The 57671-nt window shown below is 55.7% G+C and carries 55 protein-coding genes and 1 tRNA gene (1 of these 56 running past the window's edge); 37 read left to right on the top strand and 19 right to left on the bottom strand.

Annotated features, from left to right (window positions below; genetic code table 11):
• The 13 genes from B2A78_RS13200 to B2A78_RS13140 all read left to right on the top strand — a co-directional run.
• Positions 1 to 730 carry the 3' portion of a protein-glutamate O-methyltransferase CheR gene (locus B2A78_RS13200; RefSeq protein WP_077730467.1) on the top strand. It extends 113 nt beyond the left edge of the window, so 730 of the gene's 843 nt are visible here — the last part of the coding sequence; its start codon lies beyond the left edge, outside the window; its stop codon occupies positions 728 to 730.
• 155 nt (positions 731 to 885) lie between these two features.
• The gene (flgB, locus tag B2A78_RS13195) at positions 886 to 1278 is read left to right on the top strand and encodes a flagellar basal body rod protein FlgB (protein ID WP_077730466.1); all 393 of its coding nucleotides are present in this window, start codon (positions 886 to 888) and stop codon (positions 1276 to 1278) included.
• 2 nt (positions 1279 to 1280) lie between these two features.
• Entirely contained in the window at positions 1281 to 1700 is a 420-nt protein-coding gene (gene flgC / locus B2A78_RS13190) for a flagellar basal body rod protein FlgC (RefSeq protein WP_077730465.1), read from the top strand.
• A gap of 11 nt (positions 1701 to 1711) precedes the next feature.
• The gene (locus B2A78_RS13185; RefSeq protein WP_077730464.1) at positions 1712 to 2380 is read left to right on the top strand and encodes a flagellar hook assembly protein FlgD; all 669 of its coding nucleotides are present in this window, start codon (positions 1712 to 1714) and stop codon (positions 2378 to 2380) included.
• Positions 2381 to 2411: 31 nt separating this feature from the next.
• A complete protein-coding gene (gene flgE / locus B2A78_RS13180; RefSeq protein WP_077730463.1) occupies positions 2412 to 3677 on the top strand; it encodes a flagellar hook protein FlgE in 1266 nt (421 codons plus the stop codon).
• A gap of 25 nt (positions 3678 to 3702) precedes the next feature.
• Positions 3703 to 4443 carry a flagellar basal-body rod protein FlgF gene (flgF, locus tag B2A78_RS13175; protein WP_077730462.1) on the top strand — a complete coding sequence of 247 codons (741 nt, stop codon included), beginning with the start codon at positions 3703 to 3705 and terminating at the stop codon, positions 4441 to 4443.
• 25 nt (positions 4444 to 4468) lie between these two features.
• Complete coding sequence (gene flgG, locus B2A78_RS13170) at positions 4469 to 5257, top strand: flagellar basal-body rod protein FlgG (protein ID WP_077730461.1); 789 nt, start codon at positions 4469 to 4471, stop codon at positions 5255 to 5257.
• An 8-nt stretch (positions 5258 to 5265) separates the two neighbouring features.
• Positions 5266 to 5943 carry a flagellar basal body L-ring protein FlgH gene (gene flgH, locus B2A78_RS13165; protein ID WP_077730460.1) on the top strand — a complete coding sequence of 226 codons (678 nt, stop codon included), beginning with the start codon at positions 5266 to 5268 and terminating at the stop codon, positions 5941 to 5943.
• Between the two features lie 17 nt (positions 5944 to 5960).
• Positions 5961 to 7070: a flagellar basal body P-ring protein FlgI gene (locus B2A78_RS13160; protein ID WP_077730459.1), complete on the top strand. Its 1110-nt coding sequence runs from the start codon at positions 5961 to 5963 to the stop codon at positions 7068 to 7070.
• Positions 7071 to 7080: 10 nt separating this feature from the next.
• Complete coding sequence (gene flgJ / locus B2A78_RS13155; protein ID WP_077730458.1) at positions 7081 to 8055, top strand: flagellar assembly peptidoglycan hydrolase FlgJ; 975 nt, start codon at positions 7081 to 7083, stop codon at positions 8053 to 8055.
• A 71-nt stretch (positions 8056 to 8126) separates the two neighbouring features.
• On the top strand, positions 8127 to 9806 hold the full coding sequence (gene flgK, locus B2A78_RS13150) for a flagellar hook-associated protein FlgK (RefSeq protein WP_077730457.1): 1680 nt from the start codon (positions 8127 to 8129) through the stop codon (positions 9804 to 9806).
• A 2-nt stretch (positions 9807 to 9808) separates the two neighbouring features.
• Entirely contained in the window at positions 9809 to 11107 is a 1299-nt protein-coding gene (flgL, locus tag B2A78_RS13145) for a flagellar hook-associated protein FlgL (protein ID WP_077730456.1), read from the top strand.
• 127 nt (positions 11108 to 11234) lie between these two features.
• Complete coding sequence (locus tag B2A78_RS13140; protein WP_240502522.1) at positions 11235 to 13721, top strand: FtsX-like permease family protein; 2487 nt, start codon at positions 11235 to 11237, stop codon at positions 13719 to 13721.
• A gap of 59 nt (positions 13722 to 13780) precedes the next feature.
• On the opposite strand, the gene B2A78_RS13135 is transcribed toward B2A78_RS13140, so the two are convergent.
• Positions 13781 to 14200, bottom strand: coding sequence for a hypothetical protein (locus B2A78_RS13135; protein ID WP_077730455.1), 420 nt, complete (start codon positions 14198 to 14200; stop codon positions 13781 to 13783).
• Positions 14201 to 14535: 335 nt separating this feature from the next.
• On the opposite strand from B2A78_RS13135, the gene B2A78_RS13130 reads away from it, so the two are divergent.
• From B2A78_RS13130 to glnK, 5 genes are all read left to right on the top strand, one after another.
• The gene (locus tag B2A78_RS13130; RefSeq protein ID WP_077730454.1) at positions 14536 to 15246 is read left to right on the top strand and encodes a hypothetical protein; all 711 of its coding nucleotides are present in this window, start codon (positions 14536 to 14538) and stop codon (positions 15244 to 15246) included.
• On the top strand, positions 15243 to 15992 hold the full coding sequence (locus B2A78_RS13125; RefSeq protein ID WP_086134386.1) for a hypothetical protein: 750 nt from the start codon (positions 15243 to 15245) through the stop codon (positions 15990 to 15992). Before B2A78_RS13130 ends, B2A78_RS13125 begins: the two co-directional genes overlap by 4 nt.
• Before the next feature lie 969 nt (positions 15993 to 16961).
• Positions 16962 to 17951: an RNA polymerase sigma factor RpoS gene (gene rpoS, locus B2A78_RS13115; protein ID WP_077730452.1), complete on the top strand. Its 990-nt coding sequence runs from the start codon at positions 16962 to 16964 to the stop codon at positions 17949 to 17951.
• Between the two features lie 549 nt (positions 17952 to 18500).
• The gene (gene acs / locus B2A78_RS13110; RefSeq protein WP_077730451.1) at positions 18501 to 20438 is read left to right on the top strand and encodes an acetate--CoA ligase; all 1938 of its coding nucleotides are present in this window, start codon (positions 18501 to 18503) and stop codon (positions 20436 to 20438) included.
• A gap of 27 nt (positions 20439 to 20465) precedes the next feature.
• Positions 20466 to 20804, top strand: a complete 339-nt coding sequence (glnK, locus tag B2A78_RS13105) for a P-II family nitrogen regulator (protein WP_077730450.1) — start codon at positions 20466 to 20468, stop codon at positions 20802 to 20804.
• Between the two features lie 52 nt (positions 20805 to 20856).
• On the opposite strand, the gene B2A78_RS13100 is transcribed toward glnK, so the two are convergent.
• Positions 20857 to 21432, bottom strand: a complete 576-nt coding sequence (locus B2A78_RS13100; protein WP_077730449.1) for a MarR family winged helix-turn-helix transcriptional regulator — start codon at positions 21430 to 21432, stop codon at positions 20857 to 20859.
• A 449-nt stretch (positions 21433 to 21881) separates the two neighbouring features.
• On the opposite strand from B2A78_RS13100, the gene B2A78_RS13090 reads away from it, so the two are divergent.
• Positions 21882 to 22148, top strand: a complete 267-nt coding sequence (locus B2A78_RS13090) for a DUF2024 family protein (protein WP_077730447.1) — start codon at positions 21882 to 21884, stop codon at positions 22146 to 22148.
• A gap of 266 nt (positions 22149 to 22414) precedes the next feature.
• Here the strand turns inward: B2A78_RS13090 and B2A78_RS13085 are convergent, their stop codons facing one another.
• Positions 22415 to 22825: a hypothetical protein gene (locus B2A78_RS13085; RefSeq protein WP_077730446.1), complete on the bottom strand. Its 411-nt coding sequence runs from the start codon at positions 22823 to 22825 to the stop codon at positions 22415 to 22417.
• A 179-nt stretch (positions 22826 to 23004) separates the two neighbouring features.
• Here B2A78_RS13085 and B2A78_RS13080 point away from each other — a divergent pair, with 179 nt between their 5' ends.
• From B2A78_RS13080 to B2A78_RS13045, 8 genes are all read left to right on the top strand, one after another.
• Positions 23005 to 23976, top strand: a complete 972-nt coding sequence (locus tag B2A78_RS13080) for a DUF6635 family protein (RefSeq protein WP_240502521.1) — start codon at positions 23005 to 23007, stop codon at positions 23974 to 23976.
• Between the two features lie 46 nt (positions 23977 to 24022).
• Entirely contained in the window at positions 24023 to 25456 is a 1434-nt protein-coding gene (locus B2A78_RS13075; RefSeq protein ID WP_168175413.1) for an Nramp family divalent metal transporter, read from the top strand.
• 12 nt (positions 25457 to 25468) lie between these two features.
• Positions 25469 to 26758, top strand: coding sequence for an amidase (locus tag B2A78_RS13070; protein ID WP_077730444.1), 1290 nt, complete (start codon positions 25469 to 25471; stop codon positions 26756 to 26758).
• A gap of 82 nt (positions 26759 to 26840) precedes the next feature.
• Complete coding sequence (gene hldE, locus B2A78_RS13065; protein WP_077730519.1) at positions 26841 to 28262, top strand: bifunctional D-glycero-beta-D-manno-heptose-7-phosphate kinase/D-glycero-beta-D-manno-heptose 1-phosphate adenylyltransferase HldE; 1422 nt, start codon at positions 26841 to 26843, stop codon at positions 28260 to 28262.
• Between the two features lie 2 nt (positions 28263 to 28264).
• Positions 28265 to 29650, top strand: coding sequence for a replicative DNA helicase (gene dnaB / locus B2A78_RS13060; protein ID WP_077730443.1), 1386 nt, complete (start codon positions 28265 to 28267; stop codon positions 29648 to 29650).
• A gap of 2 nt (positions 29651 to 29652) precedes the next feature.
• On the top strand, positions 29653 to 30735 hold the full coding sequence (gene alr / locus B2A78_RS13055) for an alanine racemase (RefSeq protein ID WP_077730442.1): 1083 nt from the start codon (positions 29653 to 29655) through the stop codon (positions 30733 to 30735).
• A 77-nt stretch (positions 30736 to 30812) separates the two neighbouring features.
• Entirely contained in the window at positions 30813 to 31058 is a 246-nt protein-coding gene (locus B2A78_RS13050; RefSeq protein WP_077730518.1) for a DUF1496 domain-containing protein, read from the top strand.
• Between the two features lie 46 nt (positions 31059 to 31104).
• The gene (locus B2A78_RS13045; RefSeq protein ID WP_077730441.1) at positions 31105 to 31503 is read left to right on the top strand and encodes a TraR/DksA family transcriptional regulator; all 399 of its coding nucleotides are present in this window, start codon (positions 31105 to 31107) and stop codon (positions 31501 to 31503) included.
• 26 nt (positions 31504 to 31529) lie between these two features.
• Here the strand turns inward: B2A78_RS13045 and epmA are convergent, their stop codons facing one another.
• Positions 31530 to 32513 (bottom strand): EF-P lysine aminoacylase EpmA, encoded by a 984-nt coding sequence (epmA, locus tag B2A78_RS13040; protein WP_077730440.1) that lies wholly within the window; start codon positions 32511 to 32513, stop codon positions 31530 to 31532.
• A gap of 74 nt (positions 32514 to 32587) precedes the next feature.
• On the bottom strand, positions 32588 to 33154 hold the full coding sequence (efp, locus tag B2A78_RS13035; protein ID WP_077730439.1) for an elongation factor P: 567 nt from the start codon (positions 33152 to 33154) through the stop codon (positions 32588 to 32590).
• Here efp and epmB point away from each other — a divergent pair.
• Positions 33138 to 34217, top strand: a complete 1080-nt coding sequence (gene epmB / locus B2A78_RS13030) for an EF-P beta-lysylation protein EpmB (protein WP_240502520.1) — start codon at positions 33138 to 33140, stop codon at positions 34215 to 34217. The two genes, efp and epmB, sit on opposite strands and share 17 nt — an antisense overlap.
• Positions 34218 to 34284: 67 nt before the next feature.
• On the opposite strand, the gene pnp is transcribed toward epmB, so the two are convergent.
• From pnp to rimP, 7 genes are all read right to left on the bottom strand, one after another.
• Positions 34285 to 36366: a polyribonucleotide nucleotidyltransferase gene (pnp, locus tag B2A78_RS13025; protein ID WP_240502529.1), complete on the bottom strand. Its 2082-nt coding sequence runs from the start codon at positions 36364 to 36366 to the stop codon at positions 34285 to 34287.
• A 19-nt stretch (positions 36367 to 36385) separates the two neighbouring features.
• Positions 36386 to 36655 carry a 30S ribosomal protein S15 gene (rpsO, locus tag B2A78_RS13020; RefSeq protein WP_077730436.1) on the bottom strand — a complete coding sequence of 90 codons (270 nt, stop codon included), beginning with the start codon at positions 36653 to 36655 and terminating at the stop codon, positions 36386 to 36388.
• Positions 36656 to 36776: 121 nt separating this feature from the next.
• Positions 36777 to 37706: a tRNA pseudouridine(55) synthase TruB gene (gene truB, locus B2A78_RS13015; protein ID WP_077730435.1), complete on the bottom strand. Its 930-nt coding sequence runs from the start codon at positions 37704 to 37706 to the stop codon at positions 36777 to 36779.
• 9 nt (positions 37707 to 37715) lie between these two features.
• Entirely contained in the window at positions 37716 to 38081 is a 366-nt protein-coding gene (rbfA, locus tag B2A78_RS13010) for a 30S ribosome-binding factor RbfA (RefSeq protein ID WP_077730434.1), read from the bottom strand.
• A gap of 31 nt (positions 38082 to 38112) precedes the next feature.
• Positions 38113 to 40761 (bottom strand): translation initiation factor IF-2, encoded by a 2649-nt coding sequence (gene infB / locus B2A78_RS13005; RefSeq protein ID WP_077730433.1) that lies wholly within the window; start codon positions 40759 to 40761, stop codon positions 38113 to 38115.
• Between the two features lie 29 nt (positions 40762 to 40790).
• A complete protein-coding gene (nusA, locus tag B2A78_RS13000) occupies positions 40791 to 42296 on the bottom strand; it encodes a transcription termination factor NusA (RefSeq protein WP_077730432.1) in 1506 nt (501 codons plus the stop codon).
• A 16-nt stretch (positions 42297 to 42312) separates the two neighbouring features.
• The gene (rimP, locus tag B2A78_RS12995) at positions 42313 to 42765 is read right to left on the bottom strand and encodes a ribosome maturation factor RimP (protein ID WP_077730431.1); all 453 of its coding nucleotides are present in this window, start codon (positions 42763 to 42765) and stop codon (positions 42313 to 42315) included.
• A gap of 282 nt (positions 42766 to 43047) precedes the next feature.
• On the opposite strand from rimP, the gene B2A78_RS12990 reads away from it, so the two are divergent.
• Genes B2A78_RS12990 through xseA form a run of 3 tightly spaced genes read left to right on the top strand, consistent with a single transcriptional unit; the run spans position 43048 to position 45251 of the window.
• On the top strand, positions 43048 to 43422 hold the full coding sequence (locus B2A78_RS12990) for a rhodanese-like domain-containing protein (protein WP_077730430.1): 375 nt from the start codon (positions 43048 to 43050) through the stop codon (positions 43420 to 43422).
• 53 nt (positions 43423 to 43475) lie between these two features.
• Complete coding sequence (locus tag B2A78_RS12985) at positions 43476 to 43850, top strand: S4 domain-containing protein (protein WP_240502519.1); 375 nt, start codon at positions 43476 to 43478, stop codon at positions 43848 to 43850.
• Between the two features lie 42 nt (positions 43851 to 43892).
• Entirely contained in the window at positions 43893 to 45251 is a 1359-nt protein-coding gene (xseA, locus tag B2A78_RS12980; RefSeq protein ID WP_346425846.1) for an exodeoxyribonuclease VII large subunit, read from the top strand.
• Between the two features lie 33 nt (positions 45252 to 45284).
• Here xseA and B2A78_RS12975 read toward each other — a convergent pair whose 3' ends face one another.
• Together B2A78_RS12975 and B2A78_RS12970 are read right to left on the bottom strand one after the other, a co-directional pair.
• The gene (locus B2A78_RS12975; protein ID WP_240502518.1) at positions 45285 to 47459 is read right to left on the bottom strand and encodes a bifunctional diguanylate cyclase/phosphodiesterase; all 2175 of its coding nucleotides are present in this window, start codon (positions 47457 to 47459) and stop codon (positions 45285 to 45287) included.
• A complete protein-coding gene (locus B2A78_RS12970; RefSeq protein WP_077730427.1) occupies positions 47456 to 48232 on the bottom strand; it encodes an MBL fold metallo-hydrolase in 777 nt (258 codons plus the stop codon). Before B2A78_RS12970 ends, B2A78_RS12975 begins: the two co-directional genes overlap by 4 nt.
• A gap of 324 nt (positions 48233 to 48556) precedes the next feature.
• Between B2A78_RS12970 and B2A78_RS12965 the strand changes: the two genes are divergently transcribed.
• The 4 genes from B2A78_RS12965 to B2A78_RS12950 all read left to right on the top strand — a co-directional run bounded on the left by B2A78_RS12965 (position 48557) and on the right by B2A78_RS12950 (position 51419).
• Positions 48557 to 48967 carry a ketosteroid isomerase-related protein gene (locus tag B2A78_RS12965; RefSeq protein WP_077730426.1) on the top strand — a complete coding sequence of 137 codons (411 nt, stop codon included), beginning with the start codon at positions 48557 to 48559 and terminating at the stop codon, positions 48965 to 48967.
• A 10-nt stretch (positions 48968 to 48977) separates the two neighbouring features.
• Positions 48978 to 49583, top strand: coding sequence for a GNAT family N-acetyltransferase (locus B2A78_RS12960; RefSeq protein WP_077730425.1), 606 nt, complete (start codon positions 48978 to 48980; stop codon positions 49581 to 49583).
• Between the two features lie 247 nt (positions 49584 to 49830).
• Positions 49831 to 50703: a carbon-nitrogen hydrolase family protein gene (locus tag B2A78_RS12955; protein WP_077730424.1), complete on the top strand. Its 873-nt coding sequence runs from the start codon at positions 49831 to 49833 to the stop codon at positions 50701 to 50703.
• Between the two features lie 245 nt (positions 50704 to 50948).
• Positions 50949 to 51419, top strand: coding sequence for a hypothetical protein (locus tag B2A78_RS12950; protein ID WP_077730423.1), 471 nt, complete (start codon positions 50949 to 50951; stop codon positions 51417 to 51419).
• A gap of 81 nt (positions 51420 to 51500) precedes the next feature.
• On the opposite strand, the gene B2A78_RS12945 is transcribed toward B2A78_RS12950, so the two are convergent.
• Entirely contained in the window at positions 51501 to 53966 is a 2466-nt protein-coding gene (locus tag B2A78_RS12945; protein ID WP_077730422.1) for a glycogen/starch/alpha-glucan phosphorylase, read from the bottom strand.
• A 185-nt stretch (positions 53967 to 54151) separates the two neighbouring features.
• Here B2A78_RS12945 and B2A78_RS12940 point away from each other — a divergent pair, with 185 nt between their 5' ends.
• Positions 54152 to 56056, top strand: coding sequence for a cytochrome c peroxidase (locus B2A78_RS12940; protein WP_077730421.1), 1905 nt, complete (start codon positions 54152 to 54154; stop codon positions 56054 to 56056).
• A gap of 1 nt (position 56057) precedes the next feature.
• Here the strand turns inward: B2A78_RS12940 and B2A78_RS12935 are convergent, their stop codons facing one another.
• Positions 56058 to 56546 carry a YqaA family protein gene (locus tag B2A78_RS12935; protein WP_346425845.1) on the bottom strand — a complete coding sequence of 163 codons (489 nt, stop codon included), beginning with the start codon at positions 56544 to 56546 and terminating at the stop codon, positions 56058 to 56060.
• An 83-nt stretch (positions 56547 to 56629) separates the two neighbouring features.
• Between B2A78_RS12935 and B2A78_RS12930 the strand changes: the two genes are divergently transcribed.
• Positions 56630 to 56706, top strand: a tRNA-Met gene (locus B2A78_RS12930).
• A gap of 59 nt (positions 56707 to 56765) precedes the next feature.
• Here B2A78_RS12930 and B2A78_RS12925 read toward each other — a convergent pair.
• From B2A78_RS12925 to B2A78_RS12920, 3 genes are all read right to left on the bottom strand, one after another.
• On the bottom strand, positions 56766 to 56984 hold the full coding sequence (locus tag B2A78_RS12925) for a tyrosine-type recombinase/integrase (protein WP_205780771.1): 219 nt from the start codon (positions 56982 to 56984) through the stop codon (positions 56766 to 56768).
• A 189-nt stretch (positions 56985 to 57173) separates the two neighbouring features.
• A complete protein-coding gene (locus tag B2A78_RS26065; RefSeq protein WP_168175412.1) occupies positions 57174 to 57338 on the bottom strand; it encodes a hypothetical protein in 165 nt (54 codons plus the stop codon).
• Between the two features lie 22 nt (positions 57339 to 57360).
• Positions 57361 to 57588 carry a hypothetical protein gene (locus tag B2A78_RS12920; protein ID WP_077730419.1) on the bottom strand — a complete coding sequence of 76 codons (228 nt, stop codon included), beginning with the start codon at positions 57586 to 57588 and terminating at the stop codon, positions 57361 to 57363.
• Between the last annotated feature and the right edge of the window lie 83 nt (positions 57589 to 57671).

Raw genomic sequence — 57671 nt, 5'->3', positions numbered from 1 at the left:
CGGCCTGCTAAAAGAGAGTGATTATTCATCCATAGCGCAGTTGGTAACTGCGCTCCGAAGCGATGCTGTCTCCGCTAAGCTCAGAACCCGTATTATCGATGCCATGACCACGAATGAGACTTTTTGGTTTCGTGACAACACCCATTTCGAAGAACTTAGAAATGTTCTCTTGCCTGCCTGGGCAGCCAACAAAACCGGCGGCACCTTGAGAATTTGGTCCGCAGCCTGCTCTTCGGGACAGGAGCCTTATTCGATAGGCATCTGCGTCGAGGAATTTTTTCGTTACGGTTGGACCGGCATCAAAAGAAACGTACAGGTCATCGGGACCGATATTTCGGAATCGGTTTTGGCCGAAGCTTCTCAGGCCGTCTATAGCGAAATGGCCTTGTCGCGCGGACTGGATGAAAATCTGAGGTCACGCTACTTCGATCGCTATCAGGACAAGTGGAAACTTAAATCGGAGATCGTTGATCGGGTCCGATTCCAACAATTCAACCTGCTCAAGCCTTTCGCGGCGCTGGGCAGGTTTGATATCGTCTTTTGCCGTAACGTACTGATTTACTTCTCCGAAGAATTGAAGCGCGATATTTTGACGCGCATGGCCAAAGCGCTCAATCCAGGCGGCTATCTGTTCCTAAGCAGCACGGAATCCCTTCCCTCCGGACTCGATCTTTATGAAACCGTTCGCGGGGCCTCTTGTCGCTATTACCGTCTAAAGCCGGCCTTCTGACGCCACCCGGCAAATTTGCCGTCTCAAGTGGCGAAAAATTGCCGCCGTTTTTTTCCGCTCTCACGTCTTAATTTGCAAGCCTTTGTTTAAACAAAGGCTTTTTACGTGGCATACCTCGTGCTTAACGCTACATAGCTGGCAACGAGGATATGTTTATGACGATCAACTTCGACAATGCCCTCGGCATTCATCCCCTGGCACTGAAACTCCGCGACCGCCGTACCGAGTTGTTGGCCTCCAACCTGGCCAACGCCGACACGCCGAATTACAAGGCCCGCGATCTGGATTTCCGTTCGGTACTGCAAAGCGTCCACACGTCCCCTCTCAAGCTCGCGGCTACACAAGCCGGGCATGTGACTGCGACAGCGCCCGGATCGCGGGGAGAAGCCCTGTATCGGCTACCGTCGCAACCTAGTCTCGACGGCAATACGGTGGAAACCGAGCAGGAACAGATGCGTTTCGCCGAAAACGCGGTGCAATACCAGGCCACGCTCAACTTCTTGAGTGGCAAGATCGCCTCTCTGCGAACCGCCTTAACAGGAGAATAACCATGTCGTCGTTCAAAATCTTCGATATCGCCGGCTCCGGCATGACTGCGCAGTCGCTGCGGCTCAACCTGGTAGCCAGTAACTTATCCAATGCGGACAGCGTCAGCAGCAGCGTCGAACAGACTTATCGATCGCGACAGCCCGTATTTGCGGCACAGCTTCAGGAGGCCGTGGACAAGCGAAACACGCCGGTCGGCGTGCAGGTACTCGGCGTCGTCGAGAGTCAGGCGCCCTTGCGCATGGAATATGCGCCGGACCACCCGATGGCCAACGACGAAGGCTATATCTTCAAGCCGAACGTCAACACAATCGAAGAACTGACCAATATGATGTCCGCGTCCCGCTCCTACCGGGACAACGTCGAAGTGGCGAATACCGCCAAGCAACTGATGCTTCAGACCCTGCGTCTCGGACAGATCTGAGGTGACCGATCATGAGCCTAGACATCAACACGCTCAAATCGCTTGGCCTGACCGAAACCGCGGCACCGACTCGGAAGCGCAACGAACTGGGGCAAGAAGATTTCTTCAAGCTGATGGTTACCCAGTTGACCAGTCAGAATCCTTTAAAGCCTCAGGACGGCGCCGAATTCGTCAATCAGCTGGCGCAGTTCAGCACCGTCACGGGAATCCAGCAATTGCAATCCTCGTTCGCCGACTTTGCGGCGTCCGCCAACAAGGAACAGGCCTTGATGGCCGCGAACCTGGTGGGACGATCCGCGCTGATCGCGTCCGATAAAGCGATTCTGGCCGCGAACGGCACGATCCAGGGCGAGTTGGCCGTGCCGTACGAGGCCTCGCAGGTCAATATTCGGATCATGGACAAGAACGGCAACTTGATCCGCACATTGGAACTCGGGCCTCAAACCGAAGGGCCGTTGTCGTTCGAGTGGGACGGAAAACTGGACGATGAATTGCACTTTGCCGATCCCGGACTTTACAGGATCAAAGCCGAGGCCGTTATCGCCGGCAAAACGACTGCGCTCGAAACCCAAATCGCCGCGCCCGTGGAAAGCGTAACCGTGGGCGGCTCGAAAGGCATGGAAGTCCAGCTCAGCGGTCTCGGACGTTACACCCTGGGCGATATCCGGGCTGTCCTTTAATGAACATCATAGTCATCTAGCGAGGTAAAACATGGCTTTTAACAGTGCCTTGAGCGGCCTGAATGCCGCATCCAATATGCTCTCGGTGACCGGCAACAACATTGCCAACGCCAATACGACCGGATTCAAGAAATCGCGCTCCGAATTCGCCGATGTCTATGCGAGTAGCTTGGGAGGCGTCTCGTCCATCACGCCAGGAGCCGGTGTCCGGGTCACCAATGTGGCGCAACAGTTCACCCAGGGCAACCTGGATTTCACCGAGAACAACCTCGATCTCGCGATCAGTGGCGAAGGCTTTTTCGTCATGGGGGACAACGTCAACAACATCAACGAACGGGTCTACACCCGCGCCGGTTCTTTTCACATGGACCGGGAAGGCTATGTGGTCAATCACCTCGGCCAGCCGCTGCTGGTTTATGCGCCGAACGGCGAAACAGTCGAGGAAGGCTTCAGTACCGGCGTATTCCAGACCCTGCAACTCGATTCTACGCAGGGCTTACCGAAAGCCACGAGCTCGATAGACATGAGCGTCAATCTGGATTCGCGCAAAACCACGCCCGCCACATCGCCTTTCGACCCGGCAGACCCCACCAGCTATACCCACGCAACATCGGTCACGACATACGACTCGCTTGGCAACACCCACATCGCGACCAGTTACTACGTCAAAGGTGCGGCGCTGAATGCCTGGGATCTATATGTCTATGTGGACGGGGTAGACATGCTGGACGACGCGGCCCCCAACTCGATTCCTCTGACATTCGACAACGACGGCAAGCTCGCCTCGGTCGACGGCAACCCGGCAACGACCCAATTCACGACCGACTTAGTGTCCATCAACCCCAGCGCCCAACCCATCCAGCTCACCATCGATCTGGCCGGTTCGACACAACTGGGCAGCGCGTTCAGCGTCGACACCTTGAACCAAGACGGTCTGACCATCGGCCGGCTCACCGGCGTGGACATCGACGACACCGGTGTCGTTTTTGCCCGTTTCAGCAACGGCGGCTCCAAACCGCTGGGCCAGGTGGCCATGGTCCGATTCCAAAACCCGCAAGGATTGTCCAAGCTCGGCGATACCACCTGGGGAGAAAGCGCAAACTCCGGGGTGCCGATCAATGGCGTAGCCGGCACCAGCAGTTTCGGTTCCATCAAGGCTGGCGCCCTCGAAGGAGCCAACGTGGACCTGGCCCAGCAGCTGGTCAATCTGATTATCGCCCAACAGGCGTATCAGGCGAACGCGCAGACCATTTCCACCGAAAACACGATCACCCAGACACTGCTCAACATTCGTTAACACCCGATAGCCAGGAACTCCGACCATGGATCGCAGCCTTTATGTCGCCATGAGCGGTGCCAAGCAGATTCTGCTGGCGCAGGCATCCAACGCCAATAATCTCGCAAATGCAAATACGCCGGGGTTTCGAGCGGATTTCGAGCAACTCCGCTCGATGCCGGTATTCGGAAACGGCTATCCGAGTCGGGTCTACGCCATGACCGAGCGCCCTGGCGTCGATTTGTCGACGGGCTCCCTGCAAACCACCGGGCGCGACCTCGACGTCGCGATCAACGGAGATGGCTGGCTGGCCGTGCAGGCCAAGGACGGCAGCGAAGCTTACACCCGGGCCGGAGACTTACATATTACGCCTGCAGGGCAGCTGGTCACCGGCAGCGGTCTGCCGGTGCTCGGCAACGCGGGCCCCATCGCCATTCCGCCCGCACAGAAGGTCGAAATCGGCTCAGACGGCACCATCAGCATCATTCCGCAGGGTGCCAACGCCACCGCCCTGGCGATTCTCGACCGCATCAAACTGGTCAAACCCGAAAAATCGCAGCTTGAAAAAGGCGAGGATGGCCTGATGCGAATCAAGGACGGTACTCCCGTAGAAGCCACCAACGAGGTTCAACTGGTAACCGGATCACTGGAGGGCAGCAACGTCAGCACCGTGGAAGAAATGGTGCAAATGATCGAACTGGCGCGTGAGTTCGAATACCAGATCAAGATGATGAAGACCGTCGAAGACGACGGCAATGCCAGCGCCGAGCTCATGCGGATCGGCTAAAAGACACTCCAAGAGGTTCACGACCATGACCACCCCTTCCCTTTGGATCGCCAAGACCGGCCTGGATGCGCAGCAAACCCATATGTCGGTGATTTCGCACAACCTGGCCAACGTCAACACCACCGGCTTCAAAAAAGAGCGAGCTTTGTTCGAAGACCTGCTGTACCAGAACGTCAGGCAGGTAGGCGCTCAGTCCACGCAAAACACGACTCTGCCTTCCGGCCTGCAATTGGGCACCGGCGTAAGGACGGTCGCCACGGAAAAGATTCATACTCAAGGCAACATCCAACAGACTGGAAATTCCCTGGATATCGCCATCAACGGCCGGGGCTTTTTCCAGATCCTGATGCCGAACGGCGATCTCGCCTACACCCGGGACGGGTCCTTCAAGCTCGACTCCAATGGACAAATCGTTACCAACGGCGGCAACCCCTTGGAACCGGCCATGACCGTGCCCCAGGGCGCCCTGAGCGTCACTATCGGCAACGACGGTACGGTATCCGTGCTCGAACCGGGAAACCCCACCCCCAACGTCATCGGCGAAATCCAGCTGGCGGACTTTATCAACCCGACGGGATTGGAACCAATCGGTGAAAACCTGTACCGGGAGTCGGTTTCGAGCGGTGCTCCGATCGTCGGCGTACCGGGAGAAGACGGTATCGGAAAGCTCGTCCAGGGCTCTTTGGAAACCTCGAACGTGAACGTGGTGGAAGAACTGGTCAATATGATCGAAACCCAACGCGCTTACGAAATGAACTCCAAAGCGATCGCAACCACGGACGAGATGCTCGGGTTCGCCACCAATACTCTCTGATTGATCCGATGAAATACGCGGCTTTCATTCTCATCCTGCTGACCTTGAACGGCTGTGCCGCCATCCTCAATCCGCCGCCGCGCCGGGATCCCGCCTACGCGCCGGCCCGTCCCGAGGACATGACGCCGCCCATGCAGAATCCCGGCGCAATTTTCCAGTCCGGCTACGACATGCGGTTATTCGAGGATCATAAAGCGCGCCGGGTAGGTGACACCCTTACCATTAAGCTGGTCGAACGGACGAATGCCCAGAAAGACGCGGACACCAAGGCTGACCGTTCGGCAACTACCCAGGTAAAGGCACCCATGCTGATGGGGCAGGAAGCGGCTGAAATTCTCGGCTACAACGTATCCAGCAGTCTGGAATCGACCCACAAATTCGAAGGAAAAGGCGAAAGTAATCAGAGCAATCTCTTGACGGGAAACATCAGCGTGACCGTGGTGGAAGTCCTGCCCAACGGCAATCTTCGGGTACGAGGCGAAAAACGGGTCGGCCTGAACCAAGGCAACGAATACATCAAGCTCTCGGGGCTGGTGCGTCCGGTCGATATCGACACCACCAATAGCGTGGATTCCACCAAGGTCGCCGACGCGACCTTCATTTACAATGGAGAGGGCGTAGTGGCGGACGTCAACCGCATGGGCTGGCTGCAACGTTTTTTCACCAGCATACTGTTCCCGTTCTGATCGACTGAGGTAAGACCATGGCTAGGTTCACTCTGCACTCAGTCATAAAAATCGGTCTTCTCGGCTTGGCGTTCTCACAATCCCCGGCGATGGCTGAACGGGTCAAGGATATCGCCTCGGTCGCCGGGGTCCGCAGCAACCAGCTGATCGGGTACGGGCTGGTCGTCGGTCTGAACCGCACTGGCGATAAGAACCGCTTCACCAGCCAAACCCTGCGCAACATGCTGCTCCAATTGGGCGTCACCGTGCCGCCGGGTATCGACCTGAAATCCAAAAATATCGCCGCCGTATCCGTACAAGCCGACCTTCCGGCATTTGCAAAGCCCGGCCAAACGATAGATGTGAACGTTTCATCTTTGGGCGATGCCACCAGTCTCCGCGGCGGCAGCCTCTTGATGACGCCCCTCAGGGGCGCCGACGGCCAGATCTACGCGGTTGCCCAAGGCAATCTCGTCGTCGGCGGGTTAAGCGCTCAAGGCCTAGACGGCTCCAAGGTTACCGTCAACGTGCCCAGCGCCGGCCGGATTCCGAACGGAGCCACGGTCGAGCGCGAAGTTCCGACAGGATTCGCGCAAGGCAGCCATCTGATACTCAACTTGCATACGCCCGATTTCACCACCGCCAACCAAGTGGCCGACATCATCAATCGAACTTACGGCGGAAGCGTGGCGCGCGCCTTGGACGCGGCGTCCGTTCAGGTCAGCGCACCCCATGATCCGGCTCAGCGGGTCTCGTTCACGTCGCTGATCGAAAATCTGGACGTGAGTCCGGGCGAAGCCCCTGCCAAGGTCATCGTCAATTCGCGTACCGGGACGGTAGTGATCAGCAGCCATGTCCGGGTTCAACCCGCCGCGGTGACCCACGGCAACCTCTCGGTGACCATCAGCGAAAAGCCCATCGTCAGCCAACCTCCGGCCTTATCCGGAGGTTCGACCGCCATAGTGCCCCGCTCGGACGTAACCGTGAACGAGGAAGCGAATCGCATGTTCGTTTTCAATCCCGGCGTATCGCTGGATGAAATCGTGCAGGCGGTCAATCGCGTGGGCGCTGCACCGAGCGACCTCGTCGCCATTCTGGAAGCCCTGCGAAGCGCCGGAGCGTTGCGGGCCGAGCTGATCGTGATATAGGAGAACCGGCATGATAAAGCAGACTGGCATGGCCGATGTGTATACCGATTTCAACGGCACCGCCCGGCTCAGGAATCAGGCCAAGCATGATCCGAAAGCGGCGCTGAACGAGACCGCCCGGCAATTCGAGTCTCTGTTCATCCAGATGGCCTTGAAAAGCATGCGGGAGGCGGTCCCGAACGGCGGGCTCACGGACGGCAAGCAGTCGCAGATGTTCCGCGACATGTACGATCAGCAATTGGCGGTGGAACTCGGCAAGCGATCCAGTCTCGGCCTCTCCGATATGCTGGTTCGGCAACTGGGCGGCGAAAAGTCCTCCGATGAGGCGAAACCCGGCATGGGTCTGGACGATTACCGCGGCAACGCGTTAGTCAGGATCGATAAGGGATCTTCCGAGCATACAACAGCCGAAAATTCGAAATCGGATTATGGAGCTGGAGCTCGGATGACCGATAAAGCTCGCGTGCAACCTCGGTCCGCCCAGAGTGACTCCCGAACCGGAGCATTCGCCAATCCCGAGGAATTCGTAAAAGCGCTCTGGCCTCATGCTCAGGAAGCGGCCGCCGAACTGGGCGTCGACCCCAAGCTGCTGCTGGCGCAGGCGGCTTTGGAAACGGGCTGGGGAAAATCCATGGCGGCACGAGGGAACGACGGACACAGCCATAATCTGTTCGGCATCAAGGCGGACCGGCACTGGAGCGGCCGTCATATGACCGCCCGCACCCTGGAATACGCCGACGGTATCGCCGTGCGTAATAGAGCAGCATTCCGCACCTACAACGATTACGCCGAGAGTTTTCGCGATTACGTGCAGTTCCTTAAGACCAACCCTCGTTACGCAACGGCCTTGGAGCATGCCGATAATCCACGGCAATTCATGGCTTCATTGCAAAAGGCCGGCTACGCCACGGATCCTTATTATGCACGCAAGGTTCTCTCCATATACGAGGAAAATCGTGCGCTTGAAAAGTTGCCCGTTGCCTGATCCGGTCTTCAGTTAGGACGATCGGTGCCGATAACAGGCGTAAGAACATTATCCATTCGAGTGGTTGAATCATGGCTGGCGGACTTCTTGGCATAGCGACATCCGGACTGATGGCGGCTCAGCGCGGATTGGCGACGACCGGACACAATATCGCCAACGTCAACACCGACGGCTACAGCCGCCAAAGAACGGAACAAGTCGAGCGCTTGCCTTCGTTTACCGGGGCGGGATTTGTGGGCAACGGCGTCGACGTTGCGTCCATTACCCGCTCCTACGACAGTTTTCTTAACGCTCAGCTCCGAAGCAGTCTCTCCGCGCATGGGGAATTGGAGACGTATCACGACATGGCTTCACAGGTCGACAACTTCATCGCCGATCCGGACGCCAGTCTGTCGCCCTCGCTCCAATCGTTCTTTAACTCGGTGCAGGACGTAGTCAACGACCCCACATCCATCGCCGCGAGACGCGTCATGCTGACCGAAGGCGAAACGCTGGTGCAGCGTCTTAATACGCTGAACGGCCGCATGGATGAGCTGCGCAGCCAAGTGAATCAGAGCCTGAGCACCAATATCGACGAGATCAACGGTCTGGCCAGAGGTATCGCCTCTTTGAACGAGCGCATTGTTGTTGCCTATAACCAAGCAGGCAAACCGCCCAATGATTTGCTCGATCAGCGCGATCTGTTGACCGAACAGTTGGCGCAGAAAGTAGGCACCAGCTTGTTCGAGCAAAAGGACGGCTCTTTGAACGTGTTTATAGGCAGCGGACAGGCACTGGTGATGGGCTCGACGGCAAACCAGCTCAGCTTGCAGAACTCGGCCTATGATCCCAATCAGAAAGACATTGCCATTACCGCCGGCGGCTCCGGCTCCGGCGCCGTTGTCGTGACCGCCGCTATCAGCGGCGGAGAAATCGGGGGATTGTTGCGCTTCGGCAGCGAGGTACTCGACCCGGCCCAAAACGCCCTGGGCCGTATCGCTGCGGGGCTCGCCGCAACATTCAACGCGCAGCACTCGCTCGGCTCCGACTTGAACGGAAGCGCCGGTGCCGATTTCTTCAGCGACGTTACAAACGCCGCAATCGGCCAGTATAGTTGGTTCGGCAGGCAAACGAATAGCGGCAACGCCATATTATCCGTCGCGTTCGACAACAGCGCTGGAAACGGTTCCTCCGATCTAACCGCAAGCGACTATCGCCTGGACTACGACGGCGCCAATTACACCCTCACGCGCCTGAGCGACAATACGCAATTCAACAATGCGACCGGTGCCTTTGCCATAGATGGCTTGGCTATCGGCATTGGCGGCGGTGCTGTAGCAGCCGGCGACAGCTTTCTCATTCGCCCGTTCCGCCGGGTAGCCGGCGATCTAAGCGTTTCGCTGACCGACCCCCGAGAAATTGCTGCAGCTGGGTCGCCTTTTGCAGGCCCCGGTGACAACACCAACGCCCGCGCCCTGGCTCAACTACAGACAATGCCCTCGCTTTTGGGCGGTAAAGCGAGTTACCAGGACGCTTATAACGAGATCGTGGGCGATGTGGGCACGCTGACCCACGCCGCCGACATCGACAGCACCGCTCAGAAACAATTGCTCGACCATGCTCGACAGGCACGAGACTCGGTTTCAGGGGTGAATCTCGATGAGGAAGCCGCCAACCTGCTTCGGTATCAACAAGCCTATCAAGCCGCCGCGCAGTTGATTCCCGCGCTGAACAGTATGTTCGACGCACTGATCGGAGCCGTAAGGAGATAAGCATGCGTATTTCGACGCCCTTGATGGAACAATTCGGCATCGACGCCATCCTCAGGCAGCAGGCGAAGCTCTCCAAGACCCAATTGCAGCTCTCCACCGGCCAGCGCATTCTGACGCCCTCGGATGATCCCAGCGCCGCGGTACGTGCGCTGGACTTGAAGGAGTCGCTGGAAAACAATCGGCAATTTCAGTCCAACATTCAGGCTGTTCGCTCGAGACTCGAATTTGAGGAATCCACTTTGGCGGGAGCGGACAACGTGTTGCAGCGCGCACGTGAATTGGCTGTCCGAAGCCTCAATGATACGCTCAGCCCGAGTGATCGGCAGGCGATCGGGCAGGAAATGCAGCAGCTGTTGGACGAAATGCTCGGACTGGCGAATACGCGCGACGCCAACGGCGAATATATTTTCGCCGGCTTCCGTTCCGATACCGTCCCGTTCGCATTTGACGGCGGCCGGACGCCGCCGAGCTACGTCTATCAAGGCGACAAGAATCAGCGCCTCTTGCAAATCGCTCCGCAACGACATTTGGCCGACGGCGATTCCGGATTTTCCATATTCGAGAATATTCCTTCGAGCTCGGGTGCCAATGCGATCGCGGCCTCAGGCGGTACCCAGAACATACTCAATACCTTGTACTCCCTCACCCGGACTTTGAGCGGACAGTTCACCGCATCCCACGGCGCCGTTATGGGAACGAACGATCTGTCCTCCGGCATTGACTACAGCGGCGGCCCGGCAAAGAATTTTGATCTGGCCGTTGATGGCGGTGCGCCGGTCACGGTTTCCGTTGCCGCGGCGAATTATGCTTCAGCGGATGATCTCGTTGCCGCCATAAACGCCGGCATCAACGCCACCGCTTTGAATGGAACCGTGGTCGCCCAACATCGATCAGGCTTTATCGAGTTCGTATCGACAACCACCGGGACTGCCTCATCCGTGGAGATCAGTGACGACACCGATGGAGTCCTGACCGATTTCGGCTTCGCCGGCCCACAGACCGGCACAGGAGCCGACGTTGCTTTCCACGACGCTGCCAGCGCCGCATTGAAGGACATCGATGCCGCCCTCCAGAACGTCCTGGATACCCGCGCCAGCGTCGGCGCACGCTTGAATGCGCTGGACGAACAAGAGGATGTTCACGACAAATTCATCATCGACACCCAAGCGAATCTTTCCGAAATAGAGGATCTGGACTACGCAGAAGCAATCAGTCGGTACAACATCCAGTTTGTCGCGCTACAGGCTGCGCAGCAAGCTTATGTTAAAGTACAAGGACTGTCTCTTTTCAGTTATCTTTAAGCGGTAAACGCGGCATTCCGTGCCTCTTCCCGGTGCGAGCCCTTCCGGGCGTTATTCGCACGTTCGAATTTATTTTCGGCCGATTTGTCTTTGATTCAGGCATCCCTTTTGCAGTGAAAATGGCATTGTGGTTAGAAACTTCAAGCTTGCCCTGAAGCTGATCGCACGCGATTGGCGTAGCGGCGAATTAACCATCCTGATGGCGGCCCTCCTGATCGCAGTGGCCAGTTCCACCGCGGTCAGCCTGTTGGGCGACAGATTGACCCGTACGATGAGTCTCCAGGCGGCGGAGTTCTTGGCAGCCGATCTCGTTATCGGCGGCCATCAGGAGCCATCGGATGCTTGGCGGCAACAGGCGTCCGCACAGGGGCTGCTAGTCGCCGGTACCACCGAATTTTCCAGCGTTTTGATCGAAAACGACGAACTGCTTCTGGTGGGCGTCAAAGCCGTCGAGGAAGGTTATCCGCTACGCGGCTCGCTTCGCACCACTCTGGGCGATGTCACGGCCGCAGTTGAAACCCACGACATCCCGAAAAGCGGGGAGGCTTGGGTGGAGCAGCGCGTGCTCACAACCTTGGGTTTGAGCTTGGGCGGCGAAATCACAGTGGGTGAAAAACCGCTGCGAATCACTCGCATTCTCACCCATGAACCCGACCGCCGTGGCGATCTCTACAGCCTCTCGCCCCGGGTGCTGATGAATCGAGCCAATGTCGCCGAGACCCGGGTCATTCAACCCGGAAGTCATGTTCATTATTACGAATTGTTTGCCGGGGACGAGCGTGCGCTACGCACATTCAAGCTATGGCTCAAGCCCCAACTGCATCCGGGTCAACGTATTCTCGACGTACACGAGGATCGGCCCGAACTGGGCAATGCCCTGAACCGTGCAGAGCGTTATCTGGGACTGACCAGCATTGCCGTGGTGTTGATTTCGGGCGTTGCCATCGCCATGACTGCGCGCCGCTACACCGAACGGCACTACGACATGACCGCGATGCTCAAGTGCTTGGGTGCTCGCGAGCGGGACGTCCTGTGGATCTACGCCAGCCAGTTTTTGATCGTCGGCCTCGTCGCGAGCTCGTTGGGTTGCGCTTTGGGATACCTGGCTCAGCACGGTGTGATCCAGTTGCTCCGCTCTTTGCTGCCCCATACCTTAGCCGGTCCCGGTTGGCTCGCAGTGATCTTCGGCGCGGCCACGGGACTCCTGATCCTGCTCGGCTTCGCCCTGCCTCCCATACTCAGGCTCAAGCGACTCGCTCCCCTGCGAGTACTGCGCCGCGATCTGGAACCTCTGCCGTCCAGCGCTTGGGTGGTATACGGATTAGCCGCCCTTACTCTGAGCGCACTTCTTTGGCGCTATACCCGCGATTGGACGATGACCGTCAGCGTATTGGCGATCGCTGGCGCTGCGATAGCGCTGTTCAGCCTGCTCGGCTTATCGATGCTGGGGCTTGGCCGTCTGCTCCTGCCTTACGTGTCGCTGTCATGGCGCTTCGGTCTCCAGCACTTGACCCGTCAGCCGCGACTGGGAGTTAGCCAGATACTCGCTTTCGCCCTAACCCTGGTGGCCATGCAGGTCAGTATTTTGGTGCGTACCGAACTGCTGCAGGAGTGGAAGCGCCAACTGCCCGAGGATACCCCTAATCATTTCGCACTGAATTTATTCGATACCGATTTGGCGCGATTTCGCAACACGCTGAACCAAGAGGGTATCGCCAGCAGCGCTTACTATCCGATCGTGCGCGGCCGTTTGACTGCCGTTAACGGTAAAGACGTCTTCGAAATCGTCCACAAAGACTCGCGCGCTGAAGCATCGATTAATCGCGAACTTAGCCTTACCTGGGCGTCGGAACTGCCGCCCGACAACCGTGTAGTTCGGGGAAAATGGGTCGACGGAAGTGGTCCCCTGAGCGTTTCGGTGGAAACCGAGCTAGCCAAGAGTCTAGATATCGAGCCAGGCGACAAACTCACATTCAATATTGCGGGACAGGAGCTTATCGCTACCGTCATCGGCACCCGCAGCGTCCGCTGGGATACCATGACCCCGAATTTTTTCATGATTTTTTCGCCGGGAAGCCTCGATACGTATCCGCACACTTGGCTCACCAGCTTTTATGTGCCACCAGAGCTTAAGCCAGTACTGGGACAGTTGGCCAAATCGTTCCCGAGCATGACAATCCTGGAAGTGGACGCGCTGCTGAAACAGTTTCAGACCATCTTGCGACAAGTGACGAGCGCCATCGAATATGTCTTGCTATTGGCTTTGGCGGCGGGATTTACCGTGCTGTTCGCCGCGGTCCGAGCGACGCTGGATGAACGTATCTACGAGGATGTGTTGCTTCGGACCATGGGCGCCAGCCGGCGCTTGTTGCGGAATGCCCAATGGGTGGAATTCGCCGCGTTGGGATTCTTGGCCGGCATCCTGGCATCGGCCATCAGCGAGGTGATCGCGTGGACATTGTTCAGCCGGGTGTTTGACTTAGCGTATCGTTTCCATTGGGAAACCTGGCTGGCCACCCCTGTTTTAGGTGCGCTGGTGGTTGGGCTGGCAGGCTATCTGAATACACGGTCGGTCGTAAAAAACAGCCCAATGCGCGTGCTGCGAGAACTTTAGAGTACGAGAAAACAAGAAATGGCGATGGGCGAATAATCTGGCGCTCATCGCCATTTCTATCAACTACCCTTGACGTTGACCTTCGATGTCCAGCCGCTCTTCCCTTGGCAGTCTCCGTCCAATACTTTTACTTTAACGAACGGCAACTGACCAACTACCATTTCTTCTTCAACGGTTGCCTTCGTCCCTGCTTTGGTGACGCATACGCTCTGCTCCTGGTCCTCTTCCGCTTCCGAGGTGCTAATTAAACCAGGCATGGTCGTCAAATGCGAACCGCCGCCATTCGGATTATCCAAAGTCACCTGCTGGCCTACGGATACGGTCGTCTTGATCTGTACTTCTTCACCGCCGCCGCTCATCGCGAGAACGAGAACGATCACCAACACTGCGCCGATCGCCGCGTAGAGAGCTTTCGGGTTGCTCTTCAAGGTATCGAGAATGCCTTGCGCGGGCTTACTCGGGTTATTCTCTTCGGACATTACGCTATACCTCCTCTTATAAGTTCTTATCGCCTCCCGGTTCATGAACGAACACTCTGGAGCAGGCGCAAATTACCATGTTGTCAACATTATGCAAACAGTTAATTTGCTTGCTCCACAGCATCGTAGAAGCGATTTAGAAACACTGCACTTTATCACGCTCCATGGTTATATTTGCGATTTGGGGAGCGACAAATGCGCGCATGTCTAATTGGAGCCAAAATTGCCTCCGGGTGGTCTAATCGTTCGCAATGAAAACCTGTCCGGTCATGACTTTCCTTACGCGATTTTCTGCCGGATAGAATAATTCGCGTTGTGTCTATCGAACCCCAAAAATGAATGACTCGAAAAAGTTTCCGCCACAATCCAGCAACAGCGACGTGCAAGCGTTCTTGAAAAAACTTGCGCAAACGCCCAACGCCAAACCGGCTGGACGCAAAGGAAGGCTGATCTTTGCCCTGGACGCGACGGCGAGCCGCGAACCTACTTGGAGGGAGGCGTGTCGTATCCAAGCGGAAATGTTCGATGCGGCGGCGGCTCTAGGCGGCTTGGAAATCCAGCTCTGCTATTACCGCGGAATAGCGGATTTCGAAGCTTTCCCGTGGTTGATTCACGCCGAAGACTTACGGCGGCGCATGGCTGACGTGGAATGCGTCGGGGGATACACCCAGATCGGCAAGGTTCTGGAGCATGCTTTGCAGGAGACACGGAAAAGCAAGGTCGACGCTTTGGTATTCGTTGGCGACTGTATGGAAGAAAATGTCGACTATCTCTGCAAGACAGCCGGAGAGTTGGGCCTTCGGGGCGTCAAAGCGTTTCTGTTTCAGGAAGGATTCGATCCGACCGCCGAACGCGCATTCAAACAGATCGCCAAATTGACTCACGGCGCCCATTGCCGCCTCGACGCCGGAAGTGCACGGCAACTCCGTGAACTGCTCAATGCTGTTGCGGTCTATGCCGCTGGCGGATTGAAGGCTTTGGAAGACTTCGGTCGTGTCCGAGGCGGGCTCGCTCTGCAATTAGCCCACGAAATGAAAAAATCTTGATTCAACTCATTCTGCTTCTTTTTCTCGTCGTTCTTGCCGTGCTCACGGTGCGCCGTTTTCTCGACTCCGCGCCTTCTGAAGCGCTGGCCAACAAGTTTCGACGCGGGCTGATCTGGACCGGAATTCTGGCCCTGTTATTTCTTGCCGCGACCGGACGGCTGGGCTGGTTGATCCCGCTGGTCGGGGCACTGATCGCCGCCGTTCTCCGGCTTGCGCCAATTCTCGTTCAACTCCTGGTTCAATATGCGCCGCTGATACGACGCTGGCGGCAACAACGAGCCGCATCCCAGCGGACGGCTTCGGACGGTCGCCGTAGCAGTTCGTTTGTTGAGTCGCGTTTTTTACGGATGCAACTCGATCATACAACCGGCGAAATCGTGGGCGTAGTACTGACAGGGTTCCATGCCGGCCGTAGCTTGCACGACCTGACCCTGAAACAACTGACCGAGTTATACGGTGACTATGTCCGCGAGGACCCCGAATCCGCATCGCTGCTGAAGGCATATATAGAGCGCGTCCATGGCGTATCCTGGCAAGAGCGCGAAAGCCGAACCGCAGATCAGGACCACGGCAAAATGACGGCGGAAGAAGCTTATCGTGTTCTGGGCATCCCGCCTGGATCTTCTCGTGAAATTGTTATCGACGCTCATCGTCGCCTGATGCAGAGGATTCATCCCGACCGAGGTGGCTCCGACTATCTCGCGGCGAAAATCAATCAGGCCAAAGACGTTCTGCTGGGACGGTAAAATCGTCGAAGTGTACTGGGTGCGCCGAGCACGGCCGTGGCTAGAGTATTTTCTGATTCGGTATAGCGCCCGCGGCAGCGGGTGCTACACGGTTTTCTTCGTCCCGTTCGAGCGCCCCGGTGTCGTGCGAAACGCGCAGGATCAGGGGGCTCGCCGGGAGCGGAATGGGACGAACGACGTTCGCCCGAAGGGCAGCGTCCAGGAAAGGACCTTGTCAATTTGGACCGCCGAAGGCGGGTCCGCAGGATAAAACCCAGGGGCTTGCCTTGGCGCTCCCAAGGCAAGCGGGTATCCAGGGAGCGACACCCTGGACTTGGGGGCAAAGCGGGAAGCAACATCCCACAAGGATTTTGCAAAAGGAACCCGCGTGCGGGGCGGCTCCCCGCCCTAAAACAAGCACCGCGTTCAGCGGCACCTTGGTAGGATTTTCACGCACTAAATCCGCTATGTGGAAGCGAAAAATGCTCTAGCTTGACACGGAAATGGCTTAGCAAGCCATCGAGCAAAAACTGGGAATGTCGGCATTTTTCGTCTCTATAAATCATCCCCGAACCTCGCGATCCCCTTTTCTGTCTGTAAGCGCGTGCGTTTGAGCGCGCGCCCGCGTGGTCGCGCGAATTCGGCATCATAAAAAAATCCCACCATTTAAAAATTGCTATCTGAGTCACAAAAAAGCTGCTAAAGAAAAAAAATAATAAGCCGATAAGAAAGATAACCGTCAAAAACCCGTCGCACGGTAACTCCGCTCGGTCGCCAAACGCCATTTTTCCGATGCGCCCAGTGACCCGATGCGAAGCAAAAAATGGATGATCCGCAGATTTAAAGCAGTACGGAGCTCGCAGAGCATATTGGCACGATAAATGGTTTGACACAGAGCTGTTGGCTCCGATTAACAAAGTATTGATGACGGAAGTTCTGGTTTATCAAATAGGCTATCGATAATAAATCAATTGTGTGGGGGGCATGGGTATGTCTGAACAAATCGTAGAAGAATTAAAAACCTTTGGAGAGGCAGGCTTATACGATGATGCGGCCACCTTCGTCGAAGATTTCGAAGCGAACGAAGATCTTGAAGAAGATTCGCCGATCTGGAACGACGCAGAGCTGGGTACTGTCGATTCGGAATACCAATATGACGCCACCCGCCTATATCTAAAGGAATTGGGAAGTTCTCAGCTGCTGACCGCAGATGAAGAAAAGCACTACGGCCGTTTAGCGCAAAAAGGTGACCAGGCGGCGCGCAAGAAAATGATAGAAAGCAATTTGCGCTTGGTTGTAAAAATTTCCCGTCGTTATTTGAATCGCGGACTGCCACTTCTGGATCTAATCGAAGAGGGAAATCTCGGACTGATAAGAGCCGTTGAGAAGTTTGAGGCCGATCGCGGATTTCGGTTTTCGACTTACGCCACATGGTGGATTCGGCAGACGATTGAACGTGCCTTGATGAATCAGACGCGCACGATTCGTCTACCGATTCACGTCGTAAAAGAAATGAATGTCTACCTAAAAGCGTATCGTCATTTGGCCATTACAATGCATCATGATCCAAGTGCCGAAGATGTCGCAAAATATCTGAACAAACCGATAAAAACGGTCGAAAAAATGCTCAAACTCAACGAGCGCGTTGTATCGATCGATGTTCCTTTTAAGAAAGATTCTGAAAAGTCCTTGGTGGAATGCATTTCCGAGGAGGATAAACTCCCCCTTCCGGAAACTCTTCAGAACGAGCTAATTTCCAATAATCTTTCCGAATGGCTGGATCAACTCACGGACAAGCAGCGGGAAGTCATTTCCCGCCGATACGGTCTGCGCGGCTATGATCATTCCACTCTCGAAGAAGTCGCGACCGTGATGGGCGTTACCCGGGAACGAGTACGTCAAATTCAGATGGAAGCTCTAAATCGCCTTCGCGACATATTGGAAACCGACGGCTTTACCGCGGATACAATCTTTCATTAACGTCAGTTTAGCTTTAAGACGCCGTGGGCTATCCAGATGTCCTTTGAAGTGTCGGGAAACCAAGGCACTGCATATCTATTAACGATATTCTCGATACGGACGATCTAAATCCGTCCGGATCGAGAATAGCCGATAGCCCGCCAACTCACGATCTGCCGCCGCACTTCGGATATCAAAAGCTCTCAAGTGGCGAGTATCTCGCCCTAAGAGCACCTTTTGCTCAATACACTCTCCAATTTTAAGTTTATTCGTGCAACTTCCGTTCGTGGTCGCTCGCTGACCGATCGCTCAGCCGGAACGTCCCATTTCATGGACCCTTGACGTGAACTTCGCGAAGCCAGGAACGTTCTGGTTAAGAACGCCTAAGTTGTACTAAAAAGCCGGTCATGTTGGTTGCCCTCAAGCTAGCGTTATGGCTGAGGCGGGCTTAAGAACGAAGATGCCGATGTTCGTTAGACTTGATGATGCGGGTCACTCGCCGGAAAATTCGGTAAAATCAACACCTGTCAGAGCCTCCCTATCCCACTCTGAAGATCATCGGAAAAGCCAATGTCCTTCGAAAAAGTCTACGAAGTGCCGCCGGAAGTAGCTGCCGAAGCGCAAATTACCGAAGCGCTTTATCAGGAGATGTATGAACACTCCATCACGGATTCGGACAAATTTTGGGCTGAACAAGCGGAACGTTTTGTCGACTGGTTCAAGCCGTGGGACAAGGTTCAGGATTGCGACTTCGGTACCGCCCGTATTCGATGGTTCGAAGGAGGCAAACTGAACGTCAGCTATAACTGCCTCGATCGCCACTTAGTCGAAAAGGGTGACGAAGTCGCAATCATCTGGGAAGGAGACAATTCGAATATCGACAAGAAGCTCACCTACCGCGAGCTGCACGAACAAGTCTGCCGGTTTGCTAATGTTCTGAAAAAGCATGGCGTTCAAAAAGGTGACCGGGTTTGCATCTATCTTCCAATGATCCCCGAAGCGGCAGTGGTAATGCTGGCCTGCACTCGGATCGGGGCCGTCCACTCCATCGTGTTCGCAGGCTTCTCCGCCGACGCATTACGGGATCGCATTCTCGATGCCGACTGTCGGTATGTCATCTGTGCGGATGAAGGAAGACGGGGTGGACGAATAGTACCGCTGAAGGCCAATGTGGACACCGCACTGCGGGCTTGTCCAAATGTGACAACGGTTTTTGTCGTTCGGAATACCGGCGGGAGTATCGATTGGGACAGTCATAATGTGTGGTATCACGAGGCGGTGTCGGAGGCTTCTCCCGATTGCCCGCCCGAATCCATGGATGCGGAAGACCCGTTGTTTATTCTCTACACCTCCGGATCTACCGGAAAACCGAAGGGGGTACTTCACACGACCGGAGGTTATTTGGTCTATGCGGCAATGACTTACCGATATGTGTTCGATTACCGTCCGGGCGAAATCTATTGGTGCACCGCGGATGTCGGTTGGATTACCGGCCATTCGTATACCGTTTACGGCCCTCTGTGTAACGGCGCAACCACGCTTATATTCGAAGGCGTTCCGACCTACCCGGCTCCCGACCGCTTCTGGCGTGTGGTTGAAAAGCATCGTGTCAATATTTTTTATACCGCTCCCACCGCCATCCGCGCCTTGATGGCCCTGGGGGAAGATTGGCTTGATAGCACCCGCCGGGACAGCTTGCGCGTTCTGGGCTCTGTCGGCGAACCCATCAATCCAGAGGCATGGGAATGGTATTATCACCAGGTAGGCCGCGGCCGCTGCCCTATAGTCGATACGTGGTGGCAGACGGAGACCGGTGGAATACTCATTACTCCCTTGATCGGCGCCACGCCGCTCAAACCGGGCTCCGCGACGCGTCCGTTTTTCGGCATCGTACCGGCCATTGTCGACAGCCAGGGTAGCGTATTGGAAGGAGCGTGCGAGGGGGTACTGACGATTACCCGCTCTTGGCCGGGCCAGGCTCGCTCGGTATTCGGCAGTCACCAACGCTTTTTTGATACTTATTTTTCAACTTATCCCGGCAAGTACTTTACCGGTGACGGTGCCAAACGCGATGCCGATGGATATTACTGGATCACCGGGCGCGTCGATGATGTGCTGAACGTGTCGGGCCATCGCATGGGCACCGCAGAAATCGAGAGCGCTTTGGTCCTGCATGACCATGTGGCGGAAGCCGCCGTTGTGGGTTATCCGCACGATATCAAAGGACAGGGAATCTACGCTTATGTCACTTTGGTAGCCGGCGTCTCGCCGAGCCCAGAGCTTGAAGAGGAGCTAGTGCAGCTGGTCCGCAAGGAAATCGGTCCGATTGCCACACCCGATATCATTCAATGGGCTCCGACACTACCGAAAACGCGATCCGGCAAGATCATGCGCCGCATACTTCGGAAAATCGCGGCCAACGATATCCGCAATCTCGGCGATATCTCCACCTTGGCAGATCCTACCGTGGTCGACGATATCATTCGAAATCGAGCCAACCGAGGCTAAGAACATTTCACATCATCGGAGACAATAATGAAACTCATCACCGCGATCATTAAACCGTTCAAATTGGACGATGTTCGGGAAGCATTGTCCGAAATTGGAATCAGCGGGATTACGGTAACGGAAGTAAAAGGTTTCGGGCGTCAAAAAGGACACACGGAACTTTATCGCGGCGCCGAATACGTGGTTGATTTCTTGCCCAAAGTAAAAGTCGAAGTGGCGGTAACCGATAGCATGGTCGATCAGGCTGTCGATTCCATCATCAAAGCCGCCAACACGGGCAAAATTGGCGACGGCAAAATATTTGTAACCAACCTCGAGCAGGCTATCCGGATTCGGACCGGTGAAACCGGCGAGCAAGCGATTTGATTCTGTCCTTTGGGGCGGGCTCTCGGCCCGTCCTATTAATCACTTTGCAAATCTAGACACTTTCCGCTGTTGGCTGATGCTCCCGGCATATTTTTTCCGCGTCGGCCTCCGTTAGCCACTCCATGGTCAGTCCGCACCGGCGCCTTCCGTCTTCCTGGGTCAAGTGATACCTGCAAGTTTTGCAGGAGCCGAACGTTTTCAGCTTGTTCGCCGTTTGCAACTCCCTCAAAACCTGATTCAGAGTTGCTGTAATCTCATTCCGGGAGGTCTCAGACAGCCCATCCACTGCGGATTTCAGGATATTAGGCGGAATTGCATCCGAAACCACGCGAGCGCCGTCAACAGTCAGATTGAGATGAACCACACGACGATCATTGAGGTCGGCCTGCTTTTCGATAAAGCCACTAGATTCTAAGACCCCCAAGGTTTGCGATACCGTTCCCTTGGTGAGGCCCAAGTAATCGGCCACCGCAACTGGCGTGTTGCTGTATCGGTTGCACCGGCTCAGATAATGGAGCGCTTCCAACTGCACCGGTTGCAATCCTTTCGCAACCCCCGTCTTTCGGACGTCTGTCCGAATGAGGTTGGCGATACGTTCCAAGTAATCGTAAATCGATTCAGTATTCATACATCTAATAGTATCGGATCAATATCATATTGACAAAATCTTTAAAGTTCCGCTAGAGTTAGTATCGACACAATACCTATTGACATCATGTAGAACCGACAATTCCTTTGGTCGTGGAATGCGAAACCTCCGTGTCTCACTGTTCTGATAGCAGGCGCACTCCGTTTTTTCAAGATTTGTCCATGTCGATATGGAAATTCTGTATGAACATCGACGATTGTCGGCTTAATCACCCGCCTCGGTGCACTGTTCGCAAGTACTGCCGCATCCGGGGTTTAAGATCCAAAACCTAAGCGTGCACATGTCCGGCTTCACAAAGCCATTGCCGAGCTCAAAATCGACGAGCGCACGCATTCCCTCGTTGGATATCGCGCGGCACCACGTTATCGCCACAGTCTCCCGTGCGCAAACGACTCCTTTATCCATCCTCAACATCGACGAGAGAAGATATGAGCCAAATCCATGTTTTTGATACCTACGCGCGTAGCGCAAGCGGAAAAATCATGCACTTCGATGTGATACTTCCGGAAAACGATCCAACAAAAGCCCTGCAATGTGCCCGCGACTGGCTAAGGTCCGTCGGTGAGGAAGATGCCGTCGTGAACTCCGAAAGTTGTGCCTATTGCCATAGCGAACCGCATGCGCCGGCGGAAATGCAGAAAGACATCGAAACCCAAGGCTATGCAATTTTTAAACTAGAAGGCTGTCCCCGATAACCACCATCCGATATGGGGTGGCTGAATTCGTTCCTTACCGGTATCTCGGATACGTAGACTGTTCCTTAAGGTAGCCGCCCGCGCGCCGCCTGTTTTTACAATCCGAATCGCGGTCTTTATGACGTAAGTCTTTGTGCATTCACGCGCGGGCGGAGTTCGATTTCAGCGGTATTTCCCCTAAGAAACAATCTTTTCGGATGTCAGGTGCTCTATGGTGCCATCCCCGAGATTGTTCCGTCTTAACTGTGTAGTCAGGAGGATGCCGCTTAATTGCCCTCGTCCTGATCCCCTCCAGCTACAGCCACCGCCTTGCCCATACAAGTCATGACATGGTCGGTAATGCTCAACGCAGCATGCCGGGCTTCTTTAACCGAACCAAATAATTGCTCGTAATCCTTAACGGCTTTCTCCGCATCAGCCGGTGATTTTGCATTCGCGAAATGCGTATATGCTTGAAAAAATTGTTCACGGCGAGGATCACCCGCGAAACCCGGCAATCCGTTACTGATTTCCCCAACTACGCAATCCGCGATAGTCTCGGGATCGAGCTTATAATCTTTCAAATCGGAATCGTCTTTGAATTTAGCGACGAGCGCCTCTTTTAGAGTGGTTTTCTCCTTGCTCGTGCAACCGGCCAGCAAAAAAACGGCCAAAAACGCAATCATCAATTTTTTCATAATCAAACCTAACGAATGGTTGTCTCTAACCAAAGCAAAAAAGACATTTATTATGAGCACGAACGGCGCCGGTTGCCAGACAATTTAAGGATTCAGCCCGACTGCCGACACTACGTACACATGGCTTCCGGCGGCAGAGTTCACTAGGTTGCACCGATTCCCAACGATGACTGATGCCTATGGAAACCGACACACTTCGGACCATCGAACGCGCCGTAACACAAGGGATTGAAACCTATTTGGTCGCACGAAAAGCTAAAGTTCCCGAATTCGTCGAGCAATATTTCTCTTTCACGGGCGCCTTGGCGCTCCACAAAAAAACCTTCGGCAAGGACTTCTACAAACATCCGCTGAACATGCTATGGGGTTTGCCCAGCTTCATCATTCATGGCACGGCGGCTCTGTTTCGAAAAACCGGGGGTCACAGGATAAGCCGGATTCTCGACAAGATGCCGACCGGCATACCGACCGCCTTACAAGCGGAATTGCAGTGGCTGATCTATACCGAACTGCTGGAACTGCCGTATGTTCAGGGGAAACGGACATCCCGCCGGGATGCCCTTATGGAAACCATTCTGTGCAATCCCGAGATTTCCGAGCTGTGCGAGCAATTTCTTGGACAAATCCGAAGCAAGGCGGATCACCCCGAATTTCGCCGGAAGCTGGAAAGCAATCTGGCTGAATACGGCAAAACCCGCATCGCCGTCACCGAACTCGCCGGCAGCCTGGTTTCGCTCGCCACCAGCTACGCCGCTTTTAACAAAGCCCTACCCGGTGCGTTCTCGACCGGCATGGCCGCAGCCTCCGCCATCGCCCAGCACACGGCCATCGCCAATTTCTTGCTGGGTCCCACGATCGGAGCCTGGTATTACGGCCTCTTTCCTGCGTCCGCGTCGACCGGACTGATTATCGCCGCCACTGGCACGACGATGGCCGCCGTCAGTGCGATTGCGGCGTTATCCTGGGTCGTCGTCGATCCCCTGCTGGCCAAAACGGGCATACACGAACGGCGTCTCAATCAGTTTATCGACGCAATAGGCGACGAACTTCGCGGAAAAGAGCATCGGAATTATCGAGTCCGGGATCACTATGTCGCCCGCGTTTTCGATCTTCTCGATATTTTGCGGGTAGCCGCTAAAACGCTAAGCTAATCGGCTTTTCAAACCCGCCATTCAGATTACTGATAACAATAACACTATGAATCGCCCGATCTCCGCTCTGCCCGATCTCGCCCGAAAACCTTTACCCGACTTTCCCGGCTGGTGGGCTACGCTGGGCCCCGGAATCGTATGGATGGCATTGGCACAAGGCAGCGGCGAACTGATCTGGTGGCCCTATCTGATCGCGAAATACGGTTTGACATTCCTATTCCTCTTGATTCCGGCCTGCTTGCTCCAGTACCCGATCAACGTCGAAATCGGCCGCTACACGCTATTGACCGGCGAGAGCATTTTTCACGGGTTCATCCGGCTCAACCGCGTTTTCGGCATTCTTCTGTGGATATTGATGTCGGTCTCGTTCCTCTGGTTCGGAGCCTTCGCTTCGGCGGGCGGTACGGCGTTGGCGGCCTTGACCCATCTCCCCGAAGGCTGGGACGCCCGTAGCCAATCGCTGTTTTGGGGATATTGCTCGATCGGCGTGTTCTTGGCCGCCATCGTGTTCAGCAAAGTCGTATACGTCTTGGTCGAGCGATTCATGAAAATGGTCGCCGTCACCACCGTGGCCGGCCTGCTCTGGGCTTGTCTCCAGACCGAGGTCATCGCGGCGGTACCGGACTTCCTTCGGGGTCTATTGGGCCCTACGGCTCCGCTGCCCCGCCCTTGGGAAGCACAGGACGCCACCAAGCTGCTCACCGCCATCGCATTCGCCGGATTGGGCGGCTTTTGGATCTTGTTCTATTCGTACTGGCTGCGTGACAAAGGCGTCGGGATGGCGGTGCACATGGGCAAAATCACGGGGCCCATCGCCGGCAAGCCCGAGGTCATCACCAGCGACGGTTTTCTCCCGGATGCGTTGCCTGAAAACGAGGATCGCTGGCGGAAATGGCAGCAGTTCCTTCGTGCCGACGTACTGATCGGGATCGTCGGCAATCTGTTGACGACGCTCATGACCTGTCTTCTGGCGTATGCGCTCCTGTTTCCCAAAGGCCTGTTGCCTCAGGAGTATGAACTTGCGGTGGTGCAAAGCCGCTTTTTCGAGGTCGGCTGGGGCGAAATCGGGAGGCTATTGTTCCTCTTGGTAGCCGCAGCCTTTCTGACCGATACTTGGCTGGCGACGGCGGATGCCGTCAGCCGGATGCAGGCCGACATCGTCCATGTACTCTTTCCGAAAAGCCGGCGAATTGCTCTAGGCACCTGGTATTACATCTTTCTGGCGCTACTGACGCTGATCACGTCGTTGACCATGCTGCTCGATACGCCGGGCACGTTGATCCTGACCAGCGCCGTCATTGGTTTTGCGGGAACCGTCATGTTCCCCGTGGCTTTGTATCTGCTCAATTTTCGCCGCCTTGCGCCGCAGCTGCCGGTATGGGCCAGACCGCCGGATGCCGGACGCTGGCTCCTGGGATTGAGCTTTGTGATCTATCTCGGACTCGCACTGGCCTATGGCTGCTCCATGCTTGCCGACTAAATCAACAACGCCATGAAATCGACGACGGTTGCAAACAGGCTTCGAAGCGGTGAATGGCCTTTGCTGCCGTACCTCCATGAGCTCGAAAACCGCTTCGGCGAAATCGAGCCGAACGTCCTGGCTTTCGTGCCCGAGGAGCATCGCTGGACACGGCTCTATCGGGAGGCCGACGATTTGCTGCGCCGTTATCCGAAGCCCGAAAATCGGCCGCCTTTGTTCGGCGCGCCGATAGGCATTAAGGATATCTTTCACATCGACGGATTTGAAACGCGCGCAGGCAGTCGCTTGCCGCCCGAAGAACTTAGCGGTGCGGAAGCCAGCACCGTGACGCGTCTGAAAGATGCCGGCGCGCTCATTATCGGAAAGACCGTCACCGCTGAATTCGCCTATATCGCCCCCGGTCCGACACGCAATCCCTGCAATCCGGAGCACACGCCGGGCGGATCGAGCAGCGGCTCCGCGGCGGCCGTAGCCGCCGGCCTCTGCCTCTTGGCGCTCGGCACGCAGACCGTCGGATCTATCAATCGGCCCGCCGCTTTCTGCGGCCTCTGCGGATTCAAGCCCAGCTACGGAAGAGTTCCCGTGGACGGCGTAATTCCCCTGGCGCCGAGCGTGGACCATGTCGGCTGGTTCGCTTCCGATGTCGATGGAATCGAATTGGCTGCACAGGCGCTGGTTCCGGACTGGAAATCATCCCTAACCCATGGTCGTCCGAGGTTTGGAATTCCGGACGGCCCTTACCTCGATCATGTCACGCCGGACGCTAGACTCGGTTTTCAAGAGACCTGCGAGACGCTTAGAGCCAACGGGTATGTTCTCATCGAAGTATCGGCATTTCCCGATTTCGAGGAACTCTATCGTTCGCATCATCTGCTCGTTGCTGCCGAAGCTGCGCAGGTACACGAAAATTGGTACCGAAAGTACAAACCGCTTTACCGTCCGGAAACCGCAGAGCTCATCGAGCGCGGCCTCAAGGCTTCGGCATCGGACCTTGAGATCGCCAGAGCGGTCCGACTACGTCAGGGAGCACACCTCGCAGCGCTGATGCAACAACATGGCATCGATGCTTGGATTTCCCCTTCCGCGACCGGACCGGCCCCTCATGGGCTGAACAGCACCGGCGACTCGGTGATGCAGTTGCCCTGGACTCAAGCAGGCGTTCCTCTCCTCAGTATTCCGACCGGCGTCATCCGCGGTTTACCGGTCGGAATACAAATCGCTGGATCGTGGGGAAACGACGAAACACTAGTCCGATCGGCGCAGGGCATCGAATCGCTATTCGCCTCCCGCCGAACGAGATAATCGTCCTAAGGCGCGCTTTTCCGAAGATCAAAGCTACCCGGTGGTGGTATCCTATCGCCCCGTTTTTCGCTTCCTTGAATCCATGCAGCTTCCTAATTTCGACTCGGCCCGCATCCTGGTCGTCGGCGACTTAATGCTCGATCGCTACTGGCACGGCGGCACTTCCCGCATTTCGCCGGAGGCTCCGGTTCCGGTCGTACTGGTAAATGGCGTCGAGGAACGATTGGGTGGTGCGGGCAACGTCGCCCTCAATCTTGCGACATTTGGGACGCAAACCAGCCTCATCGGTTATTGTGGGCGCGACGAAGCCGGACAGAATCTTATCGCTCTCCTGCAATCCGCCGGTATCGACTGTGTTGTGGAGCAAATTCCGGGACGGCCGACTATCACCAAGCTCAGAGTGCTGAGCCGCCATCAACAGCTCATCCGGCTGGACTTCGAGGACCGCTTTCATGACGTCCCGTCGGCCCATCTCCTCGCGAATTTCGCCGGGAAGTTGAACGAGGCCGATGTCGTGGTACTCTCCGACTACGGCAAGGGAACCCTCAATTCAGTTCAGGAACTGATTCAACTCGCCGGAGAAGCGGGCAAAATGATTTTAGTAGACCCAAAGGGCACCGATTTCGATCGATACCGCGGCGCCACCCTCATTACTCCCAATCGCAGCGAATTTGAGGCCGTGGCCGGACCTTGCCGGGATGATCATGAACTGGCGGATAAGGGCCTTGGCCTGCTGGAAAAGCTCGAGCTAAAGGCCCTCTTGATTACACGCGGCGAACACGGGATGACTTTGCTGCGACGCGGCGAATCCCCCCGGCATTTGCCAGCCCACGCCAAAGAGGTCTACGATGTAACCGGAGCCGGCGATACTGTCATATCGACTCTCGCCGCAGCTCTGGCGGCGGGCGCATCGCTGGAGGATGCCACGGGTCTTGCAAATCTCGCCGCCGGAATCGTCGTGGGCAAGCTAGGGACGGCAAGCGTGACTCTCGAAGAATTGGATGACGCCCTGCACGGTCAGCGCGCCCATCATCGCGGCGCGATCGAGCTCGACGAACTTTTGCCTTTGCTCGGCACGGCGCGACGCAAAGGAGAGAAGATCGTCGTCACCAACGGATGCTTCGACATCCTGCATCCCGGCCATATCCAATACCTCCAGCAAGCCCGAGCTCTGGGTGACCGGCTTATCGTGCTGGTCAACAGCGACGCCTCGGTAAGACGCCTCAAGGGCAGCGGCCGCCCGGTCAATCCGCTCGAACATCGCATGACCATGCTGGCGGCTCTCGAATGCGTCGATTGGGTCGTGCCGTTCGAAGAAGATACGCCGCGCGACGTCATCGGACGCCTGCTGCCCGATATTCTCGTGAAAGGCGGCGACTACAAAGACATCACCGAAATAGCCGGCCACGATCATGTTCTGGCCAACGGAGGAGAAGTCAGGATTCTGGATTTTCTAGGCGATTATTCGACCACCCGAATCATTCAAGCCATACGCAATACCTGAACATGTCTGATCACGCCCGTTTAACGGACAGAATGGTGGACGCGCTTCGCGTTCCCCCTTATTCCATCCACGCCGAGCAATCCGTACTCGGCGGTCTCATGCTCGACAACCAAACCTGGGACGTCGTGGCCGACCGGGTGGGAGAAGAGGATTTCTACCGCAAGGATCACAAACTGATATTCCGCGCGATCAAGCAGCTTGCGGAAAAACAGACGCCGTTCGACGTCGTCACCCTGTCGGAAGTCCTGGAAAAAACCGGTTCGCTGGAAGAAGCGGGCGGACTCGCCTATCTCGCGATGATGGCCAAGGAGACGCCCAGCGCCGCCAATATCTCGTCCTATGCCGATATCGTGCGTGAAAAGTCGGTATTGCGGCAGCTGATCCATGCAGGTACCGAAATCGCCGATTCAGCCTTCCAGCCGGAAAATCGCGATTTGGCCCTGTTGCTCGAAACAGCCGAGCAAAAGGTTTTTCAGATCGCCGATCAGCGGCGGCGCGGCGGAGTCGGCTTCAAGCCGATCAAGTCGCTCTTGTCGGCCGCCATAGACCGAATCGAGATGCTCTTCCACAAGGAAGGCCACATCACTGGCGCGAGCACCGGTTTCGCCGATTTCGACGAAATGACTTCTGGCATGCAAGCCTCCGATCTCATCATCATCGCCGGCCGCCCATCCATGGGAAAGACCACCTTCGCCATGAACATTGCCGAAAACGTGGCCATCAAGGAGCAGGTTCCGGTAGCCGTATTCAGCATGGAAATGCCGGGCGAACAACTGGCCATGCGCATGATGTCGTCTCTGGGCCGCATCGACCAGCACCGGGTGCGCACCGGAAAGCTGGAGGACGACGAATGGCCGCGCATGACTTCCGCCATCAATATCCTGGCGGAAACCAAGCTGTTCATCGACGACACCCCTGCCCTGACACCCACCGAAGTCCGCGCCCGTTGCCGCCGCCTGGCACGCGAGCACGGTCAACTCGGATTGGTGGTGCTCGACTATCTTCAGCTCATGCAGTGCTCCGGCGGCGAAAACCGTGTGGCGGAGATCTCGGAAATTTCCCGCTCGCTCAAGGCATTGGCCAAGGAGCTGAACGTTCCGGTGATCGCCCTTTCGCAGCTCAACCGCAATCTCGAACAGCGCCCCAATAAACGGCCGGTTCCATCCGACCTGCGCGAATCGGGCTCGATCGAGCAGGACGCGGACCTGATCGTGTTCATCTACCGCGACGAGGTCTATCACCCCGATTCCTCCGACAAGGGCACCGCCGAAATCATCATCGCGAAACAGCGTAACGGCCCGATCGGAACCGTGCGCCTTACCTTCCTCGGCCAATACACGCGCTTCGAAAACTTTATCTCGGATCCGTACGCGGGCGAGGACTTTTAAGAATGATGCTGTCTGCTTATGCCGAGCTCGATTTGACGGCAGTCACGCATAATCTCACGCGCATTCGAGCGTTTGCGCCGAAAGCGAAAATCATGGCGGTGATCAAGGCCAACGCCTACGGCCACGGGCTGATTCGGATCGCCAAGGTATTGAGCGATGCCGATGCCTTCGCCGTAGCCCGCCTCGGCGAAGGCATCGCCCTTCGCGACGCGGGCATAAGGCAGCGTATCGCCGTGCTTCAAGGCTTCGTCGATAGCGAAGAACTGGAGCTCCATAGTCGCCACGGATTGGAGCCCGTCATCCATTCCCCGTTTCAGGTGGAACTTCTGGAGCAAGTTTCCTCGATGGAGTCGGTATCGGTTTGGTTGAAACTGGATACAGGAATGCACCGGCTCGGCTTGCTGCCGGACGAATTCTCATCCTGTTATTCGAGGCTTCAACGGTGTTCCGCTGTGCGCCAACCTATTCCCGTGATGACTCACTTGGCCAATGCCGACGTTTTTCAGGACACGATTACGGCAATACAGCTGGATTGCTTCAAAAGCGCGCTCCATAACGTTCAAACCGAATGCAGCATCGCCAATTCGGCAGGACTTCTGGCCTGGGATACCGCACGTGTCGAATGGGTCCGCCCCGGAATTGCGCTTTACGGTGTGTCGCCGTTTCCTGGTCGTACCGGTCCGGACGAAGGCCTCAGACCGGTGATGACCTTCCGGAGCCGGCTCATCGCGATAAAGAATCTGAAAGCCGGCGATGCCGTGGGTTATGGCGGTGATTGGATTTGCCCGCGCCCGACTCGCCTCGGAATCGTCTCGATCGGCTATGGCGACGGTTATCCTCGCCACGCGCAGTCAGGCACGCCGGTGCTGGTTCGTGGTCGGCGGGCAAGCCTGATCGGACGCGTTTCCATGGATATGATCAGCCTCGATCTCACGGATTGCCCCGACGCTCGGGTTGGGGATGAAGTCACTCTATGGGGCAAAGGCCTGCCCGTCGAGGAAATCGCTCAATACGCCTCGACTATTCCCTATGCCCTGCTCTGCGGCGTCACACCGCGGGTCAAGATGGTCGAACGGTGGGAATAGCACGTATTTTTTGATCGGATCGTTCGGCCGATAATCACTCGTCGTCCAAATCGAAGACGTTGTACAAAGGAGCCGTTGTGGCCGAACGCATCGCCAAACCCCAAGTGGGCGCTCCCGACCCGGAGCTGAGGACGTCGCCGATTCTGGAGGAATTCGATGACGATTATCTGGTATTAAAGCAGCAAGTGCCCGGCGAACCGGTTTGTCACTTCAACGACAAACGATATGCTCACGGCACGTATGTTTGTAGCGGCGATACGCTTCTGCGCTGCGATTACGGAGTTTGGATCAGAACCGGCTCTTGCGACCCGGACAATCCTTAATTCCGTTATAACGGCCACCTTGTTCCACTGACGAGAGGATAACGTTATGCCGCAGCACCTTACCGATAAACAGCTCGAAGCATTCCGCAATAGACTCGAAACGCGTCTTGCAGAACTGACCCGAGGCGTTCGTGAAGAAGTCATTCAGTCGGGTCGTCACCACTTTACCGATGTCGCCGGCGAGGTTCACGACTCGGAAGAAGCTTCGGTCGCCAATCTGGTCATCGATATGGAACTGCAAACGATAGATCGGCATATTCAGGAAATTCGCGAGATAGAATCCACTCTCATCCGTATCGGCAGCCGCGAATTCGGCATTTGCGTCGATTGCGAGCAACCGATCGCGTTAGCGCGGCTGGAGGCGAACCCTACGACCGAGCGCTGTATTGCCTGCCAGAGCGCGTACGAGAAGGAACAAGCCTTGACGCATTCACCGTCTCTGTAGATTCTGCCATTCGGCGCCTTTCCGGGTTAAGCTTGCGCCGTCGGAAACGCCAAGACATCCCCGATAGATTCCGCTCGCATCCTGATCATCAGCAGGCGATCCAATCCAAGAGCTATACCCGAGCAATCCGGCAGTCCACTCCTCAGCGCCGCCAGCAAGCGCTCGTCTTTAGCCGGCAAGGGCAAACCGTTTTCTTCTCGGATGACGAGATCCCGATCAAAGCGCTCTTCCTGCTCGACAGCATCGGCCAATTCGTGAAACCCGTTGCCCAACTCCAATCCTTCGAGAAATATCTCCACCCTTTCGACCACAAGCGGGTCGTCCGGCTTTTTTCGCGCAAGGGAAGGAAGAAAAGCGGGGAAATCGTAAACGAAAGTGATCCGCCCTCGCCCGAGATGGGGCTGGACCAGATGACTGAAGAGCAAATCGAGCCAAAGCGAGCGATCTCTGCCGCAAAGCGCCTCAGCCTCGGGAAGATCCCGAACTCTTGAGCGTTCGGAGAGTTCCTCGAACGAGGCCGATAACGGATCGACGCCTACATGCTCACGAAAAAGTTCGCGATAACTAAATCGCTCGGACGCTGCCAAAATCAGGTGATCACGGCAGATTTCTGCCAGCAGCGCATCGATCTCGTCGATCAATTCGGCTAAATCGAATCCCACCCTGTACCATTCCAAAAGCGTAAATTCGGGATTGTGATGGCGCCCCGACTCTTCGTTCCGAAAGGCCTTGCAGATCTGGTAGATCGAACCGCTGCCCGCCGCCAGCAGGCGCTTCATTGCAAATTCCGGAGAGGTTTGCAGATAAAGTTGTTCGCCCTCACTACTGCCGGGCTGACGGAGAACGGTCGTGAAAGGATTGAGATTCGGATCGGTAACGCCGGCGCGGCACAGCAGTGGCGTCTCGACTTCCAAGACGTTTCTAGCCGAAAAAAACTGCCGAATTGTCGCAAGCAAAGCTGCCCGCTTCTTAAGAGCAGTCAGGGAACAACTGGGGCGCCAGTCCGCCATCGTCGGAAGAAACGTCGCTTGAGGTCGGCGGATACGGCGGACATGCCGCGTCCGCCGTCGAGCATGAAGGGATGCTATTTGACCCGAGATACGTACTCGCCCGTGCGGGTATCGACTTTGATCACCTCGCCGGTCTGCACGAACAGAGGGACCCTGACGACCGCTCCGGTGTCCAGGGTTGCCGGCTTGCCGCCGCCACCGGAGGTATCGCCACGCACGCCGGGATCGGTTTCAACAATCGTCAGCTCCACGAAGTTGGGCGGCGTGACCGAAATGGGAGCATTGTTGTACAGGGTGACGATGCATACGTCCTGCTCTTTGAGCCATTTCTTGGCATCGCCCACCACATCGCTGTCAGCGGCATACTGTTCGAAACTCTCCGGAACCATGAAGTGCCACTGCTCGCCATCGTTGTACAAATATTGCATTTCCGTATCGACGACGTCCGCACCTTCCAATGTTTCTCCGGATTTGAACGTGCGCTCGATGACACGGCCGGTCTTGAGGTTGCGGAGCTTTACGCGGTTAAATGCCTGCCCCTTACCCGGCTTGACGAATTCGTTCTCGATGATCGAACACGGATCGCCGTCGAGCATCACTTTTAAACCGCCCTTGAATTCATTGGTGCTGAATGTCGCCATTCTCTCCTCGTTCGCTTCAGTTAACTCAAAAAATACCGCGCATTATAATGTACGGCTTTGTCCTAAGAAACCCGACGTCTCTATGAAAACGCCCTGGCAGGCCGAGCTGGCCGACTCATTTACCAAACCCGCCGACCTCTTCGCTTTCTTGGAGTTGGATGAGATCCATCAAGCGGAATTCCTGGAGGCGACGGACCGTTTTTCGTTTCGCGTTACGCAAAGCTACGCTCGGCGCATGAGCAAACGCAATCCTCGCGACCCGCTTTTGCTTCAAGTGTTGCCCGATGCGCAGGAACTGATCGACCATCCGAACTTTGCAAACGATCCGGTGGGAGACTTAAAAGCCGTGACCGCCCCGGGAGTGCTGCACAAATACCATGGACGAATGTTGCTGATCACCACCGGTGCGTGCGCCATCCACTGCCGTTATTGCTTCAGGCGAAATTTTCCGTACGACGCGAACATGATCGGCAAACGGCAGGAACAGGATGCCGTTGACGCCATTCGGAGCGACCTAAGTATCAACGAAGTGATTCTCAGCGGCGGGGATCCTTTGGTGCTGAGCGACGAACGCTTGGCCCAGTTAATCCAAAAAATCGGGGAGATACAGCACATCAGGCGACTTCGAATTCACACGCGCCTCCCGGTAGTTCTACCGAACCGCATCACAACCGAACTTATCGCCGCGCTGACGGAGGCTCGTTTAAAAAGCGTGGTCGTCATTCACGCCAATCACGCGAACGAGTTCGATCACGACGTCAACGATGCGTTAAACGCACTCCAAAAGGCCGGAATTACACTCCTTAACCAGACCGTATTGTTAAAAGGCGTGAACGACGATGCCGAAACCCTTGTTCGACTGAGTGAAACACTTTTCGAGAACGGCGTGCTGCCGTATTACCTGCACGTACTGGACAAGGCGCAAGGGACCAGCCATTTCGACCTGTCGACGGAAGATGCGTTAGCGATTTACCAAGTCATGAGGGAAGCATTGCCTGGTTATCTGCTTCCCAAACTCGTTCGGGAGGAGGTGGGCCGACCGTACAAGATGCCGGTCGGATAAGATTTCAAAACTCCGGAAAAGCCATCAGCGGAGCCGGAACCCCGCCACGTCGGAAGTATCGACTTATTTAGTCGACGGCTTTCATGCTGAGACGAACCCTTCCCTGACGGTCGATCTCAAGAACCTTAACTTTGACGATGTCGCCCTCGGCCAGCTTATCGCTGACTTTCTCCACGTGTTCGTCCGAAATCTGCGAAATATGGACCAGCCCGTCCTTACCAGGGAGAATCGTAACGAATGCGCCGAAATCCATCAGCCGGGCGACACGGCCTTCGTAAACTTTCCCAACCTCGACTTCGGCCGTGATCGCTTCGATACGGCGACGAGCCTCCATTCCGGCTTCCTTGTCGACCGAAGCCACTTTAACGACACCGTCGTCGCTAATATCGATGCTGGCTCCCGTCTCTTCGGTGATCGCACGAATCGTCGCGCCGCCTTTGCCGATGACATCGCGAATCTTGCTCGGATCGATGGTGAAGCTCATGATGCGCGGCGCAAAATCCGACATCTCCTTCCGGGGAGCCGGCAAAGCCTCCGCCATTTTCGCCAAAATATGCAAACGCCCTTCTTTGGCCTGCTCGAGCGCCTGCCGCATGATTTCCGGCGTGATGCCGTCGATCTTGATGTCCATTTGCAATGCGGTCACGCCGTCGCTGGAGCCGGCGACCTTAAAATCCATATCGCCGAGGTGATCCTCGTCGCCCATGATGTCCGAGAGCACCGCAAAATGATCGCCTTCTTTGATCAAGCCCATGGCGATCCCGGCAACGGGAGCCTTGGTCGGAACCCCGGCATCCATCAGTGCCAAGCTGGTTCCGCACACCGACGCCATCGAACTGGAGCCGTTGGATTCGGTAATTTCAGAAACGACTCGAATCACGTAGGGGAAGCTTTCCGGAGCGGGCATGATGGCCTGCACGCCGCGCTTCGCCAGCCTGCCGTGTCCGATTTCACGCCGTTTCGGCGCGCCTATCGGGCCGATCTCTCCCACGCAGAAAGGCGGGAAATTGTAGTGCAACATGAAGGATTCTTTATATTCGCCTTCTATTGCATCGATCAATTGAGCATCGCGTCCCGTACCCAAGGTGGCAACCACCAGGGCCTGAGTCTCGCCGCGGGTGAACAGTGCGGAACCGTGAGTACGCGGCAGTACGCCTGTACGTATCGTAATCGGCCGTACGGTCTTCAAATCCCGTCCGTCTATGCGTTTGGATTCGTTCAGAATCCGCCACCGGACCACATCCGATTCCAATTTTTCCAGCATGCCTCGAACGGCGTTCTCGGCATAATTCCCGTCCGCCGTCAAAGCATCGATCGTTGCTTTGCGAATTTCTCTGAGTTTCTGCTGACGAGTCTGCTTATCAGCTGTCTGATAAGCTTCGGCAATCTGCGCTGCCGACAAATCCTTAACGGCCTGGTATAAGGCCGCGTTGGCAGCGGGTGGCTCCCAGTTCCATGGCGTGACACCCACGGTCTCGGCCAGTTCATGGATCGCCTTGATAGCCGTCTGCATATGCTCGTGGCCGAACAACACGGCTCCGAGCATGACTTCTTCCGGAAGCATATCGGCTTCGGACTCGACCATCAGAACCGCCTTTTCCGTACCGGCAACGACCAAGTCCAGCTTTGAATCTTCAAGAACCGAACCGGAAGGATTGAGCACGAATTGGCCATCGATATAGCCGACACGCGCTGCGCCGATCGGTCCTTGGAAAGGCATGCCCGAAAGCACCAGAGCCGCGGATGCCCCCAGCATCGAGGGAATATCCGGATCGACTTCGGGATTCAGGGAGAGAACCGTGGCAACGACCTGAACCTCGTTGGTGAATCCTTCCGGAAAAAGCGGGCGAATGGGCCGATCGATCAAGCGCGCGGTGAGGGTTTCTTTCTCGCTCGGCCGTCCCTCGCGCTTGAAAAAGCCGCCGGGGATGCGACCCGCCGCGTAGGCTTTCTCCTGATAGTTGACGGTCAGGGGGAAGAAATCGGTCTCGGGCGACGCCTCTTTCTCGCCAACGGCAGTGACCAAAACCACGGTTCCGGCCATATCCACCATAACGGCGGCATCCGTCTGGCGCGCAATTTCGCCGGTCTCGAAGGTAACGAGATATTCGCCGTACTTAAACTGTTTCCGAATCGGATTCACAATAATACCTTTACCGGGTGAACAACTATTTACGTAGACCCAATCGTTCAATCAAAGTCCGATAACGGTCGGAGTCCTTGCTCTTTAAGTAATCCAACAATTTGCGACGTCGATTGACCAAGCGCAACAAGCCGCGCCGCGAATGGTGATCTTTCTTGTTCTTAACGAAATGCGGAGTAAGGTGGTTAATCCGGGCGGTAAGCAAGGCCACCTGAACTTCCGGCGAGCCGGTGTCGTTCGCCGCTCGCTGATATTCTTGCATCACAGCGCTCTTGTCTGCAGTTTCAAAGGCCATTTTTTTCTCCTGAACAAACTTGTTTAACTTAATAAACTCACAATTGTAACTGTAGCTCTAGATGCGTTTCAATCGAAACGCCAACGAACTCAGAGTAATTTACGATCTAAGAGCCACCCTATTAAGATAGCTCCTGAACATCGCTCTGAACCGCCTTGACCAAACGCCGCGGTGTCACCCGTCCGTCGTCAAGAATCTCGCCCACTCCCATGAAAACAGATTGTTTTGCATACAATCTAACCCATCCATGCTTCGGCGCTTTAGGAACTAAAACGGCTTGGCCCTTTCGCACATAAAAACCGAGTTCGTCACTCAATTGAACCGCCGGCAAGGCGGATACGATGCGATCCATCGGGAGAACCAGTCCCAGCAATTCGCTTTCATCGAGTGTTTCCATACTTTCCAGCGTGTGAGAGTCGGCAATCGATAAGTCTCCTACCCCCGTACGTCTCAACATCTCGACATGGCCGCCGCAACCCAACGCTTTGCCGACGTCCTCGGCAAGGGTCCGGATATATGTGCCTTTCGAACACGCGACGTCCAATTGCAGACTCGACGAATCGAACCCCAGCAGCTTCAATTCATGAATGACCACTCGACGGGGTTCCCGTTCCACCTCGATGCCTTGGCGGGCCAAATCGTAAAGGCGTCGCCCTTGATGCTTGAGCGCAGAGTACATCGGCGGAACCTGAAGGATCTCGCCGCGGAATCCAGCCAGAACCTGCTCAACCACGTCCTCGCTCAGTGGCTTCACGGCCTTCGTCTCGACAATCTCGCCCTCGGAATCTCCGGTAAGTGTCGCTATCCCAAGGCGAACCTTCACCCGATAACGTTTGTCCGTATTCAGGAGAAACCCCGACAATTTCGTCGCTTCGCCCAAACAAATCGGGAGCAAACCGCTGGCGAGCGGATCGAGGCTTCCGGTATGACCGGCCTTTTGCGCTTTCAAAATCCGCTTGACCTTTTGCAGCGCCGCGTTTGACGTCATACCGGAAGCTTTGTCCAACAGCACAATGCCGTTAATGGACCGCAAATCGTTGCGGCGACTCATCGCTACCACCTATTCGCCGCTTTTCGGCTCTTCATGCAGCCGATCCAGGAGTGCATCCATATGCATGCCGCGCTCGATCGAATCGTCGTAGACGAAATGGATCTCGGGCATATTACGGATGCGAAGGCGCTTTCCCAGTTCGCGACGCAGCATCGGGATCATCGTCGATAAGAGCGCCACACATTTTTCGGCCGGCTCCTTGGCTCCCAAGAAAGTCACGAAAACTTTGGCTACAGCAAGATCACGGCTTACTACGGCATCGCTCACGGTAACCATTCCAAGGCGAGGTTCTTTTACCTGCGTCCGAATAAGATCCGCCAATTCCCTTTGGAGCTGCGAGGCAACCCGGTCGCTCCGTTTAAACTCTCTCGGCATATGAACTTAGACCGTCTCGATACTGAATCGTCTAGCGTTGCACTTGCACTTTTTCGAACACTTCGATCTGGTCGCCGACCTTGACGTCGTTGTAGTTCTTTATGCCCATACCGCACTCCATGCCCGCTTTGACCTCGCCGACGTCCTCTTTGAAGCGGCGCAGAGAATCCAACTGCCCTTCGAAGACCACCACGTTGTCTCGTAACACGCGGATCGGCAGATTCCGTTTTACGTGGCCGTCCAGCACCATGCAGCCGGCGATAGCACCGAATTTCGGATGACGGAACACGTCCCTAACCTCGGCAACGCCGACGATCTGCTCCTTGAACTCGGGTTCCAGCATCCCGCTGATGGACTTCTTGATTTCGTCGATCACATCGTAAATCACACTGTAATAGTGTAAATCGATGCCCCGCTCCTCAATGATCTTGCGCGCACCCGCATCGGCACGGACGTTGAATCCGATGATGATCGCGTTGGACGCCAAAGCAAGATTGGCGTCGGATTCGTTGATGCCGCCGACACCACCGGCAATGACTTTCACTTTGACCTTATCAGTCGAAAGGTCCGTCACCGACGCTCTCAGCGCTTCAAGACTGCCTTGCACGTCGGCCTTGATGATCAGGTTCAGATCCACGCTTTCGCCGCTTTCCATGCGCGAGAAGACATCCTCGAGCTTGGTCGCCTGCTGCGCCGCCAATTTACTGACACGCAGTTTTTCTTCGCGATGCAAGGCGATCTCACGCGCCTTACGCTCGTCGGCAACGACGATGAATTCATCGCCGGCGTTCGGCGCGCCCGACAGCCCCAGCACCTCGACGGGCATCGACGGTCCGGCCTCTTTCACCGGCTTGCCATTTTCGTTGAACATGGCCCTGACACGCCCGAATTCCATGCCGCACAGGATAAAATCGCCCTTCTTCAACTGGCCACGCTGCACGAGAATGTCTGCCACTGGCCCTCGCCCTTTCTCGAGCTTCGATTCCAATACCACGCCGCTTGCGGGTATCTCGAAAGGCGTTCTGAGCTCAAGAACCTCAGCCTGCACGAGAATGGCGTCGAGCAATGCGTCGATACCCTGACCGGTCTTGGCGGAAACACTCACGAATTGGGTGTCCCCACCCCATTCTTCCGGGACCACATTGAGCCCGGTTAGTTCTTGTTTTACTCGATCCGGATCGGCTTCCGGTTTATCGATCTTGTTGACTGCCACGACCAGGGGAACATTGGCGGCGCGGGAGTGCTCCACGGCTTCGCGAGTTTGCGGCATCACGCCGTCGTCGGCAGCGACCACCAGCACCACGATATCCGTGACCTTGGCACCGCGTGCACGCATCGCCGTAAACGCGGCATGGCCAGGCGTATCCAAGAAAGTCACCGCGCCGTGATCCGTCTTGACCTGATAAGCGCCGATGTGCTGGGTAATGCCACCCGCCTCGCTGGCCGCGACGCGGCTCTTGCGAATATAGTCGAGCAATGAAGTCTTGCCGTGGTCGACGTGTCCCATGATGGTTACCACCGGAGCTCTCGGCAACTGCTCAATCTCCTCAGCCACCGACATGGTAGCCATAATCTCGGCCTCCAGAGCGTTTTCGACCTGCGGTATGGCCTTATGGCCCAACTCTTCGACCACCAAAGTGGCGGTATCTTGATCGAGTACTTGGTTGATGGTGGCCATCACTCCCATTCCCATCAACGTTTTGATGACTTCGGTCGCCTTAATGGACATCCGCTGGGCCAAATCCGATACCGTAATGGATGCGGGAATGGCGACCTCACGCACCACCGGGGCGGTTGGCTTCTCAAATCCGTGCCGGGCTTCCGGAAATGCAACAGGGCCTTTGGTGACTTTAAGCTTTTTCTTTTTATCTTTTCTTGCGTCATCGAGACCAAAGGGCTCACGAGCACCTTCGCTTCGGCCTTTAGGACGTTCAACGCCCGGCTTCTTTTTGGCACGTTTGGCTTCTGACTCTAAATGACGTGGGAGCTCCACCTCTTCCCGCTCGGCCGACACAGGCGGAACGACCGGTTTTTTAGGCGCAGGTATTTCTGCCGCGGGTGCGGGCGGCTCACGCTCTTCCACACTCACCGCTTTTTCGGTACGCTGCTGTTCTTCGACCAGACGTCGAGCCTCCTCCCGCTGCATCTCTTCTTCCGCTCGTCTAGCCTCTTCGAGCAAACGCTGTTGCTCGGCGGCTCTCTCCGCTTCTTCGCGCTTCCTTCTCTCTTCTTCTTCCAAGGCCTTACGCCGGACTTCTTCCTGCTGAGCGCGCAAAGCTTCCTGGGCTTCAAGTTCTCTCTGCTGGTCCTCGAGTGCCTGCCGCGCCTTTTCTACCTCAGTGCGACGTTCGCTCAGCTCGGGAAGCTCGCTTCGCTTGACATAGGTCCGCTTCTTGCGGACTTCTACGCTGATGGTCTTCACGCCCTTGCCGGGAATCTTGCCCTGCTTAAGCTCGCTAACGGTGCGCCGCTGCAGCGTTACCCGCTTCGGCTCTGCCATTTCCCCCTCGCTTCTGCCGTGGCTCTGCCGCAAATAACTCAGAAATCGAAGCTTTTCAGTATCGCTGAGAACATCGTCCGCGTCGCTTTTTTCCAAACCCGCATCGCCCAACTGCGTAAGCAGTCGATCTACCGGAATGCCGACCACATCGGCAAGTTGCCGTACCGTCACATCGCTCATTCTTTCAGCCCCTGCCCTGTCAAATCCTCTTAACCTTCAGCAAACCACGGTGAGCGGGCCGTCATGATCAAACGCGCAGCCCTAGCTTCGTCCATACCCTCAACCTCCAGCAATTCGTCGACCGATTGTTCGGCCAAGTCCTCTATTGTCCTCACACCTCGCGCAGCAAGACGAAAGGCCGTTTCACGGTCCATTCCCTCCATCTCCAGCAACTCCTTGGAAGGCTCCGAAGATTCAAATTCTTCCTCGTTGGCGATCGCCTTGATCAGCAACGCGTCGCGCGCTCGATTTCGTAGCTCCTCGACGATGTCTTCGTCGAACTCCTCGATCTCCAATAGCTCCTTGGCTGGAACGTAAGCCAACTCTTCAACCGTCGAAAATCCCTCTCTAACCAGAATCTCGGCGACGCTCTCGTCCACGTCCAGCTGTTCCATGAACGACTGCATGAGCTTGGCCGTCTCCAGCTCATTCTTGGCTTCCGCCTGGGAAGCGCCCATTACGTTGAGCGTCCATCCGGTCAGCTCCGATGCAAGTCGCACGTTTTGTCCACCGCGCCCAATGGCTTGAGACAGGTTTTCATCCGCCACGGCAATATCCATCGAATGCTTGTCCTCGTCGACCACGATCGAGACGATCTCAGCCGGCGACATCGCGTTAATCACGAATTGAGCGTCGTTCTCGTTCCATAAAATAATATCGATACGCTCACCGGCTAACTCATTGGATACCGCCTGGACCCGGGAACCGCGCATACCCACGCATGCGCCCACCGGATCTAGCCGTAGATCGTTGCTCTTTACGGCCACTTTCGCACGAACCCCGGGATCTCGAGCAGCCCCCTTGATTTCAATGACCCCTTCGCTGACCTCCGGAACCTCCAGCCTAAATAATGCAATCAAAAGTTCGGGTGCCGTGCGACTGACGAACAACTGAGGCCCCCGAGACTCCGGGCGTACAGCTTTCAAATAGCCCCGCAAACGATCGCCGGACCGCACAGCCTCGCGGGGTATCATCTCGTCCCTGGGAACAAAGGCTTCGACGTTACCGCCCAGATCGAGGTAGACATTGCCCCGCTCGACGCGCTTGACGACGCCGGTCACAAGCTCGCCGACCCGGTTCTTGTAGGCATCGACGACTTTCCGGCGTTCCGCATCCCGCACCTTCTGTACAATAACCTGCTTGGCGGTCTGCGCCGCAATGCGTCCGAATTCAATGGATTCGATGGGCTGTTCGATATAGTCGCCAACCTGAATATTGGGCCGAATCTTTCGTGCCTCGTCCAAGGAAATCTCGATATCCGGGTTTTCGACGCCAGCCTCATAGTCCGCATTGGAGTCAACGACCAGCCAACGACGGAATGTCTCATAGCCCCCGGTTTTCCGGTCAATCGCGACGCGCACGTCGATTTTGTTGTCGTGGCGCTTGATTGTTGCGGTGCGAAGCGCATCCTCTATGGCGCCGAAAATGACCTCTTTATCGATGTCTTTCTCATTGGATACGACATCCACCACCAACAAGATTTCTTTATTCGCCATCGCGTCGTCCTTAGATTTAACTACCAAACTCAGGCGCCAGGCGCGCCTTTTCAATTGATTCAAATGGAATTCGCAAAGTTTCGCCACCCTCTTGAATTAGAACGTAATCGCCTTCCACGCCTGCCAGGTAAGCCTTAAATTTGCGCCGCCCATCGATGGGCCGGGCGAGCTGCAAACGGGCCAGACTACCCTTGAAGCGCACGAAGTGCTCCAACTTGGAAAGCGGCCGGTCAAGACCTGGCGACGAAATTTCAAGCTGATAACGACCGGGAATCGGGTCCTCCACATCGAGTACGCCACTCAGTTGATAGCTAACCCTCGTGCAATCGTCGAGAGTGATGCCAGACTCGCTGTCGATGTAGACTCGGAGCACGCGCCGGTGGGCGTCGAACTCTATGTCTATCAGTTCATATCCCAAGCCGCTAACGACCGGCTCAATCAAACCCGCCAAACGCTCCTGCGGCTTCATTGCGACCTCGTAAATTTCACTCACAAAAAATGGGCGCAATGGCCCATTCTTGTTTTGTTATTCCCTTTAAAAACTAAAAAAGCCCCTATGGGGCATACCTTATCAAAGCGGGGCGACTCTAATCACACACTCTTAAAGTAACCCGCTGTTTATAGACGCATGTTACCACACAAACAACTAAATGTGGAACTCCCGTTATCATACGCGGGCACCGATTGCCTATACCCAATTAATAACCGCGGGCGTACCATAAAGAGACACGATAAAGAGAGGAGAATTCCGATGCCTTTAACTCCGATGGACTTGGTCGCCGAAGCGAAGCGACACATTAGAGAAGTCAATCCTGAAGAAGCTAAAGCCCTAATCGGCAAAGCACTGGTTCTGGATGTCCGGGAACCGGCGGAATTCACGCTAGGCGCCTTGCCTGGCGCGGTAAACATTCCGCGCGGCGTACTGGAGTTCAAGATCGACAGCCACCCGACGTTTCAAAATCGGCGTGACGCCGACATCCTCGTCTACTGCCAGACCGGCGGCCGTTCGGCTCTGGCGACCGAGGCACTCAAAAAGCTGGGCTACGTAAACGCCGTCAGCCTCGCGGGCGGCTTTAAACTTTGGCAGGAATCCGGCCAAGCGGTGGAAACGCCTCCCGCTTCTTGAAGCTTATGGCGTCTAGTCGTAATGGAGACGATCGCTCGGCTTCCGAAGGGCGAATGCGCCTCGACAAGTGGCTGTGGGCAGCCCGGTTTTTCAAAACCCGCCAGCTGGCCATAGATGCCATCAACGGGGGCAAAGTGCATCTAAACGGACAACGGGCGAAGCCCGGAAAGGAAATCGGCGTCGGCGCAAAGCTTAGAATCAGCAAGGATCAATACATTTGGGATATTACGGTTCAAGCTTTATCGTCCCAGCGTCGTCCAGCCGCCGAAGCAGTGCTGCTTTACGAAGAGACTCCGGAAAGCATCACGCGCCGGCAGGCTGAAGTCGACAGGCGACGCGATGAACGGTCGCTTTCCCTCCAACCGGAAACCAGGCCGAACAAGAAGGAGCGGCGCCAGATCCACCGATTCAAGCGCGGCCCGGAATAGTGGCGCGTAGATTTTCTGAATCGCCTTTCAACCACGATGACCATGTCGTCTAAACCCGCTCCTCGGCCGGAGGTCGTATACACCGTCTCGCGACTGAACCGGGAAACCCGTTTTCTGCTCAACGACTGCTTCGGCAGCATCTGGATCGAGGGTGAAATCTCCAATCTCTCGACCCCCTCTTCCGGGCATATTTATTTCAGTCTGAAAGATACCGAGGCTCAGATTCGCTGCGCCATGTTCCGTGCACAGAGCCGATCCCTCGACTTCAAGCCGGAGAACGGCGATCACGTGCTGATCAAGGCTCAAGTCAGCCTCTACGAACCGCGCGGCGATTTCCAACTGATCGTCGAATACATGGAAGAAACCGGCGACGGCCTACTGTTGCGCGCGTTTGAGGCTTTAAAGCAGCGTTTGGCGGCCGAAGGACTATTTGATGCCCAGCACAAAAAGCCGATCCCGAGTCTGCCGCAATGCGTAGGCGTCATTACTTCGCCGACGGGGGCAGCCGTCCATGATGTTCTTACCGTGCTCCGGCGCCGCTACCCCTCGGTCCCCGTAATCATTTTCCCGGTTAAGGTACAGGGCGCCGAAGCTAAATTCGAAGTCGTGAAGGCCCTCGCCGCGGCGGATCGGCTACAGATGTGCGATGTCCTGATATTGGCCCGCGGCGGCGGATCTCTGGAAGACTTATGGGCGTTCAACGAAGAAATCGTGGCCCGCGCGATTTTCGAATGCAAGACGCCGGTGGCTACGGGGATCGGGCATGAGATAGATACCACGATTGCCGATTTCGTCGCGGATCTGCGCGCGCCGACACCGTCGGCAGCCGCGGAGGCGGTAACGCCCGATTGCGCCGCCTTGCTGGCCCGATTCGAACGGATCGAGCAGCAGCTTTGCCTCCGCATGAAAGCGGTGCTCGAACGCGATCGAAATACACTGCGCGTTCTCGGCAAACGCTTGCAGCAAGAACATCCCAGCAAACGCCTCCAAACCCAAAGCCAGCGATTGGATCGTTTGGACCTCCAACTCAAGCGAGTAACGAGAAATTCGCTGTCCAATCTGGACGTGCGACTGCGGACACAATTCGCTGCTTTGTCCAGACACCGGCCCCAACAGCGCCTACAGATGCTCGAAGAAAGACGATGTCAGATTTACCAACGCCTTTGTCTCGCGATTCAGCGGGCTCTCGAAAAGCAGGATCAGCATGTCTCCGGCCTCGCGGAGCACCTCCACGCGGTGAGCCCTTTGGCGACGCTGACACGCGGTTATGCTGTCGCCTACAAACAGGACACGGGAGAAATTCTGCGCTCTTATCGCGATATCCAGCCAGGTGAAAGCATGGAGACCCGGCTTGCGGACGGCATCCTGATCAGCCGAATCGAGGAGGCGCGAAAATCCTGAAAAATGGCGGCGATCAGGAGGAAGCTATCACCTTTATACGCCAGGCTTCGGTACAAAATCAGGCAGCGGCATTCCGATATGGAAGCCTTGGACGTAATCGATTCCCATGTCTTGAAGAACCGCCAAGGTGTTTTCGGATTCGACAAACTCTGCAATGGTTTTAATGCCGAGATCGCGGCAAAGACGACTGAGATTGCCCACCAACGCCCGATCGATGCGGGAATTCAAGATGTTGCGCACGAACTCGCCGTCGATCTTGACATACTCGAAGTGCAATTCCCGCAGGTAATGGAAAGAGTTGTAACCGCTCCCGAAATCATCCAGGGCGAAGGAAAAGCCGATACGCCGCAACTTGGCCAGAAACTTACGCATATGAGCCATGTCGCCGATCGCTTCCCGCTCCATGACTTCGAAGACGACACGACTCGGCGGAAAACCGAGGCGATCGCATAGCCCCTCCGCAAACCCGAGAATTCCACGTTCTCGCATTTCTTGAGCCGATAAATTGATGAACAAGCGAGGCAAGGGGTCATCCGCTCCGACTAACGCGCTCGCGGCGGAAAACGCATCCGTCAGAATGGACCTATCCAATTCCCGAGCCAATCCGTATTTTTCAACTGTCTTTATAAATACCCCGGCCGACACGACTTCTCGTCCGGGTTTGATGAGGCGCGCAACCGCTTCGTAAGCGAACAATGCCCCCTTTCGGCAATCAACGATCGGTTGATAATAAGGAATGATGCGGTGTTCGCTCAGGGCTTGCCGAAGCTCTTCTGCATAGATCCGGCTGTGACGGCTCAGCTTCACCGATTCGTCCGCCGATTCAAGCGTCGATACTTCGTCCTTGCCCATTCCCTTGGCGTGATAGAGGGCCATGTCCACGCCAGCGATCAAGTCGACGGCATCCTTCCCGTTCTTCGGATAACTGACCAGACCAATCGAAGTGGTGATATAGAACTGGCGTCCGTCCGGTGCCTCGAGTCGCATTCCACGCAGCCGCTCCCGCAGCGACTCGGCCACACTCAGCGCACCCGATGGCGGCGTCTCGGGCAGAATCACAGCAAACTCGTCCCCGCCAATGCGGAAAGCAATGTCGCCCTTGCGTAAATAACCGTGCAGGCATTCACCGATTTGAACCAGCGTTTTGTCGCCAGCGGGATGGCCGTACGAATCATTAATGTCCTTGAAATTATCCAGATCGAGCAACAAGATCGAAAACTCATGCCCGTGCCGCGCAGAGCGCTCGATTTCGTAATCCAACATTTCGGTAAACCGTCGCCGGTTGCAAAGTCCGGTGAGCGGATCGTGCTCGGAATAGTATTCCAGCTCATCCAATGTGTGCCCCAGCGACTTGCTTGAACCAACCACCATAACCATTACCGACAGCAAAGAACGGATCATGCTGAGTTCCTGCACATCCGGCGGCGTTGCTGAGGAGTAAACCACCCCGAGCAATCCCGCGAGCTGAGGCGCATATTCAGGCATCATCACGGCAAGGGTTCTGATATCGTCTAGATCAATGATATTTGCGTCACCGCCAACCTGATATTCTTCGATCTCGACCGCCGCATCCGGAGGCAGCTTGAGCTTTTCGATCGCTTCCCCGATTAGTCGCTCCTTGACCGAACATTTGATTTGATCGGAATACGAGCCGAAGTAATAGAAAAACAGCGATAAGCCGTGATCTTCGAGAAAGGCGATGAAAAAGAAATCAAAAGGAAAGATATTGCGGAAACCGACAAGAATTTCCTGAACGAACTCATCCCAATGCGTCACACGCTCATGGGAAAAAATGATTTGCTCCAACACTTGGCTCTGGCGCTCGAACAATTCTTTCTCCACCAGCGTCGAAGCCAAAAGATCCATGGTCTGACTGAACTCCCTCAAAACTTCCTGTATGTACTTTCCGTTTCGATGCCATTGCCGCTGTCTTTCGTCCGCCAGCAGATTCAAGCTGCGATCTAATTTACTGCAGTGCTGCAATATGATTTTAGATCTCGGGGTATCGCTTTCCAGATCGGCAATGACGCTAGCGTGGACGCGTTCTATCATGGCCCGAATCGTGGCGCCGAACATCTGCGTCCGGGTTTGACTTTCGAGCAGCGAGGATAACTGCTCCATCACCTGTTTGCGCAGCTTATTGAGCTGCGATGGCATTCCACGCTGAGGGTCGAGAGAATCGGGGATGGTTTTGGCCATCAAATTCATAATTGCGTGTCCTTAGGAAAGCGTCCTCCTTTTTCCATGAGATCGATCCCGCACTGCAAATTCGAAAACCAGCCGATAAAATCCCTTACAGCGTTGCCCCGGTAAATCGGCCCATGCTGGGGAGCCAACATTTCGATTTCCAGGCCTGAAATCGTATCTACCCAGCACCTGGCAGCTCGGTTCGAACACATGTAGCGGCGGTGAAATCCTTCGATATAAGGGAGATGACTCGCGAAATCATCAACGAACTCGTATGCCAAATGCTCTGGAAGCATCGCCGCTCCTATATCGCCGGTGAATAGGATTTTGGCGATCGGATCATAAACATTGAGCTGGCCTTCGGAATGTAAGAAATGTGCCGGCAATAATTTCAACTCAAAGCCCGGCGAAAAAGCACATGACATACCTTCATCCGGTACTGGAACGAAGCGGCTCAAATCCCTGATGCCGTAGTGCGGAAGAAAGCGGAGCCAGATGCGAGGAGCATATACCGGGGCCGCGGTGAGCTCTAACCAAGTAGAAAGTCCACCCACGATGTCGGGATCCTGGTGCGACAAAATGATGGCGCGTAAATCCCGAGGCTCAAGATATTGAAGCAATTCGGTGAGCGCCCCAGGCATAACCCCAAAACCACCTGGATCGAGCAAGACTCCATATCCATCATGGAGAACCAGATACTGATTGGAACGGATACCTTCTTCTTCGCCCGGTTCGCTCTCGTTTAGCAAAATGAACCGATGCTCCGGCGTTTTGAACAACGTAACGTTTCGCACGGCTAACCTCTTGTTATTGTTATTATTCCGTTGTGGATGTCCGTTTAGTATCACGTGACTCGCTTCCCTGGAGCACTATTTTAGAGCACATTTCCGAATCGTACGCTAATCCACGACGATACCTGGCTGAAGGGCAGAAAAACCGTATCATTTAAATGAAAATTTTTCTGTAAGCCTTTTCTTACAAACGCAATAAGCGACTACAAACAATCGATTCGCCTCATCGATATTCCAGTCAAGATCGATTAAACTAGCGAGTTTACATTTTTTCCTATATATCCCGGATGCGATCCGGAACGACATCAACCTTTAGCGGAATTTGCCATGAACAAAGAGAGCCAAGCACTGATCGAAAAGTACTACACTGCTTTCAACGCCGGAGACATGGATACGTTTCTAAGCCTGCTTACCGATGATGTTATCCATGACATCAACCAAGGACAGCGGGAAATCGGCAAAGAAGCATTTCGCGAGTTCATGAACCGGATGAATCGGAACTACAAGGAACAGTTGGTCGACATGGTCATCATGACCAGCGACGACGGCAAACGGGCCGCTGCGGAATTCGTGGTTCTCGGCGAATATCTGGTGACCGACGAAGGCTTGCCGCCCGCCAAAGGCCAGAAATATCGTCTTCCGGCCGGCGCGTTCTTCGACATCCGCGACGGCAAGGTGGCGCGCATCACCAATTACTACAACTTGCAGGACTGGATCGCCCAAGTCGAAAAGGGCTAAGGCTAAGGCTATGACCGACTCGATCAGCATCAAGCGCTTTACCGGCCAAGACCCGGAATTGCAGCCGTTTTTGCCTGATCTGGCGCGACTGCGAATCGAAGTATTCCGGGATTTTCCATATCTCTACGACGGAAGCTACGAGTACGAGGAGAAATACCTCCAGACCTATACGCGGTCGCCGGAAAGTGTGATCGTGCTGGTGCTGGACGGCGATAAAGTGGTGGGCGCGACGACCGGAATACCGATGGAACATGAAACCGAAGAGTTTCAGAAGCCCTTCGTGGAACACGGTTACGACCCGAAGAAAATTTTTTATTGCGGGGAATCGGTATTGCTGAAGGACTACCGCGGTAAAGGCATTTATCCCAAGTTCTTCGAGGAACGGGAAGGCCACGCCCGGTCTCTTGGCCGATTCGACTGGAGCTGCTTCTGCTGCGTGCAGCGCCCCGAAAATCATCCGCGTCGCCCCGCGGATTACGTCCCGCTCGACCGGATCTGGAGCAAATTCGGCTATACCAAGCATCCGGAATTGGCGACCACATACACGTGGAAAGACCTGGATGAGGAAATCGAATCGCCCAAACCCATGGTCTTCTGGCTCAAGCCATTAACCTAGAAACAGCAGTTGACCGCTTCGATGAACCGGGAAAGTCCGATGACTTCTAATCGTCCTAGCTTTTTTCTGCCTGACCGTTTGGGTGACGCCGCTACGCACCCGACTGCACGGCGGGCGGGCCACCTGGCGGCGTTGCTCCTCTTTGCGGGAGACTACCCCGCCGCATCGCCGCGCCTTGCCATCCGTCCCGCCCGCCGCACACTCGGGCACGTCCAACCGCCGTTTCTAGGTTAAAGGAAAACACCTGATGCCATCTCAAGCATTCCTTTTAGCTGCCGCGCAATACAACATCGGCTTTCTCAAAAGCTGGGACGATTATTCCGCCAAAATCGCCCGCTGGGTCGCCGACGCCGCGGATAACGGCGCCAAGATGCTGCTGTTCCCGGAGTACTTCAGCATGGAGCTCGCGTCCCTTTTCCCGGAAGAAGTTTACAAATCGCTGTCCAAACAACTGAGCGAAATGCAGACTCTGCTGCCGGATTTCGTGATGCTGTTTTCCGACATGGCGGAACAACACGGCGTCCATATCGTGGCCGGTTCCTTTCCCGTCCGAATGGAGGACGGCAGCTATCGGAATCGGTCGTTTCTGTTCCGGCCGGACGGAACGACCGATCATCAGGACAAGCTTCAGATGACCCGGTTCGAAAACGAACACTGGCTGATTACCGGCGGCGAGGAAATCAAGACGCTGGATACCGAATTCGGACGGATCGGCATCAATATTTGCTACGACAGCGAGTTCCCGATGATCGCTCGCAAGCAGGTTGAGGCCGGTGCCGATTTGATTCTGGTGCCGAGCTGTACCGACACACTGGCGGGCTATCACCGCGTCCGCATCGGCTGCCAGGCACGCGCTCTGGAGAACCAATGCTATATCGTGCAATCGCCCACGGTGGGTCAGGCGCCGTGGTCGGAAGCGGTGGACGTCAATATCGGCGCCGCCGCGGTCTACACGCCGGTGGATTACGGCTATCCGGACAACGGAATACTCGCCATCGGCGAGCTCAATCAAGCGCAGTGGGTTTACGCCGAAATCGATCTCGCTTCGATAGCCCACATCCGGCAAACCGGACAGGTGTTCAATTACCGCGATTGGCCAGGCCAGTTTCGCTACGTCTGATAAAGATCGGGAGCAAGCACCGCTCATCCGGCGCTTGCTCCGTCGAAAGGTCTTGCGAGTCTCCGTAATCCCAAGACTTCCGACTCACCCCCGCCCTTGTGGCAAACCGGTCGAACTAATCGTCGGAATTCTGGTCTTTGATGAACACATCCCGGTAACTGCGCTATGGCGATATAATCGTCCCACTGGCATTCCGACCGGAATCTCTCACATTCCTTCTTCTTCGTTCGAGATGGAGAACGACTATGGCAAAGAAGCAACCCTCAAAGCACGCCGAGGATACTGCGGAGACCAAGAAAAAGCCGGCTTCCGAAAGCGTTAAGAAAGCCGCTGCAGAGCCCACTACCGGTTCCGTGGGCGAGCGCCCGGAATATATTTCAGAAAAGGTTACCGAACCGGCAGAAGGCGCCCGAGAAGGCTTCGGGGAAGCCATCAAGGAAGGCGCAGAACACGCACGTTCGGCTTTTGCCGAACTCATTCCGGAGGTCGGCGGCATGATTCACAAAGGCGTGTATTCGGGTTTCTATTACTTGAGCTATGGCGTGGTTTTCGGCTCATTGATGGTCGCCAACCTGCTTCCCGCGCACAGTGCAATGGAAGAAGGCGTACGCGATGGCGCCGAAGCGGCCAGGAAGGCATTCGAAGGACGGCACGAAGGCGTCCACGACGCTTCGCACACCGAAGCGTCCGACGAGGAAGGTCTGACTACAGCCTGATCGCCCCTATCCTAGAACCGGCCGGTTCGCCGAATGGCCGACGGCGATCTGCCGGCGGCGGGCACCTTCGCTGTTCTAGACTTACCGGCGGGTGGGTATGTCCCAGATTCGCTCCGCATATTCCTCGATGGCGCGATCGCTCGAAAACCAACCGGAAAAAGCGACGTTCAAAATCGCTTTTCGCGTCCACATCTCGGGATCGCGATACAAGCGATCGACTTCCTCCTGGCAAGCGATATACGACTCATAGTCCGCTAACAACGCGAACCTATCTCCCTCTCGAAGCAAAGAGTCGACTAAGGGCTTGAACCGATCGGGCTCGTCCGCCGAGAAATACCCCGTCGAAATCATCTCGAGCGCGAGCTTCAGCTCCTTGTTGGCGTGGTAATAGTTCCAAGGGTTATAGCCGCTTCGGCGCAGTTCGCCGAGCTGCTCGGCGGTATGCCCGAAAATGAAAATATTGTCCTCGCCCACCCGCTCCCGAATCTCGATATTCGCTCCGTCCAAAGTGCCGATGGTGATCGCGCCGTTAACCGCCATCTTCATATTGCCGGTGCCCGACGCTTCCATTCCGGCCGTCGAAATCTGCTCGGACAGCTCTACCGCCGGCATGATTTCCATTGCGCGAGACACGTTGTAGTCGGGGACGAAAACCACTGTCAAAAGGCCATCGATTGCCGGGTCCTGGGCGATCACTTTCGCCACATCGTTGATCAACTTTATGACCAGCTTGGCCGCGTGGTAACCCGGCGCAGCCTTGCCGCCGAAAATGACCGTGCGCGGCACGGCGTCGCCCGCGGACCCGAAACGCAATCGGTTATACCGAGTGATGACATGCAGAACATTGAGCAGTTGGCGCTTGTATTCGTGCATGCGTTTGATTTGTACGTCGAACAGGCTTGTCGGATCGATCCGAATATTCAGGCGTTCATCGATGAGCGCCGCCAAATGCGCCTTATTGGCCGATTTGACCGCTCGAAACCGCGCGCGAAATTCGGCATCGTCCGCCAAAGGCGCAAGTTCTCGTAGCCGCTCCAGATCGGTCACCCAGTGGGGGCCGATGGATTCCGTGATCAGCGCGGCGAGACCTCGATTGGCCTGATTCAGCCAACGCCGCGGCGTGATACCGTTGGTGATGTTCACGAACCGGTCAGGAAAAATTGTCTCGAAATCCCGGAATATCGTGGTTTTCATCAACTGGGTGTGCAACGCGGCCACGCCATTGACTTTGTGGCTGCCGATGATGGCAAGATGGGCCATCCGGAGTCGTCTTCCCCGATCTTCATCTATGATCGAAACCCGACGGAGCAGTCCGGTATCGCCCGGAAACCGCTCACTGACCTCCTTAAGAAAGCGATGATTGATCTCGTAAATGATTTGCAGATGGCGCGGAAGCAGCTCCTCGAACAAACGCACCGACCAGACTTCCAAGGCTTCGGGCAGCAGCGTGTGGTTGGTATAGGAAAAGGTCCGAACGGTAATGTCCCAAGCGTCGTCCCAGGGAACGCGATGCTCATCCACCAAGATACGCATCAATTCGGGAATCGCGACCGATGGGTGGGTGTCGTTGAGTTGAATGGCCACTTCCCGGGGCAATTCGGAAAAATCGCGGTGATCGGTTGAAAAGCTTTTCAGAATGTCCTGCAGCGATGCGCTGACAAAAAAATATTCCTGCTTGAGCCGCAGCTCCCGCCCCATTTGCGTGGTATCGTCCGGATACAGCACCTTGGACAGGTTTTCAGACTGGGTTTTTTCTTCGACCGCCTTGATGTAATTGCCTTCGTTGAAATATTTCAACTCGAAGTCACGGGAAGCCTTCGCCGCCCAAAGGCGCAGGTTATTGACGGTTTCGCCGCCATAGCCCGGAACGGGTATGTCGTAGGCCATGGCCATCACGTCTTCCGTATCGGTCCATCGATATCGCACCAGCCCGTCGACATCCCGATATTCCACGACATGCCCGCGAAACTGCACGCGGTAAAGAACGTCGGGACGGGGGAACTCCCAGGGATTGCCGTAACGCAGCCAGTTTTCCGGATGCTCGATTTGATAGCCGTCCTCTATGCGCTGCGAAAACATCCCGTAGTCGTAACGTATCCCGTAGCCGAATCCCGGAAGCTGGAGCGTGGCGAGGGAATCGAGGTAACATGCCGCAAGACGCCCCAATCCGCCGTTGCCCAAGGCGGCTTCTTCCTCGGTCTCGGCTAGTTCCTCCAGGCTTAGCCCGACATCTTCCAAGACCTGCTTGAACTCGTCATAGCATCCGATATTGAGCAAGCTGTTCCCTAGGGCCCGGCCGATCAGAAACTCCATCGACAGGTAATAAACCCGCTTCGCATCCTGCAAATAGTACCGGCGCATGGACTCCATCCAGCGCAGAGTGAGAAGATCCCGTACGACATACGCTAACGCGAAAAACCAATCCCGTTCCTGCGTCTCCACCGGGTCCTTGCCGATGGAGTAAATCAGGCGGTTGACTAGAGCGCGCTTTAGCGAAGGAATGTCTTTGGGATTTAAGAGTTCGTATAGATCTTGAGATACCGTCATCGCCCGTAGGCTCCTTGAGCTCGAATGTTATCCTATCCAATCGGTTTGGACCGGTGCACGACCGGCCCGACGAATTTTTTGACCGCGAGCGGTCTAAGACGTGCTCGCAAAGTGCGTCCACATAAAAATAAGAACGGTTTAGCCCCTCTTTAGTTTACGATCATTCAGCACTCCGGTTACGTCTCATGAATATCCGCTATGTGGCGCCTATCATCTATTGCCTGTTCACTTCGCTCGACCCGGCATACGCCGCCCAGCCGGAAAAACCCTTGGCACCGGGCTACAAGCCGCTGGCCTTCGAATTACCCGCGCCCGGCACCTATGTCTTGCCCGCGCTGGGTGAAGCGTCCAATGGACAGGTCTTGGACAGTACCGGGAACGAGCTGGATTTGCATGGCTTGTACGGCGACAAACTGGTCCTTCTAAGCTTCATCTATTCCACTTGTAGCGATGTCAACGGCTGTCCTCTCGCGACCGCCGTCTTTCACAAGATTCAGCGCCGTCTCGAACAAGAGCCGGAAATCTTCAAGCACTTGCGTCTGATCACCTTGAGTTTCAACCCCCAGCATGACACCCCGGAAGTCATGGCTCACTACGGAAAAGCTTTCGCCAAAGATGCGGACTGGCGCTTTCTGACAACCCAATCGGAGCAGGAAATCCAGCCGATTCTGACCGCCTACGGCCAATCCATCCAAAAAGATTTCGACGCCGATGGAAAATTCCTCGGCACATTCTCCCATGTTCTCCGAGTCTTCCTAATCGATCGGGAAAAGCAAATACGCAATATCTACACAGTCTCTTTTCTGCATCCCGACACGCTAGTGAACGATGTAAAAACACTCCTGGCGGAAAAATCGACCGTCGCGACGCAGCAACCACCCGCCGGCCGTGTCGCTTTTCTCGGCGGCGGCGACAATAAGACGGGTTATGAGGCAGCCGATTTCGCCACCCGGTCCATCGCTCTCGCGGAGCGCTCCGGCCAGCGAACCAACCTGGTCGAATACGCCAAGCGCCCTCCCCTGGGCCTGCCCCCGGTTCCAACGCCGAGGGACAATCCGATGACCCCGGCCAAGGTCGAACTGGGCCGAAAACTGTTCTTCGATCGTCGTCTATCCTTGAACAACACCTTCTCGTGCGCCATGTGCCACATTCCGGAGCAAGGCTTCAGCAGCAACGAGCAGGCGACTGCCGTCGGCATCGAAGGGCGCACGGTACGCCGCAACTCGCCGACGATTTATAACGTGGCTTATCTTAAACGTCTGTTCCATGACGGACGCGAGAGCCGCTTGGAACAGCAAGTCTGGGGGCCTCTGTTGGCCAACAACGAAATGGGGGCTCCTTCGGTCGGTTACGTGGTCGATAAAATTCAGGGCCTCCCCGATTACGCCGGCCTTTTCGAAAAGGCCTTCAAGCGCGGCCCTTCGATGGAAACCATAGGCATGGCTTTAGCTAGCTATGAAAGAACCTTGAACTCGGCCGATTCGCCTTTCGACCGCTGGTATTTCGGAAAGAAAAAAGACGTGCTGCCTGCCGAAGCGCGTCTCGGGTTCGAACTGTTCACCGGCAAGGCCGGTTGCTCCCAGTGCCACACGATCGCCAAGGATCACGCCTTGTTCACCGATCAGCTGATGCACAATACCGGCATCGGCTTCCGCGCCGCCATGGCCAACGATAAGCCAAAGCAGAAAATCCAAGCGGCACCGGGAGTTACCCTCGAAATCGACGCCGACATCCTCGCCGCCGTCAGCGAGCCCAAACCGAACGATCTCGGCCTTTACGAAATCACCCAAGACCCTAAAGACCGTTGGAAATACCGAACGCCTGCCTTACGCAACATCGCGTTGACCGCGCCGTACATGCACGACGGCTCTCTTTCCACGCTAGAGGAAGTTCTCGAGTTCTACAATCGAGGCGGCGTTCCCAACGAAAATCTCGATCCGCTGATTAAGCCCTTGAACCTCGATCCGACTGAAATCAAGGCTCTTGTCGCATTTCTGCAATCACTAACGGGCAGTAACGTACCGGCCATCGTTTCCGATGCCTTCGCCGCGCCGGTCGGCGATCCCATGGACAAGCAAGCGCAACGATGACTCAAACAAATGCATAAACGACAGCGGCATAGCGCAAAGCCTTGCCTATCGCCATAGCCAAGACCGACCGCCAAAACGGCAGACGCAACCAACCGGCCGCGAAACAGAATCCGTCCCCGACGACGGGCAGCCACGAAAACAATAAGATCGGAAGCCCCCATCTTCGCACCGAGGCTACCGCCTTTTCCTGGCGCGACTTTGCAAGGCGCTCGGCCGGATACTTGATCGCAGTGAAAAATCCCAACACCCAAGTTGTGACAGCCCCCAACGTATTCCCGGACGTAGCCGTCAACAGCAACACTTCCGGCGAAAGCTCGGTCTGGCTGACGAGATAAGCAAGCACGGCCTCCGAACCGCCCGGCGCCAAAGTAGCGGACACAAACGCGCTGCCGAAAAGACTCCAAAGAGCAAATGTGCCTGTCAAAACTGCCATTGCCGATTGTTTAAGAAATATTCTGTATAAACGCCAACTTGCTTTTTTCGCGGCCAAAAAATTCAAAATACCGTGACATGGCCAATCGCGAATATTGACAGAAGCGACGTGAAAAAAGTACTATTTCAACTCTAATTTATGGCTACGTAGCTCAGTTGGTTAGAGCACCGCATTCATAATGCGGGTGTCGGCGGTTCAAGTCCGCCCGTAGCTACCACAAATTCAAAAAGGCTTAGGCGTTTCGCCTAAGCCTTTTTATTTTCGGTGTCATCCCCGTCAAAGGATCAAATTCGAGCACTTCCCGCAGAAGATCCGGCGCAAGATGCGCATGGTCATGGTTAGATTGGCATGGCCGAGGATTCGCTTAAGCGCCAGGATGTTACCACCATTCATCATGAGTTGGCTGGCAAAGGTATGCCGGAGAACGTGAGACATCTGCCCTTCGGGAAGTTCAATTTCCGATCTCTCGACGAAAGACCGATGACACTTGACCATACCGCTGTCTCGGTCGGAGATAACGTCCGAACTCGTACACCCTCAGGCTGCGCTTTCGATAGACCTCGCCCAATGCATTGAACGACCCCGGATGATCGACCAACGGATGGAGAGGTGGTTCAAGCGCTCGATGGAGCCGTTGACCCGCTCGACGATTGCGGTGTCGGCGATGAAGAGTTTTTGCAGGGCCTAGAGGTGGCCCATGGCGTCCTGGTAGGCGGCGAGTTTGAGATCGCCGCCCCTTTGCCGTTGGCGTTCGTAGAACCCGAGGGCGTAGTCGCAGAGTTCCCGGATGGCGCTGACTTTGACGGTGACGGTTTGGCCAATGGCTTTTTGGCGGGCGGTTTTCGTCATGGCGGTGTCTTCCCCGATGCGATTACAAAAAGCTGTCGGCCTGGAAGGCTTGCGCCCACATCAAGGCGACGTTGACCAGGCGGTGCTTGCCGATGACCTTGGAGGGGATATGGCCCCGGTTCACCCAGGCGTCGACGATGCCGACCGGGACGCCGGAGAGTTCGGCATAGCGTTGCCTCGTGATGTAGGCGATCGGGATCTGGAGGGGCGGCACCGAGGGGGTGACTTGACCCAAACGTTCGTCTTCCATACGCTTCCTCTTCAACTGTCACTTTGTGGCTGCAATGCGTAGTATTGATTTCTGAGATGTTGTCATTATGGCAACTGCCTTAA

Origin of the sequence: Methylocaldum sp. 14B, from assembly GCF_002005105.1 — a bacterium.
GTDB lineage: Bacteria > Pseudomonadota > Gammaproteobacteria > Methylococcales > Methylococcaceae > Methylocaldum.
Note: the sequence above shows the minus strand (reverse complement) of the source record. Positions and strands in the feature narration are given on the sequence as shown.

What these genes read in the sequence shown, in the direction of transcription:
- flgB (WP_077730466.1), top strand. Translation starts at nt 886, where the DNA reads ATGACGATCAACTTCGACAATGCCCTCGGCATTCATCCCCTGGCACTG.
- flgC (WP_077730465.1), top strand. Translation starts at nt 1,281, where the DNA reads ATGTCGTCGTTCAAAATCTTCGATATCGCCGGCTCCGGCATGACTGCG.
- B2A78_RS13185 (WP_077730464.1), top strand. Translation starts at nt 1,712, where the DNA reads ATGAGCCTAGACATCAACACGCTCAAATCGCTTGGCCTGACCGAAACC.
- flgE (WP_077730463.1), top strand. Translation starts at nt 2,412, where the DNA reads ATGGCTTTTAACAGTGCCTTGAGCGGCCTGAATGCCGCATCCAATATG.
- flgF (WP_077730462.1), top strand. Translation starts at nt 3,703, where the DNA reads ATGGATCGCAGCCTTTATGTCGCCATGAGCGGTGCCAAGCAGATTCTG.
- flgG (WP_077730461.1), top strand. Translation starts at nt 4,469, where the DNA reads ATGACCACCCCTTCCCTTTGGATCGCCAAGACCGGCCTGGATGCGCAG.
- flgH (WP_077730460.1), top strand. Translation starts at nt 5,266, where the DNA reads ATGAAATACGCGGCTTTCATTCTCATCCTGCTGACCTTGAACGGCTGT.
- B2A78_RS13160 (WP_077730459.1), top strand. Translation starts at nt 5,961, where the DNA reads ATGGCTAGGTTCACTCTGCACTCAGTCATAAAAATCGGTCTTCTCGGC.
- flgJ (WP_077730458.1), top strand. Translation starts at nt 7,081, where the DNA reads ATGATAAAGCAGACTGGCATGGCCGATGTGTATACCGATTTCAACGGC.
- flgK (WP_077730457.1), top strand. Translation starts at nt 8,127, where the DNA reads ATGGCTGGCGGACTTCTTGGCATAGCGACATCCGGACTGATGGCGGCT.
- flgL (WP_077730456.1), top strand. Translation starts at nt 9,809, where the DNA reads ATGCGTATTTCGACGCCCTTGATGGAACAATTCGGCATCGACGCCATC.
- B2A78_RS13135 (WP_077730455.1), bottom strand. Translation starts at nt 14,200, where the DNA reads ATGTCCGAAGAGAATAACCCGAGTAAGCCCGCGCAAGGCATTCTCGAT.
- B2A78_RS13130 (WP_077730454.1), top strand. Translation starts at nt 14,536, where the DNA reads ATGAATGACTCGAAAAAGTTTCCGCCACAATCCAGCAACAGCGACGTG.
- rpoS (WP_077730452.1), top strand. Translation starts at nt 16,962, where the DNA reads ATGTCTGAACAAATCGTAGAAGAATTAAAAACCTTTGGAGAGGCAGGC.
- acs (WP_077730451.1), top strand. Translation starts at nt 18,501, where the DNA reads ATGTCCTTCGAAAAAGTCTACGAAGTGCCGCCGGAAGTAGCTGCCGAA.
- glnK (WP_077730450.1), top strand. Translation starts at nt 20,466, where the DNA reads ATGAAACTCATCACCGCGATCATTAAACCGTTCAAATTGGACGATGTT.
- B2A78_RS13100 (WP_077730449.1), bottom strand. Translation starts at nt 21,432, where the DNA reads ATGAATACTGAATCGATTTACGATTACTTGGAACGTATCGCCAACCTC.
- B2A78_RS13090 (WP_077730447.1), top strand. Translation starts at nt 21,882, where the DNA reads ATGAGCCAAATCCATGTTTTTGATACCTACGCGCGTAGCGCAAGCGGA.
- B2A78_RS13085 (WP_077730446.1), bottom strand. Translation starts at nt 22,825, where the DNA reads ATGAAAAAATTGATGATTGCGTTTTTGGCCGTTTTTTTGCTGGCCGGT.
- B2A78_RS13080 (WP_240502521.1), top strand. Translation starts at nt 23,005, where the DNA reads ATGGAAACCGACACACTTCGGACCATCGAACGCGCCGTAACACAAGGG.
- B2A78_RS13075 (WP_168175413.1), top strand. Translation starts at nt 24,023, where the DNA reads ATGAATCGCCCGATCTCCGCTCTGCCCGATCTCGCCCGAAAACCTTTA.
- B2A78_RS13070 (WP_077730444.1), top strand. Translation starts at nt 25,469, where the DNA reads ATGAAATCGACGACGGTTGCAAACAGGCTTCGAAGCGGTGAATGGCCT.
- hldE (WP_077730519.1), top strand. Translation starts at nt 26,841, where the DNA reads ATGCAGCTTCCTAATTTCGACTCGGCCCGCATCCTGGTCGTCGGCGAC.
- dnaB (WP_077730443.1), top strand. Translation starts at nt 28,265, where the DNA reads ATGTCTGATCACGCCCGTTTAACGGACAGAATGGTGGACGCGCTTCGC.
- alr (WP_077730442.1), top strand. Translation starts at nt 29,653, where the DNA reads ATGATGCTGTCTGCTTATGCCGAGCTCGATTTGACGGCAGTCACGCAT.
- B2A78_RS13045 (WP_077730441.1), top strand. Translation starts at nt 31,105, where the DNA reads ATGCCGCAGCACCTTACCGATAAACAGCTCGAAGCATTCCGCAATAGA.
- epmA (WP_077730440.1), bottom strand. Translation starts at nt 32,513, where the DNA reads ATGGCGGACTGGCGCCCCAGTTGTTCCCTGACTGCTCTTAAGAAGCGG.
- efp (WP_077730439.1), bottom strand. Translation starts at nt 33,154, where the DNA reads ATGGCGACATTCAGCACCAATGAATTCAAGGGCGGTTTAAAAGTGATG.
- rpsO (WP_077730436.1), bottom strand. Translation starts at nt 36,655, where the DNA reads ATGGCCTTTGAAACTGCAGACAAGAGCGCTGTGATGCAAGAATATCAG.
- truB (WP_077730435.1), bottom strand. Translation starts at nt 37,706, where the DNA reads ATGAGTCGCCGCAACGATTTGCGGTCCATTAACGGCATTGTGCTGTTG.
- rbfA (WP_077730434.1), bottom strand. Translation starts at nt 38,081, where the DNA reads ATGCCGAGAGAGTTTAAACGGAGCGACCGGGTTGCCTCGCAGCTCCAA.
- infB (WP_077730433.1), bottom strand. Translation starts at nt 40,761, where the DNA reads ATGAGCGATGTGACGGTACGGCAACTTGCCGATGTGGTCGGCATTCCG.
- nusA (WP_077730432.1), bottom strand. Translation starts at nt 42,296, where the DNA reads ATGGCGAATAAAGAAATCTTGTTGGTGGTGGATGTCGTATCCAATGAG.
- rimP (WP_077730431.1), bottom strand. Translation starts at nt 42,765, where the DNA reads ATGAAGCCGCAGGAGCGTTTGGCGGGTTTGATTGAGCCGGTCGTTAGC.
- B2A78_RS12990 (WP_077730430.1), top strand. Translation starts at nt 43,048, where the DNA reads ATGCCTTTAACTCCGATGGACTTGGTCGCCGAAGCGAAGCGACACATT.
- B2A78_RS12985 (WP_240502519.1), top strand. Translation starts at nt 43,476, where the DNA reads ATGCGCCTCGACAAGTGGCTGTGGGCAGCCCGGTTTTTCAAAACCCGC.
- xseA (WP_346425846.1), top strand. Translation starts at nt 43,893, where the DNA reads ATGTCGTCTAAACCCGCTCCTCGGCCGGAGGTCGTATACACCGTCTCG.
- B2A78_RS12975 (WP_240502518.1), bottom strand. Translation starts at nt 47,459, where the DNA reads ATGAATTTGATGGCCAAAACCATCCCCGATTCTCTCGACCCTCAGCGT.
- B2A78_RS12965 (WP_077730426.1), top strand. Translation starts at nt 48,557, where the DNA reads ATGAACAAAGAGAGCCAAGCACTGATCGAAAAGTACTACACTGCTTTC.
- B2A78_RS12960 (WP_077730425.1), top strand. Translation starts at nt 48,978, where the DNA reads ATGACCGACTCGATCAGCATCAAGCGCTTTACCGGCCAAGACCCGGAA.
- B2A78_RS12955 (WP_077730424.1), top strand. Translation starts at nt 49,831, where the DNA reads ATGCCATCTCAAGCATTCCTTTTAGCTGCCGCGCAATACAACATCGGC.
- B2A78_RS12950 (WP_077730423.1), top strand. Translation starts at nt 50,949, where the DNA reads ATGGCAAAGAAGCAACCCTCAAAGCACGCCGAGGATACTGCGGAGACC.
- B2A78_RS12945 (WP_077730422.1), bottom strand. Translation starts at nt 53,966, where the DNA reads ATGACGGTATCTCAAGATCTATACGAACTCTTAAATCCCAAAGACATT.
- B2A78_RS12940 (WP_077730421.1), top strand. Translation starts at nt 54,152, where the DNA reads ATGAATATCCGCTATGTGGCGCCTATCATCTATTGCCTGTTCACTTCG.
- B2A78_RS12925 (WP_205780771.1), bottom strand. Translation starts at nt 56,984, where the DNA reads ATGGTCAAGTGTCATCGGTCTTTCGTCGAGAGATCGGAAATTGAACTT.
- B2A78_RS26065 (WP_168175412.1), bottom strand. Translation starts at nt 57,338, where the DNA reads ATGACGAAAACCGCCCGCCAAAAAGCCATTGGCCAAACCGTCACCGTC.
- B2A78_RS12920 (WP_077730419.1), bottom strand. Translation starts at nt 57,588, where the DNA reads ATGGAAGACGAACGTTTGGGTCAAGTCACCCCCTCGGTGCCGCCCCTC.